Raw genomic sequence first — 57,671 nt, forward strand, 5'->3', positions numbered from 1 at the left:
GACTTCTCATTTTCCAGTCTTGTATCACTACAAGGGTTTGATTTAGAGAAATGAGACCTCCCCAGTTAAGGTGCAAACTCTTCCCTTCCATCTATCTGCCACATTTACACCAATTGATTGTTACAGGTAGTTATTGGACTTTAGCTCCTTTTGCAGCCTTATCCTCAATTGTTGCCTTCTATGTGATTTCTGTTCGTCAGACCGGAAGTTTGCCTCTTGCTTCCTTCAGATTCCATGTCACCATGGACACCCTTGCATTTGGCTAGGTGCTTTCCACTACTAGGACGCACTCGGGACTTGAACCCGTTAGAGTTTGCCCATGCTGGGCAAACAAAAAAGCCCTCTAAATCAGTAATTAGAGGGCTCAAAAACGAATGCATTCTTATTGCGTTTCAATATTCATTAACTTGTTCTTATGCGATCAATTCGCGTGACAACCTAAGTCACACGATAAAAGATGCGACAAAAGGTAGCATTGAAGATTTAGATTTGAGAAGTATATTTCAATCCACGCACCCATAAAGGATGCGACGACATCAATTCGAGTTACCCTTTTGTAATGTATCACATTTCAATCCACGCACCCATAAAGGATGCGACCAAAACAGACGAATCAACCGGCGAACTCGTGAATATTTCAATCCACGCACCCATAAAGGATGCGACACCACGTAAAAAGGCTCCCTAACCAACGAATCAGATTTCAATCCACGCACCCATAAAGGATGCGACGTAAAAAAACAAATATACAGCCAACTAAAATAAGATTTCAATCCACGCACCCATAAAGGATGCGACGTGATACTTTACTAAAACTATCAAAGTCATTTTATTTCAATCCACGCACCCATAAAGGATGCGACTCGATTAGATAATTTTAATAGCTCGTCCTCACTATTTCAATCCACGCACCCATAAAGGATGCGACGCGTTGGAATTGTAGCCTTAGATTTATCTTAAAACTATTTCAATCCACGCACCCATAAAGGATGCGACTCGATTGCATAGCCCCCCATACATCAACGTTTTTCATTTCAATCCACGCACCCATAAAGGATGCGACTCGTTTGTTGGCCTTCACAGGAATCCGGAAAGGTATTTCAATCCACGCACCCATAAAGGATGCGACCAGTGTCAGACTTATTCATTCTTGGAACCTCAGAATTTCAATCCACGCACCCATAAAGGATGCGACTACACCATTTTGACTAAGACTTTGACCAGTCAACGATTTCAATCCACGCACCCATAAAGGATGCGACATTAATAAAGGGAGCATTTCGAAATATCTCAAAAGATTTCAATCCACGCACCCATAAAGGATGCGACTACACCATACGGTGCTATGAAAAATTGGTAGAAAGATTTCAATCCACGCACCCATAAAGGATGCGACAGGACATGACCCAATTAAAAAACCTCGATACTCAAATTTCAATCCACGCACCCATAAAGGATGCGACCTAAAAAAGCATTGAGTTCTGTTATCACATTTTATTTCAATCCACGCACCCATAAAGGATGCGACTTCTTCTTTCAACGGTTTCACGATTTCGTTTCCGATTTCAATCCACGCACCCATAAAGGATGCGACTCCTAACCTGATAACCTCGATTTTTGCATTTGTATTTCAATCCACGCACCCATAAAGGATGCGACAATCTCTTGCGACATCTCATAAGTGCCTTTTAAACATTTCAATCCACGCACCCATAAAGGATGCGACTGTGAAAGATTCATGTTGATTGGGATAATGTCAAGATTTCAATCCACGCACCCATAAAGGATGCGACATTCGCTCGTTGATTCAAAATCGAAAGTAAAAGTGTGATTTCAATCCACGCACCCATAAAGGATGCGACGATTACATAGAATACTTTGACGATACTTTAGAACATTTCAATCCACGCACCCATAAAGGATGCGACAAAGACCACAAACCCATCCGCCGAGAGATTACAAATTTCAATCCACGCACCCATAAAGGATGCGACAACCACTTATTGCAATATCTGTTGTATTTTCTTTATTTCAATCCACGCACCCATAAAGGATGCGACGTTTGGGCTAGGTAAAGTTGAGGACATCGACTGATTTCAATCCACGCACCCATAAAGGATGCGACGTGTAGCTTCGATTGTTGCTTCCACAACGCCTTCGGATTTCAATCCACGCACCCATAAAGGATGCGACGTTGTCAACTGCTGTCGAGTAAACTTTACCCTCTGATTTCAATCCACGCACCCATAAAGGATGCGACTTCTAAAAACCGACCGTTAAAATTCATCGCCTCAATTTCAATCCACGCACCCATAAAGGATGCGACTGTATCCCGAGAGGATGCATCGGAAACAAGTTAGGATTTCAATCCACGCACCCATAAAGGATGCGACGACAATGGTCCTTCTTTTGCTGGACTAAATGGCAAATTTCAATCCACGCACCCATAAAGGATGCGACTTTTAATTCCCTCCATTTTTTTATAAGAGAGGGGCATTTCAATCCACGCACCCATAAAGGATGCGACCACCAAGTTACCATACTAAGCAGATACCATAACTATTTCAATCCACGCACCCATAAAGGATGCGACCTTTTTTCCCCATGTTTCTTTCTTCCCCTCCTGTTATTTCAATCCACGCACCCATAAAGGATGCGACTAGTGTTGTAAACGTGCCTAATGCAGCATTGCGTAAAATTTCAATCCACGCACCCATAAAGGATGCGACAAGACACCCCTATCAGAGATTTCCCATCCATACATTTCAATCCACGCACCCATAAAGGATGCGACTGTGTGATAGCATCGTCTTTTTTTGTTGTCGTGGCGATTTCAATCCACGCACCCATAAAGGATGCGACGCTAAAGCCCCTCGCAAAGTGGTTCCAGCTTGAATTTCAATCCACGCACCCATAAAGGATGCGACAATTAAAGTTGATGGCATCCAATCGACCGTTTCAAATTTCAATCCACGCACCCATAAAGGATGCGACTTGGAGGTGGTGTTTGGTCCTCTTGCTGAAACAAATTTCAATCCACGCACCCATAAAGGATGCGACAAGTAAAGTCCTTCGAAATCTCTGACCACATAACATTTCAATCCACGCACCCATAAAGGATGCGACTTTCAACACTCCCTTCATTTTTTTATATTTATTAATTTCAATCCACGCACCCATAAAGGATGCGACAATTTTCTAATCAATTTTAAAAAAGGAGAGAGTGATTTCAATCCACGCACCCATAAAGGATGCGACTTAACCATAAAAAAGTCTTCGTTGTTTTCTTTTATTTCAATCCACGCACCCATAAAGGATGCGACGAATTATGGGGTTTTTAGAACAAGCGACATTAAAATTTCAATCCACGCACCCATAAAGGATGCGACAATAACAAGATTACAACTCTCACAAATAAAGTAGACATTTCAATCCACGCACCCATAAAGGATGCGACGTTCCAAAATCTTTTTCTAAGTCTACGCTCGATTATTTCAATCCACGCACCCATAAAGGATGCGACAATCAAGTTCGTTGTCAAGGTCATAAAGAAAATCATTTCAATCCACGCACCCATAAAGGATGCGACGCTCGTTGGTCTTGATAGTAGGCGTGTTCATCCACATTTCAATCCACGCACCCATAAAGGATGCGACACGAAAAAGATTAGAGAATAAATTATCGGAAACGAATTTCAATCCACGCACCCATAAAGGATGCGACTAGAAGCGTTCGAAGAAATCATATTTGATCCAGGAATTTCAATCCACGCACCCATAAAGGATGCGACTTGAAAGCCAACGAAAAACAAGCGAGCAGAAAAAAATTTCAATCCACGCACCCATAAAGGATGCGACTCTCGGTCTAAAAATCGTAATAAAAACATTTTTTTATTTCAATCCACGCACCCATAAAGGATGCGACACTACCATGTGACTAAACGTATCGGTGATATTTCGATTTCAATCCACGCACCCATAAAGGATGCGACAGTTTCCAAAATTCAAGATTTAAATCATCGGTGGATTTCAATCCACGCACCCATAAAGGATGCGACTATGTTTACAGGCGTTATCACGCAAATGTGGATTGATTTCAATCCACGCACCCATAAAGGATGCGACTTAATAACGGTGCAACATTTACACGAGATAAAAACATTTCAATCCACGCACCCATAAAGGATGCGACACTCACTAGTTGTCAATAACTAGCGAGTACGATTGCATTTCAATCCACGCACCCATAAAGGATGCGACGTTACTCACGACTTAGCGACAATGACACCTGCTATTTCAATCCACGCACCCATAAAGGATGCGACAGTGTGTCAGAATCGTCTCGTTACTCAAACACAGGACATTTCAATCCACGCACCCATAAAGGATGCGACTGCTTTTGGCTTAGGTGCACAAGAGATTCCTAAAATTTCAATCCACGCACCCATAAAGGATGCGACTTGGAGCCGAAAATCTATCGGCATCATCAAAAGCATTTCAATCCACGCACCCATAAAGGATGCGACTAAATCCTCACTTTAGAGCGGTATGGACCACAAAATTTCAATCCACGCACCCATAAAGGATGCGACCAAAACAAATGTTGGACGAAATCAACCGCATTAAAATTTCAATCCACGCACCCATAAAGGATGCGACGAGCGTATTGCTCCGCTCCTCGTGCCGCATCAGCAATTTCAATCCACGCACCCATAAAGGATGCGACACGGTTCTCACTCGCATCGTATGTTCCGGGCTGGCGATTTCAATCCACGCACCCATAAAGGATGCGACGATAGCAAGAAGGTTAAAGAAACATCCAGCGACATATTTCAATCCACGCACCCATAAAGGATGCGACTAATATTGTGGTCGATTCAGGTACATCAGACGCAATTTCAATCCACGCACCCATAAAGGATGCGACAATTGTTGACTTTGTGTTAGATCGTTCTCGCCGAATTTCAATCCACGCACCCATAAAGGATGCGACTTATCCAAATCAGACTGTGGAAGCCGTCAAAGGGCATTTCAATCCACGCACCCATAAAGGATGCGACTTGACAATAGGTCATTATGCCATCGATTAAAAAATATTTCAATCCACGCACCCATAAAGGATGCGACAAACGTATCTCCTACATTTTTTGTCACATTGTTTATTTCAATCCACGCACCCATAAAGGATGCGACTCTTGAGTGTGGGACTCTTTTGCAAATAGAGAGAATTTCAATCCACGCACCCATAAAGGATGCGACTTGATAAATAATCTTTACGTATTTTACCACTAGTATTTCAATCCACGCACCCATAAAGGATGCGACAAGTTTGAACTTACATTTGCATTCGATACATTATAAATTTCAATCCACGCACCCATAAAGGATGCGACGAGCAAACAATCTCGAACAGTTCGAAGAATTAGAAAATTTCAATCCACGCACCCATAAAGGATGCGACCAAGGCTTTTTAGTGAGCCATCGTCATCGGGTTATTTCAATCCACGCACCCATAAAGGATGCGACCACCGACCACATATAACCGACACCAGGGATATCAACATTTCAATCCACGCACCCATAAAGGATGCGACTTTAGTGATTTATGGGGAAGTGTTGTAACGACCACATTTCAATCCACGCACCCATAAAGGATGCGACAATTCCAACTAAGTAATATGAAATTAAACATTATGATTTCAATCCACGCACCCATAAAGGATGCGACGCATTTTTTTGCTTCCTTTACCCACCAATAAATGATTTCAATCCACGCACCCATAAAGGATGCGACTTAAAACGTTAAGTGAGCAGGCAAAGGAAGAGAAATTTCAATCCACGCACCCATAAAGGATGCGACGGGTCTAGTAACACCCCCCCACAGTCTACAACTAATTTCAATCCACGCACCCATAAAGGATGCGACATAAGTATTTGTAATAAAACAGCAAACCATAAAATTTCAATCCACGCACCCATAAAGGATGCGACAACTAATCATTGATAGGCTTTATTATTTTCTTCGAATTTCAATCCACGCACCCATAAAGGATGCGACTTTATAGATAAAATTAAATATCTTTAAAACAAATTATTTCAATCCACGCACCCATAAAGGATGCGACCTATAAAAAAATTCCATTTATTGGTGGGTAAAGATTTCAATCCACGCACCCATAAAGGATGCGACATGATTATTTAAAAAATTTAAAACCGAATCAAATCATTTCAATCCACGCACCCATAAAGGATGCGACGCCATTTGCTACGCCAATCCATAATTGGAATGATTTATTTCAATCCACGCACCCATAAAGGATGCGACGCAAGATAGCAATGCCATCGATTTTGACAAAAATATTTCAATCCACGCACCCATAAAGGATGCGACTAAAGTTAACCCTTGAGACAGACGATCAGTTCGCGATTTCAATCCACGCACCCATAAAGGATGCGACTGGCCCATTACTTCGCATTAACGAATAATGGTTTATTTCAATCCACGCACCCATAAAGGATGCGACCTTTTCATTTCATCTTCTTCATGGACTTGTAACAATTTCAATCCACGCACCCATAAAGGATGCGACTTTATAAAGGGATGGTTGAAATGATTAACAAGAATTTCAATCCACGCACCCATAAAGGATGCGACTAATAGTTCTTTTATCTCTAGCAGTTTCAAAAGATTTCAATCCACGCACCCATAAAGGATGCGACGGCGATTTATGCACAAAAATTAAAATTTTTGACACATTTTCAATGAAAATCGCCCAAAAAGATTATTTTTTTATCAAAACAATCTTTTTACATTTGTTTTTATCATCATATTCTCATTTTCGAGTTTTTTATTGGTGCGAATACTCCAGGGTTTTTATGTTCACTAGACATTCGCACTAAAAAATTAAGGTTCCTTCTAAATCAATCGAAGGCTTGGCTCCTATATGTTTAACCTTTTTTTCATAGTTTTTACCCAAGTGATAAAACCTTAAACTATCCGCTTCATGGTCAATTACTTTCACAAGTTCATTCTTAAGAATTTCAAGTTGTGTAGAATCAACAATACATTCAAAAACTGAATTTTGGACACGCTGTCCATAATTTTGACAGATTTTTGCAACTTTTCGAAGACGCCTTGTTCCACCTTGTGTTGAAGTTGCTACGTCGTAAGTAACCAGGATTAACATTCATTTTCACCTACTTCCAAAGCAGCGGTGGATACTCATCAATATCTGATCGAATATATCTTGCTAACAGCATGGCTTGACTATGGGGAACTAATCCCCAGACAATTTTTTCCTTTAAAAATGGGTGAGTAATTTTTTCTTGCTTTCGTTGTTGCCAGTAGGTTAGAAACTTCTTTCGACCTTCATCAGTGAGTAACACTGCTTGGTTTTCTTTTACTTCAAAGTCTTCAGCTGACATTATTTTTTTATTAATTAATGTTAATACAAATCGATCGGCGTACAATCCTCTAAGCTCTTCCATCACATCCAAAGCTAAGGAGATTCTACCTGGACGATCCCGATGTAAAAAACCAACATAGGCATCTAGACCGACTGTTTCAAGTGCAGCTCCAACATCATGTGCCAACAACGTATACGCGAGAGATAATAACGCATTCACTTTGTCACGAGGTGGTCGACGATTTCTCCCATAAAAATAAAAATCTTCTTTTTGTTGTAAAATGAAATCATCAAAAATACTATAATACATAAAGGCGGCTTGGCCTTCTAAACCACGTAAAGAATCCAGACTTTGACAACTTCTAATTTCAACCAATGAGTCTTTTAAACTACTTGAAACCTTTTTAAAGTGTTCCACATCGACCCGCATTGGATAATCTCTCGTAGCTCGCTCAATAATCCAACGATTATTATAAACCTTTCCTAAGATAAAATTTTTAGCGACTTCTAAAGAACGCTCCTCATCATCAGAAATTCGATATTGCTCTTTTCTCAAAGTCACATTTCCTCGACTCGTTCCAGTTATCCTTGCACGAAATCGACCACTAGATGTCAAATAAGTCAAACCAATATTTCGTTCAGAACAATAACCCATCAGGGCAGGACTTGCTCCTTGATGACCAAAAGTAACAATCGATTCTAAGTTATGGGAAGGAACTCTTCCCATAACTTTATCACCGTCACGAACCAAAATATTGTCGCCGTCCAAGGCAATATAGAAGCTAGGATTTGTTATGAATAAGGTATTTAACAGTTTTCTCACTCAGATAACCTTCTTTCAATGTAACTTTTTGCCGACTCGACATTCATTAATTTCGGTAAACAAATATCCGCAAGTGAGCAATTTTTACACCAATTCCCTGTTTTGACTTTTGGAGTATGCCTTCTTTTATATAACTCCTGCATTCTTGTCACTTTTGATTTTAACAATTTTCGTAATTCAGGTGTAATCTCTACCTTTATCCGACGCTTTACTTCGTTATAGTACAAGTAGGCTTCAGGAATGTCACAAACAAGCATTTCTTCTAGACACATTACTTGGGCGACAAGTTGAAGGATATCCGCGTCATGTTTTTTAGGAGAACCACGTTTATATTCCACTGGCTGTACTCGATATTTCCCAGAGTATTGACTCAGCGAAATCCCCTCCTCATCATGAATAAATTCCACAACATCACAAATCCCTGTAATCTTCAATTCATGGGAATGAACGGGCATCGCTCTAGAAATTATTAACTCCTTGCGCTTTTCTTTTAAAAATGGCTGATCTGCTTTCTTGTGAACTTCATTCCCTTGAATCGTTTTAACGTTTTCTGCCCACTCTTGTTCAATATGAATTAAAGCCCATTGTCTCGGACAAAACTCAAAATGCTGAATGCCAGAAATCATGAGGTATTCGTCCATTTGATAATCCAAGGCAGTCATGGCTATATTCCTTCGATAATTTCGACTGTTACGCCTTTATCCTTATACAGAGACAATTTCTCTTCATTCAAACGAATTTGATAATCTTCATAAAGATTCGTTTCAAATCCAGAATCATCATATTCAAATAAAGATTGAATCTTAGCACTGGATACATTTCCTAACTTATTTGAATGAGTAAACCAAAATAGTTCTCTCACGACCATCGACCCTTCTGGACGAGCTGATGAAAAATCATTTTCAAATAAGGTTAACAAAGCTTCTTTCACAACTTCTAAATCCGCCTCATCAAACCCAGTTCGGTCAGCAAAATAGGCATTAGCAGACCCGTAAACAAGATACACACCATGTTCGACAAAATGCTTCGTTCCCATGGTATCTGACGAACGACTTGACCCTTTTTTAGGTTCCATTCCATTTGTGCTTCGTGTAATTTGCATAGTTGAAATATTAATCGGTTGCAAACTCTTCGCCATACTAATCGAAACAGGACCTCGAATCCCAATCGATTTCTTTTGATAAGTCATGACCTGACCAAAAGTACGAACATCTAACCATAATTCATTTGACTTCTTCTCGACATCAGCATCGGAATCTGTCGATTTAAATACTGCTTCATATCGTGCTTGTAATGAATTCTTGTTATCGTCGGTTCGATCCCGAGACTGAACAAAAATCGGATGTCCTAGTTCTTGCATGCGATTACGAATTTTTCGTTTAATAGAGACATCGCTCATCAAACCAAGTCCTGATGAATCCGTTCTCGGCATATTTCCACCTAAGGGATCTCCATTTGGATTGGCATTCTTTACCTCAATCGTCAACATAAAATCTACTTTATTCGTTAGCATCTGTCATTTCCTCGCTTTCATTTTTTGTAAATAAAAATTGGGTTTCTGCATAGTAACCAAAAATAAAATGGTAATCTAAAGGTTTGTTTAATTCTTTGGAACTTAAATAGTGTTCATTCAATTGCCCAATAATTTCTTGTTGTTCTTTTTCCAATTTTCGAAACAATCCATAATTCGCTTGTTTCATTTTTTTCACATAGGGTTGGTTGCGATCGATTAGCACTTGCATCGTAGTTGCAGGTTTATTTGTATAAGTTGTCCAAAATTTTTGGGCGTTCGTTACACGATCATTTTCTTCTCCTCTGCTGTAAGTTCCCTGCTCCATTCGTTCAAAAATTGCCAATAATCGACCGAAGAGATACGAGCGGTTTTGATTATTTTTATCTAACATCGGGGATAACTCCTCTCTTGGTTTTAAATCACTCAGCACAGCTAATGCTACGAACTGAATTTGATTCCATGTTTTTGAATAGTTTAAGCGTTTTCGGATATTTTGATTTAAAGCAGTTGATAAATTCACCGGTAACGGCTGTCCATCAATCAGACTCACAACCAATTTTTGATATTGATCTTTTTTAAAATTATCATTATCTAACTGCAACTTGCCCTCTCGCTCAACCCCATAGGCCGCTAACAATAATTGACTGAATGAAGGTATCATAATTTCTTTTTTTTCAGTTTTTGAATTGTAACGCTCCCATGAATATCTTTTTTGCCATTTTTTTAAATTTTTCCTCAATTGTGAGACTTCTAACTCGCGGAAAAATTTTAATGAGAGACGACCATTACTGGCCTTATCAATAATGGCAACATAATAGCCATCATGGTCTTCTAGCTTCTTACTCCCTGTAACAAAGGAATCACCAATTTCTTTATTTTCAGTCGTTACAGCTTTCTTATTTGTTTCCTCCGGTTCTTCAACTAGAAACGTCTGAAAAGCAAAAATATCTTTTTCTTGCTCGTTAGCAATATCACTACTAAACCAATTAACCAAGTATTGTTGCCCCGATAGCCACTTTCGACTGTTCGCATTTTCCAATAAGTATTTCAACATCAAATGAATTTTTTCAGAAGATTGATAACCAATTTGAATAATATCTGAACCTTCTTTAAATCGCCCCTTGTAGGTCTCACTGTGATTGCTGACAGAGATTAGTTTAGCATTTCCTAATAGCCCGCGATGTTTTGTTGTTAGTTGTTCCATCTTTCCGCTGATATTGCATTGAATTTTTTCAGTTGAATTTTCTTCAACATAATCGATATAATTTTGATGAAGGTCAATATAATTCGTGACACTGACACTTTTATAGCCATCAAAATTAGCAACAGAAAACGTCATAAATGTCTTTGACAGGTCTAATTTTTTGATTGTCCCTTTAGCGTCCGCTGGATACTCTACGATAAACCCTTTCCTTCGATAATCCTTTCCTTGGTAAATTTTATCTAGTACGTCATCGATAAAGTCACTATTCGACAAAAACTGTTTGATTACTTTTAAATATTCTTTTACTTGACTCTCTTCTTGCCAATGGTACCAAGGATGGAACGTATCCAAGAACAATTGGTGTAGCGCGGGTTCTTCATTCATCAAGTAACTTAGTTTATCAACAAGTGGGTGACTGGGAGGATTTTTACCTGACCTTGCAACCGAATCACTTGTCACAGGAAAAAGAACAACCTCGTCCTTTGGCACAAAACCAACTTGAGTAATTTCCCCTTCTTTAGTCAACTCCACTTGAAAAATATCTTCCCCACTACTTTTTAAACTCGTATGGTACAGAGGTAACAAAATCGTATTATTGCCATCATGTCGATCTACCAGTCCTTCTTTTAAACTAACGTCATAAGCATCTTTTAACGCTGAAAAAAAACTCATTTTTCTGTCCCCCCTTCCATCATGTGATACTCTTCGTATTCTAAATCAACAGGCTTCAATTTCTCGCTTCGTTTAAAGCCATAAGAAGACAGTTCATTGACAATGTCACAATTTTCTTTTGAAAGATAAGTGATTACTCCGTGCTTTAAAACTGTTTGTGTAAAATAACTTTTTAGTGGCTCTGATTCATTTGTCGGATAACCAAACTCTTGAAACATAATACCCATGGTTAATACCTGGTTGTTGTACTTCCCATCAGCTGTTTCGTATTCCTCTTTCGTCAAATACTCCGCTGTTGCTGTACATTCTCGAGTACCCAAGAATACATCTCGGCGCCCTCCTCGACGAATCGATCGCTCCATAATTGCCTCATGTTTTTTAGCATTTCGGTCATAGGTTAAATCCACTCGTGATTCATCCCATATAAAATGAAACTTAATTAAATATTCCACATCGACTAAATAGGAAACATAATTCAAATCCGCTTCCATTTTTTGCGACTTACCAATCATTGCTCTGGTACCGATGACTTCTGTTTTAATTTCATTGAGCACTTTTACTTCAGTTACAATATTTTTGAAAGTCGGTTTAAAATATAATGCATCCACCACCCCCATCATCGCTTGACGTGTCGGGATCGAGTAGGAAAATTTTTCACCACCACCCTTTGTCGATGGGTCTGTAAACAGCGCATATCTTCCTTTTACTCTCACAAAAAAATCACGTGATTTAAACAATTCCATCTTCCTTTCTTATAAAGCGTTTTCATTTTATAAAATAAAGACTGTTTCTTCAATTGCTCCAACATCATAATCATAGTGCTCTTTTTGTAACACCTGAATATAACCATTTTGAAACGTCATTACTCCTTTTTGCAAAACCGATGTGTCATGGATATTAATCGTATATGTTTGCAGTTCTTTGACAAGTTTTTTCACTTTTTCAAGGTCTTCTATTTTATAGTATACTTCAAAACGTCTAATGGTTTCAATCAATTCTTCGATTTTCTGATCGTTATCTCCATAATATACAATAACACCTTTTGTTTCATTTTGAATTAAATCCATCTCTAAGCCTGCAGTTTTAAAAGATTGTCGGAGGCATACCTTGGGACTTAAGTCTTGCTCTTGATTTGTAGAAAGAAAATCAAAAACAGTCGGCTGGTCTTTCTTTAGAATATAATCAAAATATTTCTCCTCAGTATTGGCATAATAGCGTTCAAAGAACTCATCGTTCAGTAGCTCAATTGAAATGGGTGAATCGAGCTTAGCAATAATTTTTTCTGTCACTTCTTTTTTATCACGAATGGATTTCAAAGCTTTACTTTTCAAGTTTTCTTGCTCAGGATCGACTTTCACCAATTGAACAATTCCTTTGTCTAGTTTTCCTTCTCGATTGCAGCGACCACTCGCTTGAACGATCGAATCAATTCCAGTGTATGAACGAATGACACGATTAAAATCTAAATCAACACCCGCCTCGATTAATTGTGTGCTAATGCAAATTAACGGTTCTTCCTGGATTTTCTCTCTTATTTCCTTAATCCTATCTAAACGATGTTTTGCACACATATTCGTCGATAAGTGATAACAAGGGCGATTGGTTTGTACACTTAACAATTCATAAAGTTCTTTTACGGCTGCTTTTGTATTCAAAATAATCAAAACAGATTCCTTAGAATAACTTTCAACCGCTGTCGCAACTTCTTGTAACGTACTGTAGGTATCATCTTCTTTGAACTTATGGATTTCTGTACGTTTAAAGATTTTTTGTTCCTCACTTGTTAGTTTTACTAAATCAATGAGTTCTTGGTGCTGATTCCCATATTGAATTTTATGCTTGATATACTTTGAATGATACACTGGTTGTGTTGCCGTACACAAAATTACACTAGCGTTCATCGCTTGATTTAAAAAGTTTACCGTTAGATTAAAAAGCGTTGTCACATCGATAGGCAACGATTGAACTTCATCTAATATAAGGACACTATTAATTAAATGTGAAAAACGGCGAATGTTACTTGACTTGTTCTTATAAAAAGTTTGAAATAGTTGCACCATAGAACTTAAAATAATTGGATAGTCCCACGTATCGACAAGATAATTACGCATCACCTGTGCTTTTTCATCTGATGTATCCTGTTCCGCGTCAATCACATTGGAATGATGTTCAAGAACACCCGCCGTGTCTTCTCCAACAACCTTACGAATTTCTGCTGCATTTTGCTCTAAAACAGATAAATAGGGAGTAATGTAAATAAAACGTTTTTTCTTTTGCTCCTTCAACTGATGAAAACCATAACGCATACTTAATTTCGTTTTCCCAGCACCTGTAGGTAAATCTAAACGATAAATACCTGGTTGATCTGAAATACCTCTCGTTCGTATTTCTTCAGCAAGATTCGTACGAACTCGATTCAATTCATTTGTTGGTTGTTTGTAGCCATCGTATAATTTTTCTATTGACGAAAGGTATTGTTGACTTAACTTCTCATAATCCTCTTCTCCCATTGGCGCAACCAATGTTTCGTAAGAATTAACGGTATCTAAAATGTCCGCATTTTTTAATAAGGATAAATATAAACGTATGGCTAGGGTTTCGTAAAAGGCTCGTTCCTTTTTATTCTCCCATTTCAGTTTTTGGAACATCTCTATATATTCTTCAAAGGCTCGTGTAATTAAGGTCTTCAAATTCATTTTTAATTCAACTTCAATTATTTTTTTTAGTCCCTCTGCAAAAGGCAAAACATCAAGATTATAATGATACTTTGACTTCTCCGAATAATTTTCATACAACAGACGACGAAACAATCGACTATTCCCAAGAGTCGGTTCCTTTTCTTTTAGCGGGATATCGTAAACCCCATGATGAGCAGATATGACATAGCAAATACTTTCAGAAAAGGAAGACGCATATCGATTTCTTTTTTCTATATCTGGATAGTCAACTAATGCTTGACGCATCTCGTCAAATAAATATTTCGCTCCAGCAGAAGAATGATCAACCTTATCTCTCGTTTGTCCAATCATCATTTTTTGAAAGGCACGATCGCTTTTCCCCAGATCGTGGTATAGTCCGAGCAAGAACAACACGTGTCCTTGCTCGATTACTTCTCCATGTGCTTTAGCATCTAAAGCAACATTCAATAAATGATCTACTAGAAGCTGTTCTCTCCCTGTCTTTCTATCATAGTGTGCAAGCATTTTTCTCCTCCTTGTATTTATTTTTACTTTTATTTAGTGAATTACTTTGAGAAGTTTTAGATTTCCTTCTCAAAGTAATAGCCGAAAATAAAAGGAAAGTCTAATTGTTTATTGAAATTGTCATCTGAAAAATGATGTTTTTCTAATAAATTTAAGATTTCTTTCTTTTTTGATTCTAGTCGAAGATAAGAAGCTGCATCTTTCTCCACTAATTCTAACGCAGACGGATAATTCATATTGATTAACATTTACATAATAGAAGCAGGCTTTCTCTGATACTCCACCCAAAATTTTTGTTCATTAGAGAGGAAAAACACATCTCCTGCTTCGTCATAAGCTTGAAGTAATTGAATTGTTTTTTCTAGTATAGCCAACAAGCGACCAAAGAGATAACTTCGATTATATTTTAGACCTAGCATTTTCACTCACACCCTTTTTTTAAAGCGTTTTCATAAATAGTTTAACACGACTTCTCATAAAAATCAATTCTATGTTAAGCTATACAAAAAAACACCCTCTCCAATAATTAAATTAAAGAGGGTGAGTTTATTTCTTCTGATAGCTTAACATAATTTCAATCCACATGAAGCCTCACAACTTCATGACCTATTGCTTTGTTTTACTAAAATGAAAAAGCCGATGAAACCACGATGGTATCAACGGCTCTTCCCAAAAAGACGGTTTTATTTTACTGCGTCTTTCAGCGCTTTTCCTGGTTTGAACGCAGGTACTTTGCTTGCTGGGATTTGGATCTCTTCACCAGTTTGAGGGTTACGACCTTTACGCGCTGCACGAGAGCGTACTTCGAAGTTACCAAAACCGATTAATTGAACTTTTTCGCCGGTAGCTAAAGCTTCTTGGATCGTTGAGAATACAGCATCAACTGCTGCAGTCGCATCTTTTTTCGTTAAGTTCGTTGTAGCTGCAACTTTTTCGATTAATTCTGCTTTGTTTGCCATGGGTGGTTTCACCTCCTGAAAATTGTTTTGATGCTTTACAAATTCACAAAATTGAGTGGTCCAATTTTATGATAAATATTGAATTTAAGAATCAATATTCTGATACAACGTTATCATATGAACCCTATAATATCAAGGATTTTTGCCAATTTAAGCCTTTTTTTTATGATTAAAAAATTTCCTTTGTCAAAGACTTCAATCTATGGTAAAATCTTTATTTTCTTCGTCGAGCAATGATGCGAATCGGCGTTCCCTCAAAGGTAAAGGCATTTCGGATTTGGTTCTCTAAAAATCGAGCATAAGAAAAATGCATTAACTCTTCTTCATTGACAAATATCACAAATGCCGGTGGTTTTACAGCCACTTGCGTCGAATAAAAAATCTTCAAACGACGGCCCTTATCAGTTGGCGTCGGATTAATCGCGACCGCATCCATAATAATATCATTTAAAACAGCTGACGGAATACGTAAATTCTGACTCGCACTCACTTCTTCAATCAACTCTGGCAATTTGTTTAACCGCTGTTTCGTCATCGCCGAAACAAAAATAATTGGGGCATAATCTAGATATTGGAATTCGTCTCGAATTTCTTGTTCAAAATCACGCATCGAGTTCGTGTCTTTTTTGACTAAATCCCATTTATTCACCACAATAATCAAACCACGGCCCGCTTCATGCGCGTAACCAGCAATTCGCTTATCTTGTTCACGAATGCCCTCATCCGCGTTCAAGACGAATAAGACAATGTCTGAACGTTCAATTGCTCGCATGGCCCGCATCACACTGTATTTCTCCGTGTTTTCATAGACTTTCCCACGCTTACGCATCCCAGCAGTATCAATCATAATAAATTTCTGACCGTTATCCGCTACAAACTCAGTATCGACTGCATCTCTCGTCGTTCCTTCAATATCCGAGACAATCACACGTTCTTCGCCTAAAATACCATTAATTAAAGAAGATTTCCCAACGTTCGGACGACCAATTAAACTGAACTTAATCACGCCTTCTTCTTCTGGCTCAATTTCTGTTTGGAAATGTTTAACGGCTTCATCAAGTACATCACCTAAACCCAAACCATGACTGCCTGATACCGGATACGGATCCCCTAGGCCTAATGAATAAAATTCATAAATTTCATTACGCATTTCCGGATTATCGACTTTATTGACTGCTAAAATCACTGGTTTCTTGCTTCTAAATAAAATTCTTGCAACTAATTCATCTGCATCAGTAACCCCTTCTTGTCCACTTCCGACAAAAATAATAACGTCTGCTTCTTCGATTGCGATTTCTGCTTGATGGCGAATTTGATCCATGAATGGTTCATCCCCTAAATCAATTCCCCCTGTATCAATAATACTAAATTCTTTTCCTAGCCACTCGCCCGTTGCATAAATCCGGTCTCTTGTAACCCCTGGTGTATCTTCAACGATAGAGATACGCTCCCCAGCAATTCGGTTAAAAAGAGTTGATTTACCAACATTTGGACGACCGACAATTGCAATTGTTGGATTTGCCATGTTCTTCCTCCATTAATCATTTATTTTCACTAAAAGTTGTGCGAGACACTCGACAGCTTCACCTGACTTTCAACTAACCTAGTTTACCTAATGACAAGGAAAGTTGCAAGTAATCCATAAAAAAAGAGCTGTGATTACTCACAGACTCTCGAAAGCATTAATCTTCTTTTAAAACATCGCCTAAAATATCACCCATCGTGAAGCCCGTTGATTCTTCAGGCATTACATAAGCTTCTTCAACTTCTTTCACAACTTCATTTTCAGGTTTTTCTTCTAACGCTTTAATACTTAAAGCAATGCGATGTTCTGTTGGGTTCACTTCAAGAACTTTCACTTGAACCGTATCGCCTTCTGTTAACACCTCATGTGGGGTTGCAATGTGTTTATGCGAAATTTGAGAAATATGCACGAGGCCTTCAACGCCAGGGAATACTTCAACAAAGGCACCAAAACTTGTTAGACGTTTAACGACGCCTTCCAAGGTTGTTCCAACAGCAGCTTTCGTTTCAATATCTGTCCAAGGTCCAGGTAACGTATCTTTAATTGATAAAGAAACGCGCTCTTTCGTTGGATCAACTGATAAAACAGCCACTTGGACTTTGTCGCCTACGGTTAATGCATCACTTGGTTTGGCAATATGCGTGTGTGCAATTTCTGAAACATGGACTAAACCGTCCACGCCACCTAAATCAACAAAGGCACCGAAATCAGTTAAACGGGCAACTGTTCCTTCAATTTGATCGCCTTCTTTAATCGTTGCAAGTAGTTCTTCACGCTTGCTCGCTTTTTCAAGTTCAACAACCGCCTTATGGGATAAAATTAAGCGATTTTCAGAAGGTTCAATCTCAATAATTTTAAAGGTCATTGTTTGTCCTTTATACCCCTCAAAATCATCGACAAAGTGGTCTTCAACCATCGATGCTGGCACAAAGCCACGTACACCTACATCAACAACTAAACCGCCTTTTACGACATTCGTTACTGGTGCTTCAATAATTTTTCCTTCTTTGAAATCTATTTCAATTTCTTCCCAAACTTTTTTCGCATCTAAGCGACGTTTCGAAAGTAAATAGCTTCCATTTTCTTTATCTTTACCGATTGTTGAGATAACGACTAGATCTAAGATATCGCCAACTTTTACGATCTCATTAATTTCTTCAACTGGCAAGGTTGAAAGTTCTTTGGCTGGAACAACCCCTTCGACGCCTGCTCCTTCAATACCAACGATTGCTTGGCGGTCCTCAATCGCTAATACTTCACCTTTAACGACATCTCCAACATTTACTTCTTGGAAATTACTCAATGCAGCTTCCATTGTTTCATTTCCCGCTTCTACCTGATTGTTTTCAAATTCTGTCATGACAAGTGTCCTCCTAACAACGATTCATTCTAATGGTACAAGTTATATGTTAAGTGTATGCTATTCTAAGAGAAAAATAAAGCGATTTCTCATCTTTTTATTAAAAAAACCTCTTTTCCCTTGATTTTCAGGGAAAAGAGGCGATTCAGACCTTCTTATTTCATTTTTTCTTGTTTTTCATTCATAATTTGTTCAATTGTTGCAACGACTTCAGAAATGCTCAAGCCAGTCGTATCGACTTTAATTGCATCAGCTGCCTGTTTTAAAGGGGACGCTTCTCGAGTCGAATCAAGATAATCTCTTTGTTCAATTTCTTTTTTTAAGGTTTCAAACTCAGCTTGAATGCCTTTTTCTTGATTCTCCTTAAACCGTCTTTCCGCTCGTTCAAGAACGCTAGCCACTAAAAATATCTTCACTTCGGCATCAGGTAAGACTGCGGTTCCAATATCCCGTCCATCCATTACGACGCCTCCGTGTTTTGCGATTTCTTTTTGTGCATCGACTAATTTTTCTCGTACTTTCGACCAGGCAGACACTTCCGACACACCATTCGTTACATCATTTTGACGAATGGCTTGCGTTACCTCTTCCTCTGCAACAAAAACCTTTTGTCCTTCAGGCGTTTGTTCAAACGTAATCGGGAATTTTTCGAGCAGCGCTACTAAGCCTTCTTCATCAGAAAATGGTACTTGATGTTGAATCGCTAAATACGTTAAACTGCGATACATCGCGCCCGTATCGGTATAAATAAAACCATATTTTTTTGCCAATAATTTCGCAACGGTACTTTTACCAGAAGATGCTGGTCCATCAATGGCAACGTTCATTTTTTTCATCTCATAAACCCCTTGTATATGTTTTCCATAAAAAAAACCGCCGAAACGGTTTTTAACGAATTTTTAATTGTTGACCTGGACTCAAATGGAAGTTATCCGCTGACATGCCATTTAAGCGGTACAATTCATCCACTGAAATTCCTGCTCGTGCGGCAACGGCATTTGGACCTTCACCAGCTAAGACCTCAATATACTCTGCACCTTCTGTTTGATTTTGATTTTCATCTGGTTGTTTTGGTGTTTCTTCCGGTGCTTGGACTGGTGGTGTCACCGCTTCGCTAGACGAATCGACCACGGCTTGCGTACTTGAAGTTGTTGTGGAAGAAGCTTCTGTACTTGATTCTGTGGTCGATTCAACCGTTGAACTCGACTCAATGGTTGACTGAATGGTTGTTTCCGGTGTTGGTTGCGGTTTGCTTGGTTTATTTTTTTGATATAATCCCCAAGCCCCCACGGAAATCGGAATCGCCACAATCAAGAAGATTAAGATGAGTACAGTGGTTAAGAAAGCCGTATTACTTTTTTTCGTGTGACGCTTTTGCGAACGACTAAGCGTTTCTTCCCCCTCTGTATCATAGATGGGTTGCTCCCAAGGTTCATTTGCTTCATTGTTTTGCATGTCTTTTTGTTTCTTTTTTCTACTCAATGTCTTTGCCCTCCTATGTCTCTTCGCCGTATTATACCATAGGAAAATGCTTCATGTCTTAATATTTTTATAAGGTTTTTTCATTCTTTAAACATTCTTTCTAAAACCATTTCCCAATCACTCGTAAAAGGTGCTTGCCAGCCCTCATTTGCCTGTTCTTCTTTTTGAGGTAGTTGAGCCCCGTGCCAGTCACAACATACGTCAGGAAAGTCGGAAACGTCTTCGCCTAAGGCTTGCAGCATTTGTTGTCGACGACATCCTTTCGCTGTAATATAAACGAGCATTTGTTGCAGTTTCAATTGTTTTTCCTGCTCATTTGCTTTCAAAGACGACAGAAATTGCGGCATCCCTTCAATCGCTCCTTGTTGTCGCCACTTCTCCTGTAATTCATCGAGTGGGAGTTCAAGGTTTTTTTCCACTTGATAAGTCAACTCTTCTCGTTTCATGCGCGTTGTCTTTTGAAAAAAATGATGAATCGCCTCATCCCCTGCTTGATACAGTAGTACCGCATAACTTTGCTCCTGATCACGTCCTGCACGACCGATTTCTTGTATATAATTTTCCATGCTGTCTGGCAAATCATAGTGGATAACGTAGCGAATGTCTCCTTTATTAATCCCCATTCCAAAAGCATTCGTCGCAATTAGAAATTGTAGCTGCTGATCATGAAACTGTTTTTGTAAAAGTGTACGCTGCTGATAATCGAGGCCCCCATGATAGTAGCCCAAACGATACTTCCCTTTTAATTCTTGATACAGGGCTTCGACCGTTTTTCTCGTCGCACAATAGATGATTCCAGCACCTTCAACTTGGGCGAGCAGTGTTTCTAAAGCCACTTTTTTATTAGAGGTCACGTCAACAAACAGACCAATATTTTCTCGGTTTGCAGAGTCACGATAAATATTCGGATGGTTTGATAGCAAGTGCTTTTCCATCTCTTCTTGTACTTTTAAATTTGCTGTAGCCGTCAAGGCCAAGGTCACTGGATTCCCCAAGGCTTTTTTGGCTAACCCTAAATTTCGATATTCTGGTCGAAAATCAATTCCCCACTGAGATACACAGTGGGCTTCATCAATCACAAACAAAGCAATTTTTTGTTGTTTTAATGCCTGCAAGACATTGGGTTGCAAAAGCATCTCTGGACTCAAAAATAAAAATTTCGTTTGCGGTAATTGTTCGATGGCAAATGCTTTTTCATACCCTTGTAAGGTTGAATTTAATGCAACGACCCTTTTTTCCCCGTAAGACAATAAGGCGTGGACTTGATCTTCCATTAACGAAATTAAAGGCGAAACGACAATGACTAATCCTTCACTTAAGTATCCCGTTAATTGATAACAGAGACTTTTACCTGTTCCTGTTGGTAAAATTCCTAAAGTATCATGTCCTGCGAGCAACGATTCGATAATTTCTTTTTGATTTTTACGAAAGGTTTGGTAACCAAAGTAGTGTGCTAAGGCTTGTTCAATCATTTTTCTCCTCTTTTCTCACGAATTTGATAGAGACGTAGTTCAAAAAAAGGGATTTCTTCGGACAACTGTAGTTGCCGATAAGTAAATTCCCAGGATTTTTGTGGCAACTGCTGAAATTTCTTTTCTTTTTCTTTCGTTAAAAAAGCAGAAAAAGGGAAATTCACATCCAACATTGCCCATTCGAGTAGATGATCATGTAAGGTTCCTTGCTTCAAGCCACGTTTGACACCGATTGCTTCGAGCGATAAGCCTGATTGAAACAGCTGCTTTGAAAATAAGGCACTTTGGTTTTGATTGGCACGTAAGGTAGGCCAGAGAAATTCATACAATAAAAAATCCGGATAATGAAGCAATACCGCAAAAAAAGCATGTAAATGATTCGAGAGATAGATTTGACTCCACGGAGTTTCTTGATATTGCTCAGGTAACAATTGAAAAAAAGCAGCGCCGTTTTGTTGAAACCCAGTCAAGGTTTGACTCAAAAAATTGGACGTTTCGCGCGGCAATGCTTGAAAAAGATGCGAAAGTTCTGCATAAATGGTTTCTCTTAACTGCGGCTTATGCAAGTGAACAAATTGCCGCGTTTTCATTAAATCGTAGGTCGAACTTGCTAAAGGCAAGTAGGAGCGACTCTTACCTAAATAAGAGGCTACTTGTGTTAAAAATTGAACGAGATGCCAGGCTTCTTGTTCCTTTCTTCCAAACCGAAAGGAATTCAAAAAGGGAAAGTCTGCGAAAAGCGTTGGATTTTGCTTCTCGCTTGTTAGCTGGAACTGTTTCGAATCGTCGTTCACTCGAACGATTTCTCCTGCTTTTTCTAATGTGGCCAACTGATGAGCAAATATCTCTTCCTTTAGTTCAGGAAAAATTCCAAAAAAAGGCAGCAAGTCATTAAAATACGCATAACTTAAAACCGAAGTCGTCCGCCTGCCAATCAAAACTTGATAGAGCGTAGTGGACTTTAACTTGTGCTTCTCTTGAAATAGAGCTAAAATAAACTTATTCATTTTGATCCTCCAGAAAGTGGTGATTTTATGCCTCAACGATGTAAAATTGAGCCTGAGCGCTGTATTGCTTGTGGCCTTTGCGCCATTTATGCGCCTAAAATTTTTGACTATGATGATGACGGCATCGTTCTTTTTGCGCAAGATCCGTCTGCTCATCAACAGTTTATTCAAAATGAGGACAAAGAACAAGTCCTTTTCGCTTATCGGAAGTGCCCAACACGCGCAATTTTGTTGGAAGATTCTACACCTTCCTAATGAAATACGTAAAAAAGTAACCAAGACGCCTAGGATAATGGGCATCTTGGTTACTTTTTGCTTGCTTAATTAAACTAAAAGGAATGGTGACGGCTAAAATGTTGTTTTTTTGCTAACCATGGCAATAACTTCGCATGTAAGACTAGGAAGACGACACTCACCATCATTCCTTTAATCAGGTTAAATGGGAAAATGCCTACGACAACATAGCTTGCTAAAGACATGCCTAAAAATTGGTCGGCTGTTACACCAAAAAAGAATAAATAAAGTGGCGTAATAATAAAGTAATTGGCAATACTTAAAACAAGACTCATACTCAGTATACCTGTCACCATGCCCAAAATTTTATTCAAGGATCCTGTCCCACGGCGGAAGATATAATAAATTGGCAATGTAAAAATACTCGTCGCAATAAAACTCGCAATATCTCCCACAAGGTTTTGCGGAGATAAACCTGTCAGCAACGTATGTAAAGTCGAGCGAATAAACGCCGTTAATACACCTGCTAAGGGCCCATATAAAAACATGCTCAGTAGAACCGGTATATCACTAAAATCGACCTTTAAAAACGGAAAAACGGGTAATATCGGGAAGGAGACAAACTGCATCACTAACCCCATTGCGGCAAACATTGAAACGGAAACCATCTTTTGAACCTTGTTACTCATTGTAAAATCCTCCTAATTTTTAGGAATCATCTTCAAAACGTCCTTAATTCATCTTTTTTTTGTCCTTATCATAAAAAAATACCCTATTTTTCTCCAAAGAAAAATAGGGTATTTGATTGACAAAAATTAAGACAACCTAAATACGCCCTATCTTCTTTCATCCAGACTTTACTGTCGGTATTGGAATTTCACCAATTCAGCCACTTTTTCCATCTAATAGAAAAAGCAGGTCGTGGACTTTCACCACCGGTCGGGAATTACACCCTGCCCTGAAGACGAACCTTATTATTTTTTATTACAAGACCATTATAGCTCATCTTGTGAAAAAAGCAACGAATTTGCTTCATTTATTTTTTACGGCTTGTTGCGGATAGATCCAGTAATTGACTCACTTCTTTTTTCGTCAATTCACGTGATTGGCCCGAACTTAATTTATCTAGGGTCAAATGACCATAGCGTTCGCGTTTTAGTTTTTGAACAGGCAGCCCAACTGCTTTCAACATCTTTTTCACCTGATGGTTTTTCCCTTCGTGAATGGTTAATTCTACGATACTGGTTCCTGTTTTCACGTCGTTTGAAAGGATATTGAATTTTGCAGGTGCCATTTTTTCACCCTCAATTCGTATCCCTCTGGTCAACGGCAGTAGTTGTTTGTTGTCTGCTTTTCCTTTAACTTTTGCAACATAGACCTTATCGACTTGATATTTAGGATGGGTCAATTTTTGCGAAAATGCCCCATCATTCGTCAAGAGTAATAAACCAGACGTATCATAATCTAAACGACCAACCGGATAAATACGTTCTTTGACATTTGGGAAAAATTCGGTGACTACTTTTCTGCCTTTGTCATCAGATACAGCAGAAATAACACCTCTTGGCTTATAAAGTAAGTAATAAACCGGCTCCTCTTGATAAATCGGAACATTGTCTACTTCAACAATATCTTTATTCCCAACTTTTGTCCCTAGTTCTTTGGTCACTTGGCCATTCACCTTGACACGACCAGCCAATATGTATTCTTCCGCTTTTCTTCTTGAAGCAATTCCTGCATGTGCAATCACTTTTTGTAATCTTTCCATTCACACATCTCCTCGTTAATCTTCTTTTACTAAATGCTCTTGAAACGAATTAAAAAATAAATCTTTGGGCATTTCTTCTGCTAAATCAGCTTCCATTTGTTCAATATCCGGTAATTCACTCATCGTTTTCAAGCCAAAATAATCCATAAAATAGGCGGTGGTGCCATATAAAATCGCTCGACCTGGTCCATCGACACGGCCTTGTTCTTCAATCAATTGTAAATTGGTTAAACGTTGAATGGAGCCCGAAGATTTGACCCCACGGATATCATCAACCTCCATCCGTGTAATTGGTTGCTTGTACGCAATAATCGCTAATGTCTCAATTGCGGCTTGCGATAGTCGGTTAGACATGGGCGATTGCGCGTATCGTTTTAATAGTGGTGCAAAATCTTTTTTTGTCGTTAAGATTAGTTGGTTCCCCACTTCTAATATGTGCAAACTCCGATTTTCATCTGCCAAATACGTCGCATTTAGCTCTTGAACTAAGGGATACACTTGGCTCGGCGTCTGATCAAGCAAAAAACTTAACTCTTCCAGAGCGATTCCCTCATCGCCAACAACAAATAAAATGGCTTCGATTTCACTTAATTTATTCATCTCATTCTCCTACTGCATATAACATCATTGGTTCTTCATTGCTTTTTTGAACGACCATCACTTTTTGCTTTTTCATTAATTCCAACAAAGCTAAAAAAGTTGTGACAATTTCACTTTTACTATAATGGCGTAAAAAGGCAGATAAAGGGCGACCTTCTTTAGGGCTTAGACCTTGAATTTCTCCTTCTAACCATTGCATTTTTTCTGCCATTGTGACTTCTTCTGCAGCAATCGTCGTTTCTAAAGGACTCTGTTGGCGTTTTTTTTCTAACATTTTATGAAAAGCAAAAAACAAATCAATGGTCGTAATTTGATTTTCTTTTAAAACCGGTTGTTCTTTCGTTTGAAAAGTTTCGACACTCATCGGCTCTTTCGTAAAATACTGGCTTCGTTCACTCGCTTTTTCAGCCAATTGATCGGCGGCATATTTAAACTTTCGATACTCTAACAGTTGATTGACTAACGCATCACGAGGGTCCTCTTCATAAAAATCTTCTTCTAATTCAAAGTCTAATTCCATCGTCGGTAGCAACGTTTGACTTTTAATCGCCATTAATGTTGCGGCCATCACCAAGTACTCCCCAGCCAGACCAAGTTCAAATTCTTTCATCGCATGAATGTATTGCATGTATTGATCAGTGACTGCCGCGATTGGAATATCATAAATGTCTATTTCTAGCTTTTGAATTAGATGCAACAGCAAATCAAGTGGGCCTTCAAACACATCTAATTTAATTTGAATTTCTTGCATTATTTCATTCCTTCAATTTCTAGGCTCTTGGGAAATACTGTTTATATACTTCCGTCATCCGTTTTTTCGTAATATGCGTATAGATTTGGGTCGTTGAAATATCCGCATGCCCTAACAACTCTTGCACCGTTCGTAAATCTGCGCCATTTTCTAATAAATGAGTCGCAAAACTATGACGCAGCGTATGGGGGGTCACATTCTTATGAATACCCGCCTTTTGAACAAGTTGTTTCATATTTTTCCAAATGCCTTGGCGGCTAAGTCCAGTCCCTTGTCGATTGACAAAAAGATGTGTTTCATCCGGCTGTTTGACGGTCAGTAGTGGACGTGCTTCTTCTAAGTAACGCTCTACCCACTGAATCGCTAAATCTCCTAAGGGGACGATGCGTTCTTTATCGCCTTTTCCAATCGTTTTTAAAAGCCCGATGCTTAAATGCAAATCTTGCAGACGTAAACTCACCAATTCACTGACCCTTAATCCTGTTGCATAGAGTACCTCTAGCATCGCTCGATCACGAATCCCCAAGGGTTCTTTTGTGTTTGGCGTTTCAATCAAACGTTCCACTTCGGATAAACTTAAAATATCAGGCAATCTTTGGGATTTTTTCGGCAATTCAATATGCTGCATTGGATTATGGTCGGTCAATCGCTCTTGGCGTAAAAATTGGTGGAATTGCCTTAGACTTGTAATCATCCGTGCAATCGTAGCGGTTGATTTTTTCTCTTCTTTTAATTGTTGCAAAAAATCAATCACTAAAAAACGATCCACTGCTTGCCAACTCGACACTTGTCTGAGAGTTAAAAAAGCCAAATATTTCTCAAGGTCGCGACGATAGTTCGTTTTGGTATTCTCAGCAAGTCCTCTTTCAATGGTCAAAAAATGTAAATAATCAATAATTTGCTCGTTCATTCCTCCACCTACTCTCAACACCCTATCATACCAAATTTTTAAGCATTCGAATAGCATCCCTTAAAGAATCCTATTTTTTTCTTTTCTCACACTCGTCAACCTTTTTAAGTACAAACAGGGAAGATTCGAAAAAAGCTGAACTTCCTTCGAGAGAAGTTCAGCTTTTTGTAAGGACTTGACATTTTTGACAAACACCATGAAAGGTCAAACGATGATCTTTTACGAGAAATTGAAAATCTTTTTCAACAATTTTTTCAACTTCACCTAGAAGATCGTCTTCAATTTCTTCAATATTTCCACATTCCAAACAAAGCAAGTGGTGGTGAAAATGATCGGCGCCTTCTTTTCTTAAGTCGTACCGAGCAACCCCATCATCAAAACTAATTTTATCGACAATTTTAATATCTGTTAAAATTTCTAACGTTCGATAAACCGTTGCTAACCCAATATCAGCATTTTTCTTTTTTACAAAAAAATAAATTTCTTCTGCAGATAGATGGTCTTTTTCGTTTTCTAATAAAACGAGCAAAGTAGCTTCTCTTTGAGGGGTTAGCTTAAAACCGGATTCATGCAATTGATTTTTGGTCTTTTTCAAAGAATCTGTAATATTCATTTTATCCCCTATCTTTTATAATCATTCTAAAGAACTTCTTTTTACATATAAGAATCATTATAAAGTAGCAACATGAAATAAACAAGGGAAACTAATCAGACTTCTTTACTAAGCGTGTCACGCCATCTTTTTGTTCAATCAATCGTTGTTTCATTAAGTTTCCTAACGCTCGTTTAAACTGGCCTTTACTAATTCCAAACATGCTCAAAATCTCTGCTGGACTTGACTTGTCTGTGTAAGCCATTTGGTTTTCCGGCGCGCGATTTAAAAAGGCTAAGATCATAGCCGCATCGTCCCCAATCGCTTCATGCGCCCGTGGTTTTAAGGATAAGTTTAAAGAACCATCCGGACGAATACCAATCACTCGTGCTTGCACTTTTTCACCTAAACGAGGTTCTTGATAACGCTCAGATGGATGAATAAAACCTAAATGCATGGCGTCGGTAATGACAAACGTACCGACCATTTTTAAGCGGTAAACCGTCGCAGTCACATCTTGATTTAAGGCTTCTTCTCCAGCTGGTTGACCGAGCGCTTGAAACATTTTCTCATCTGCAAGGTTCCCCCAAAGACGGCCTTTTTCATCCACGCTTAAGGCAATCATCAATTGATCTCCTTTTTTCGGCCATAGTTCACGCATTAAAGGCAATTCATCCGAAGAAACCGCAACATCCTTATCTGGCAAGCCAATTGAAACAAACACGCCTAAATCACGTCTAGATTCAACGACCTCACCATAGGCATAATGATCTTTTCGAATTTGTGGAATGTTTGTTGTGAAACACCACTCTTCTTTTTGGTTTTGGTAGCCAAAACCTTCAACTGCATCCCCTAAGGCATACGTTCCTTCTCCCTTGTCTAAACGAAAGGTAATCCCATTTTTTTGAACAAAATAAGCTTGTTCATTCTCATCAATAATCAATCCGCTAAATACGGATGCGATTAATTCATTCATTTTGTCTCCTCATTCCTTCTCATTCTGAGTTTTATCCGATTAAACGAATAAGTGCTATTGTAATAATACCTGTAATCACAATTTTCATCAAATCTTTTGTGTAATAACCAATGATAAAAGTTGGAATACAAGCCATTGTTTCTTGAATTTTTAATTTTGGTAAATGATTATCTTCCACAACAAGTAAACTTTGCAGTAAAAGAGCGGCTAAAATACATAATGGTAAGTAGTCTAAAAACTGCCGGAAACGTGGAGAAAAAGTGACTTTTCGCGAAAAAACAAAGGGTAAAACTCTTGGAATCCATGTCACCAAGCCACTGCCTAAAATGAGTAGCCAATAATTTTTATCAGTCATTCATGAACCCTCCAATCAAAGAGCCAATCAATGTTGCCAAAATGACGGACAATTCCGGACTGGTCCACCACATCAAGAAGTACAAACTGATAAACACGCTGGCTAACACAAGAATTGTTTTTTTTGTGTGACGTTTAAGTTCGGCTTCGGCTTGAAATAAAAACAACCCCAAAAACATCGCGACTAAAGCAAAATCCAACCCTAAACGTTCAGGTTGGCTGATAAAACGGCCTAAAACGCCTCCTAGAACAGTCGAAACGATCCAAACGCCATAAGCCAAAAGATTCAACCCATTCATCCAAGGCACGCTAACCACGCGATTCTGACGTAAATAGGTCGTGAGTACCCCATAAGATTCATCTGTCAATAAGGAACCGATGCCAATATTTTCCCACAGACTCGCTTTTTGAAAATAGGGTGCGACAGATAGACTCATTAAAAAATGGCGTAAATTAACAAAAAAGACCGTAACAATAATCGAGGTCATTGGCGCTTGAATCGCCAATAAGCCACAAATAATAAACTGGGCACTTCCAGCATAGACAATCACGGACATTAAAAAGATTTGTAAAATACTTAAACCAATCCCTTTGCCCACAACCCCCATGGCAAAACCAATCCCCAAATAACCTAAAATCGTTGGTACACAAGCACGAATGCCATCTGCGAAAGTTGGCTTGTACTCAACAGTTTCCATAAAAAAACCCCCTTCTTTTCGATAAGTATACTGAACTATCATATCGAAAAGAAGAGAGAGTCTCAAGTTTTATTAATTGGAGCCATTCCCCTTGAAATAACCAGTCTTGGCATTCACGGTGACAAGGTAAAATGGCAAGCTTGATTGTGGGGTGCCGGTTAATAATTTTGATTGGTTACTTGTCGCATATAAATGGTAGTAACCTTCGCCATTTTCAATCCGAACCGGTTCCAAATAGAAACCATCGGCCACGACATAACCACGATCGATTACGGTTTTAATAAAGGCATCATACACTCCGGGTGCCCACGCCCATCCTGCATGATTCACGTCATTAATATCACTTTGACGGGAGGCAATGATTGGCTGATTGTTCCGATTCGTCGGAGTATTCGCACTTAGAATTTCTTGTCCTGCATTTTCGCGTTTTCCTTGATTGGCAAGCGCTTGCTGCTGCTCTTCATAGGCAATTTTAGCTGCTTCTTCTTCGGCTGCTTTTTTCTCTGCTGCGAGCTTCGCTTCTTTTTCTGCTTTTTCACGTGCAACAAGGGCTTTTTCAACGGGTTCTAATTCAGCCAATAAGGTCTCTTTGTCAGCAATCTCAAATAAATCGCTGACTTGTTTTTTCACGCCATCAAATGTCTTTCTTGAAAGATCAGCTGATAGTTTCCCCTCTTGATAAAAAGAGGTCACCTCCGCTACTGCTTCTTGAGCACTTTGGACTTGTTGCAACTCAATTTTACCTAACTGTAAAGCTTCATTAGCTAAAATCGCAAAAAGTGTTTTCTCAGTTAACAACTCTGTAGAAATCGGTTCTGTACTCTTGATGTGAACTTCTTTGTCCAATTGATCGCCCACAATAATTGGCTTAGTAAATGACGCGTTAATCGTATCGATTAATCCCATTTTTTTTCGTAAATCTTGACTAAGCGTCTGAACTTCTGAATACTTTTCTTGTTGTTTAAATGCTGGGAGCTGGTCGATTAATTTGTTTAGTTCATCAATTGTTTTTTCAGGTTTGACAAATTGTTGTGCTTCGTCTAAGTAAAAACCTTCAATCTGCTGCGTCAACGTTGAAAAATCTTTTTCTTGTTGGATTTGTTCCTGACGTGCAGCTTCGGCCTTTTGTTGTGCATCCACATAGAGCCAACCCCCTCCTGCTGCAAATAACACACCTGCTGCTGTGAGGTAAAGCCATTTTTTATTCTTTTGTTTTTTCGGTTGACGCTCGTTCGTTTTTGGCGTCTCCTTGGTTGGTTCTTGCTCTGCTCCCGCAAGAGGTGGTAGCGGATCGAGCGTTTGCTGCTCTTTTTCTTCGAACTGGCGAATTCTTTCTAAAGCCATTTCGGTTTGTGAACGTTCTTTTGCTTGCGCTTCTTCCTCGACAATTGATACACCTGGTATGGGTTGCTTCGCTTTTATTTCCTCTTTTGTTGCTTCAGCTTGCTTGTCATCAGCCGTCGGTAAGGGTGCTTCCAAGTTTCCTTGCAGCGATGATAGAGCTTCTTCTACTGGTGCTTCAGTCACTGTTGCGGATGCTTCCAACGTCGTAGTTTCTTCTAAAGGGGCATCTTTCATTTCCGTCAATGCTTGCTCTGTTTTCGTTTCCTCTTGAAACGTTGGGGCTGCCTCTTTTTCTTCGACGTCTTCCTCACCTTTCGTCACAATGACAGAAGGTTCTGCCAAACTTTCCTCTTTTTCCTCTTTTTGTTTTTCAATGGCTGCAACCAAGTCTTGATCTGCTGCTTGATCGCCATTACGATGGCGTCGAATATACGCTTCCAAGATCGGATTGTCCGCAAACTCATTGGTTGAATCTGCTGCTTCTTCATCAATTGCATCATTAAAGTGTTCCATGACTGATCCGAGTGAAACTTCTTGGTAATTCGACCAGTTAATATTATCATTTGACTCTTTTTCTGATTCTTCAAGTGGCGTAGTCAATGTTTGATCTTCTTTAATTTGTTTTGAAATATTTTCGTTTAATTCTGAACCACAGCTTGGACAAATCAATTGATCCTGAATGGGTTCAAACTCACAATGAGGACATTTTTTTATCACTTTGTTGACTCCTTTTTCTTTCATCAAAGTTAAATTTAACATAGTTTACAAGCTTAGCCAAGACTTATTCCATTACGTTTTTATTAAATTCCAACTCCCTTCTCCTATCGGTTTAAAAAGTCTTTCATTGAACCATAACTTTCAAACACACAAAAAAAGGGTGACAAACAACTGTCACTCCTTTTTTCTTTTTTATTCTAAAAAGTCTTTTAACTGTTTGGAACGAGAGGGATGGCGTAATTTACGTAAAGCTTTTGCTTCAATTTGGCGAATGCGTTCACGAGTCACACCGAAAACTTTCCCCACTTCTTCAAGTGTTCTTGTGCGTCCATCGTCAATTCCAAAGCGGAGACGTAAGACGTTTTCTTCACGATCGGTTAACGTATCTAACACATCTTCTAATTGTTCTTTTAGCAGTTCGTAAGCCGCATGTTCTGCTGGACTTGTTGCATCTTTATCTTCAATAAAATCACCTAAATGCGAGTCGTCTTCTTCACCAATTGGTGTTTCCAAAGAAACAGGTTCTTGAGCGATTTTAAGGATTTCCCGAACTTTCTCTGTCGGCAGGTCCATCTCAGCTCCGATTTCTTCCGGCGTTGGTTCGCGTCCCAAATCTTGCAAGAGTTGTCTTTGGATACGAATTAATTTATTAATCGTTTCAACCATATGAACAGGAATGCGAATGGTTCGTGCTTGGTCGGCAATCGCACGAGTAATTGCTTGACGAATCCACCAAGTCGCATACGTTGAAAATTTAAATCCTTTACGATGATCGAACTTTTCAACAGCCTTCATTAACCCCATGTTTCCTTCTTGAATGAGGTCTAAAAACTGCATGCCACGACCTACATAACGTTTCGCAATACTTACGACTAAACGTAAATTGGCTTCTGCTAAATCTTGTTTTGCTTGCTGATCGCCTTCTTCAATTTTCAAAGCTAAGGCAACTTCTTCATCTGCAGTTAACAAGGACACTCGGCCAATCTCTTTTAAATACATCCGAACGGGGTCATTGATTTTCACACCTGTTGGAGCAGAGAGGTCTTCGTGTGTGGTTTTCTTTTCTTTTTCTTCTGCTTTTTCTTCGGATTTCAAACTATGAACGGAAGGATCGCCATTTTCATCAACGACACTAATTCCGGCATCTTCTACTTTTTGAATTAAAGCATCCATCGCGTCTGCATCCAACTCAAAGGGTGTCGCTAATTGATTCGACAGTTCATCGTAAACAACTTGCCCTTTACTTTTGTTCTCTTTGATAAAGTCTTTGACCGCTTTATCGTATCCTACTTTTATTTCTTCTGCCATGAGAGAAATCCCCCTTTAATGTGCTATTGCGTTTGCTTTAATTGTTTGGTTAATCGAATAATCTCGACTGCTAGTTCTAATTCTAATTGTTGATTTCCTTGTTGACTCGCTAGTTGCTGAGCTAATTTCTTTTTTTGAATTTCTTCAACCAAAGTAGCCGTCTGCAAAATACGAATCAGGTCTTGAACTTCTTGTTCACTACTTTCGCGGGGTACATTCAGACTCGCAATTTGAATCACGAGTTGTCGTAATTTTTCTTCTTTTAAAAAATCCAAAAATCGCGAAACTTCAAAGGTCATTTCCGTCGTGAAATACGTGTCATATAACAAGTACAACTCTTGATAAATTTCATCAGGAAAATGGATTGGAAAATTTTTAAAGCGCTGATTAAATCCTTCTTCATTAAACAGACGATAGAGCAACAACTCTTGTGCCTTCTCGATTTGCGTTTTCTTTCTTGGTGCAGTTGTTTGAGGCGCCATTGGTAATTCCTCTTGATAAACGGGCACTTCTACCTGTCTCATTCGTTGCTGGCGCTTCATCTGTTTGATTTGATTGAGTTGTTGTTGGAGCGCTTCACGACTCACTTGAAATTCTGTCGAAAGTTGCGTTAAATAACGATCTTGTTCAATTAATGAATCGACTTCAATCAATTCTTCTAACAACACGTCTAAATAATCAAGTTGATCTTTTTCATTCGCTAAATTTCGCTGCAACCGATGATAAGTCATTTTAAAAGAAAAAATCGTTTCTCTTCCATGAATCGCTAACTGACGAAAGGCCTCTGCTCCATACTTGCGCAGGTAGTCGTCTGGATCAAGCCGTTCTGGGAAATGCAAAATCGATAGTTTCAATCGCGTCTCTTTTTTTAATAATTCAATCCCGCGATTGGTCGCTTCAACACCTGCCTGATCGCCATCGTATGCAAAAATCACATTTTCTGCTAATCGCTCAATCGCAACCAGTTGCTGTTGAGTCAAACTCGTCCCCATTGAAGCAATCCCATTTTCAATACCTGCTTGCCAAGCAGCTAAGACATCCATAAACCCTTCGAATAAAAAAACTTCTCCTGTTTTTCGGATGGTTCCGCGCGCTTTATCTAAGTTAAACAATACTTCCCGTTTATTAAAAATAGCTGTTTCAGGTGAATTCAAATACTTAGGTTGGTTGGGATCAGAAAAGGCTTCCGTATCAAACCAACGACCTGAAAAACCAATCGTTTTCCCTTGCGGATTGCGAATTGGAAAGATTACACGCTGGTAGAAACGGTCTAATAATTGACCATCGTCTCGCTCAACAAATAACCCTGATTCTGCAAAGTATGCTTCTGCTAAATTTTCATTACGAAAAATCTTCTCCAAAAACTCTCGTTGCATGGGCGCAAACCCAATCTGATACTCGGTAATTAGTTCTTCGGTTAGTCCTCTTTTCAACAAATAATCGAGCGCTGCTTGCCCTGCAGTTGTTTGCATCAATAAATGATGATAGATTTCTGCCGCTTTTTCGTGTAATTCGATTAAATGTTTACTCTTTGACGCTTCCCCTGTTTCAAACGTACGTGTTTGATATTGCGTATCTAAGGGAATTTGTTCCAGTTCCGCCACACGGTAAACCGATTCGGCAAAGCTTAATCCCTCAATTTCCTCCATAAAACGAAAAACATTGCCTCCGCGACCGCAACCAAAACAATAATAAAATTGTTTGTCTTCCGCGACAGAAAATGAAGGGGTTTTTTCATTATGAAAAGGACAGAGCCCTGTGTAATTATGACCACCGGACTTTTTGAGTTGGACGTATTGTCCGATAATTTCAACAATATTCGTCCGACTCCGAATATCATCGATGACAGATTGTGGAATCTTCATCACAGCGGACTCACCTCCTACAAATAGTCTTCAGGAGCTTGTCTTTATCGGTAAAAAATCGCACTAATCGGAATCAGCGCGATTTTAAAACAGACAGTTTTCTACGTATTCCATTCTACCACAATTGACAAATCTTTCAAGTCCTTTGCCTGAGGACTCCCTATGTTTTTACCACAAATCCCATAAAAAATGAAAAAAACGCATTTTCTGTTCATTCCATTTGACTGACTGGGCATAAAAAATATTTCCCCCATCATAATACAAATAGCCGCCATTGTATAAAAGGGACGATAGGCGCCAATAACGATAGCGCGCCTGGGTCGTATTTCCTAGTTCTGGAGCTAAATACGCTCTTGAATACTCTTCAGCTAAATCCAAAGTATTGATCCCACCACGTTCACGCACAAAAGGAATGTAATCGAGTCCGAAATTATAGGCTTGAACGGCGGTCCATAAATCAACCCCTTCGCTTTTGGCAAGGGCCAAGTTGTTGGCTAAGTATGCGACTCCTTGGTCGATGCTTTCTTCGGGGAGTCCCATTTTTCCAACTTCGCCATAGGCACTCTCAGAACTTTGCATTGGATCGGGACCCACCCCTTTTGATTCTGTCAAAATCATACTTAAAATCAACTCACTGTATTCTGACACACCGTATAACTCTGCTTTTTGGATGACTTCACTTTCTAGCGCCATCACTTGTTGATAATATTTTACATTTTTCATAAATAAAAAAGAGAACCCACTAATCACGAGGACAAAGAAGAAGAACATCCCTTTTCTTGACCGTTTTTTCTTTTTTCGTCTCATCTTTATCCCACCTTTTTTTGGTCAGACTTCAGACTACTATTTGTTTCTTTTTTTGTCTATAAAATCAAGCGTTATTTACTGAAACGACCGATTTTTTAAGTTTTCTTTTATAAACGATTGATAATATCTTCGACCTTTTTAATCGTTACCGAAAGCGTGCCATCCGGATGATTGATAAATTCAATCAAGTCTGGATTCCGATACACATCAAGTGGCACAATTAATTCAATCCCGTTTGACAGCCTCAACTTTTGTTTGCCAAATTTTTTTTCAGAAATTTCTTGCACGTCTTTAACAAGGGGGGCTTGCTCAATAAACCCTTTTTCTTTGATTTCCTCTTGAAAGGCCAAACGGGCAGAAATATTTTCCTTAAAAACTTTTTCTGCAATTTCAGAAGTATCAATGGCCCCTACCGTTTCAATCGTGTCAAAAACGGCCTCTTGTACATTGGCTAAGACATCATAAGTTGGTGTTTCAAACTTTTCGCTCATCTTTTTGGCTGCTTTTTTGATCACACTCAAGTTTTCATCTAACGAAGGCATCGGTACCGATTCAATGACATTCGTAGAGAAATAAAAACGTTTTTCACCAGAGAACATAAATTTTTTCTCAATTAATTCATAAGCGAGTGTTTCTAAGTGAATCGTTAACCCCTCATCTGGTTTTTGACTTTTGCTAGCTAAGATGGCACGATTTAAAATCAGCTGGTTTGCAATCCCAGCTTCACTTAAATCCGTAAAATGCGTGTAAGCTTCTTTATAATGAACCTTTATAAAAGCTAGGTATGTCTGTGCATCTTCCTCATATAAAACAATAAAAACATCGCTGTTTGGTGCATCCTCACTCGCACGATAAAATTGATACCAATGATTCACAAAACTTTCACTAAAAGCCACAAAATTTTCAGTGGCTTGAGTCAACATTTCGCCGACTTTTGATTCGGCCAGCAAGGTCCCCGTCTTCGTCTGAGCGGTCGATAGTTTTTGAATTTTTTTGATTAAATAATCTCGAATAAATGCTGCTGTTAAATCAAGTGGCACTTGCGAGTACACTGGATCACCTGCCTCGCGATCGACTAAGTGTAAAATTGCTTGTTTTAAATAGATATCCATTTTTCTTATCTCCTTTACCTGACTTAGTATACTCAATTTTCATGAAAGGGGGAATATGATTCTGAAAGTCTTTGTTTTTTCTTCGTTTTTCCCACCTAGTTTTTCCCACCTAAAAGAAATATGGTATACTGATAGCAAAGACTTGATTACAAAAGGAGAACATATGGATATTTTTGAACGTCTCAACGCATTAGACACAGCGATCACACAGACCTTTCAACCCGCCTTTATTTTCTTAGTGCATCCAGATAAAGTACAACACTTCCCTGCTCGAGAATGGACCAATGCACAGGTTCGTGATGCCTTGCAGCAACACTTGGGAATGGATTATACTTTGGATTTATGGAAGGGCCAACTCATCGCAATTGCAAAAAATCAACAATGCATTGCCATTTTGCCAAAATATGCAAGCATTGCGAGCCTAAGCGAGGATTGACTCTTAGTTAGCTTTCATTTTACTCACCGTTTTTTAATGCAAAACCGATTTTTCATGAAAATACCTTTCTATTTTTCGGTTTTTTGCCTATAATTTAACAGTATCGAAAGGGGATCATCATGAAAAAGAAACAATTAGCAAAATTAAAACAACAATTTCGTCCGTCTTTTAATCAAGCCCGCGCACAACTCTTCCGCGAAATGGAAAAGCAGGCAATGACTCACTACCAACTACCGGTTGAAGTCGGAATTCATTTTGAAACACCTGAGGAAATGTCTATTACATTTTTAGGTGAAACAACACGCGATCAAGTCATCGCCGTACCACTAGATGAAAATTTCAACCTCGTCATCAAACGGATTCAACAGTCAGAAGCTGGTTTATTAGCTCGTTTCAGTCGGAAGCTTGTCGACGAATTTGCTAGTTACTGGGGAGCAACAACGCAAGGAACAAAGAAAGAAGAAATCAAAGAAGCGGCTCCTGTCACTCTTGAAGCTGCGACGACACAGACGCCGACAGAAAAAACACTCGTTGAAAACGAAACAGAAGGCGCTGTAGAAAAAGAAGCAACTACCAAGTCGGCTTTCGATGAGTTTAAAACCGCCATCACAGCCTTCCCAAAATTTGCTGTCGTGGAAGAGACCGATTCCTTACACGTTGTTGAAAAAACTGCAAAAGAAGACCGTTTGCTTGCAACAATTTCTACGAAGGAAAAAAATCAGTTTACTATCGAACCCGCTTTGGAGCGCAAATATAAGTTAAAATTAGAAGTGATTCCTGTTATTGAAGCTTTCTCAGCAACCGTGGAATCCACAAAATAATCGCCAAAGGGGCTGTGACAGATGTCACAGCCCCTTCCTATTTTACAAACGTTTAAGGGATAAATAGGAAACAAAAGCCTACTCTTTTTAAAACTCCACGAAATTCGAGCACTTGAAAAAGTCAATTGCTCAAAACTCCCTGCCATTCCTCAAAGCAAAACGACTTTATGTCACCTTTTTCTTTGTACGTTTCCATTTTATTAAAGTTCAAAAATTTCTTTCTTAGGAAGCCTACGACAGGCAGTTACGATTTGGATCGTAAACGCGCCAAAATCGCTCTTCCTTGTTGTTCGTTCATCGGTCCTGCTTTTAATTCATTGGCAACTCGCACAACTTCGTCTCCTCTTGCACCAATACTCAGTGCCAAAGAGCGAGCTTGTAATGACATATGTCCTTTTTGTATGCCCTCAGAAACCAAAGCTCTTAAGGCAGCTAAGTTTTGAGCGAGTCCTACAGCAGCAATCACTTGAGCAAGTTCTTTAGCAGAAGACACATCGAGTAACCCTAAAGCGGCCTGCGCTTTAGGAAGTACTTTGGTGGCACCACCAACTGTACCTATCGCCAACGGTAAGGTTAACTTTCCTTCTAAGCCCTCTGATGTGACTTGCCATTGACTCAATCCGCGATATTGTCCCTCTTTAACCGCATAGGCATGGACAGCTGCTGAAACCGCTCGTGTATCATTCCCCGTCGCAAGAATCACCGCTTCTACTCCATTCATAATCCCCTTATTATGAGTCGCTGCCCGGTAAGGATCCAATTGTGCAAAATGTGAAGCTGCTGCGATTTTTTGTGCAACTTCCAGCCCTCGACCATTTTTTGCTAAGGCTTCAAACGGAACCAAACAGGTCGTTGTCACTAATGACTCTGTCGCATAATTACTTAAAATACTAAAAAGGATTTCTTCCCCAAACCATTCACGAAAACATTCAGCCACGCCTTCCAAAATTGTATTGAGCATGTTTGCTCCCATTGCATCTTGTGAATCTACCAGAAAATCAACCGATAGAAACGAAGCATCCTCGGTGAAACGTCGAACCTCAACCGTTCGTAAGCCTCCACCTCGTTGAACAATGGATGGATAAATTTGATTGGCTCTTTCAAAAATCATTGGTTTTTTTGCTTGAATTTGTTGTACCAGCTCGTCTGCTTGAGTAACATTCATTAAGACGATTTGCCCACGCAATTCTTTTTTAGGCATTCGACTCGTAAAACCACCTGTTGCAGCGACCATTTTCGCACCATGACTACAAGCAGCAACTACCGAAGGCTCCTCTGTCGCCAAAGGAACGAGATATTCCTTTTGATTCACCTTCACATTTAACGCGACACCTAACGGAATGGAGACTTCGCTAATTTGGTTTTCAATCAAATGATTCGCTACCTCTTCAGAAAGGATTGTTTTTTGAAATTCTTTCTTTTCCGTTTCCGTGATTCGACCTTGTTCTATAAGAGCGGCTAAACGTTCTTCTGGTAACAATTGATAGAATTTTTTTGTCATGTCTCCTTACTCCTTCGTACGTTCTAGCAATATGGCTAAACCTAAACCACCACCAATACACAATGAACCCACTGCATAACGTCCATCGATTCGTTGCAATTGATGCAAGGCTGTCGTTACAATCCTAGCACCTGTCGCACCAATCGGATGTCCTAAAGAGACGCCACCGCCGCAAATGTTGACTCTCTCAGTTGGCAAGCCTAATTCCGATTCAACCACTAAGGAGGTCGCGGCAAACGCTTCATTGATTTCATACAAATCGATGGCTTCCACTGTTAAATGATTTCTGGCTAATAATTTTCGAATCGCTGAAATCGGAGAGATCCCCATTACGCTTGGATCAACACCTACTTCGACAATATCACGAATGACACCTAAATATCCCAAACCTTGTTGGTCTGCGTATTCTTTTGAGGCTAAAAGCATTGCCGAAGCCCCATCATTAATCGTTGAGGCGTTACCTGCTGTCACACTGCCTGCTTCTTTAAAAACAGTCCGTAACTTCGCCATTTGTTCGAGGGTCGTCCCTCGACGAATCCCTTCGTCTTGATCATAAGTTTGTCCATCGATGACGATTTTGTGAATTTCTTCTTTAAAATAACCAGCATCTTGAGCTGCTGCCGCTTTTTGATGAGATTCCAGTGCAAAAATATCTTGGGCTTCGCGCGAAATGCCATATGTTTCTGCGACTTTTTCAGCAGTTAAGCCCATGTGCTTCTCACTAAAAGCATCCGTCAATCCGTCATGAAGCATCACAGATTGTGCCTTGGAATATTGATCCAAACTTTTATCATAATGTTGATAAACAGGCGCTTGACTCATACTTTCAATCCCACCTGCTAATACAACTTGCGCTTCACCAAGTTGAATCGTTTGTCGCGCCAAGGCGATGGCTTTTAGACCGGACCCACAAACCTCATTAATGGTCGTTGCAGGTACTTCGACAGATAAGCCACTTTTTAAAGCAATTTGTCGTGCAGGGTTTTGTCCCGCGCCGGCCTGTAAGACGTGACCGAAAATGACTTGTTTTATTTCATTTTTAAGCTCTGTATTTCGAGCAAGTAATTCCTTTGATATTTCCACACCTAAAGTGACTGCACTTAGGCCCTTTAATTGACCTTGATACTTGCCAATTGGCGTTCTCAAAGCGTCAAGAATAACAACTTCCCTCATTTCAAACACCTCCAAATTGAACTATAGCACGATGGTAGAAAAAAACAAATCTTCTTTTCAAAATTTTCACAAATTTTCGTTCTTTTTTAATAATCAGTAAATTCCCTCCTTTTTTTTTCAAAATTACAGAAAGTTATGGTAAATTAAATGAGATAGAAATCTAAAGGAGAATCACTATGAATATTGGCATTGATAAAATCAATTTTTACGTTCCACCCTATTATGTTGACATGGCCGAGCTCGCAATCGCTCGTGATGTGGATCCAAATAAATTTTTAATTGGTATCGGTCAAGAACAAATGGCTGTTAATCCAAAAACCCAAGATATCATTACTTTTGCTGCCAACGCTGCAAAACCCCTCTTAACCCAAGAAGATTTGGCGGCGATTGACATGGTGATTGTTGGAACTGAATCCAGTATCGACGAGTCCAAAGCCTCAGCAGTCGTCTTGCATCGCCTACTGGGTGTTCAACCTTTTGCACGCTCATTTGAAATTAAAGAAGCTTGCTACGGGGCAACGGCCGGTTTACAACTCGCAAAAAATCACGTACTCGCTCACCCGAAAAGTAAGGTGTTGGTGATTGCCTCTGATATTGCCCGATATGGCTTAAATTCTGGTGGAGAACCGACACAAGGTGCAGGTGCCGTTGCGATGCTTATCAGCCAAAATCCAAAAATCTTAGCTTTAGAAGAAGAACAAGTCATGCTCACCCAAGATATTTATGATTTTTGGCGCCCGGTGGGACACCGTTATCCACTTGTTGATGGACCGCTTTCAAACGAAACATACATCCAGTCCTTTCAAAAGGTATGGACGCGTTATCAAGCCCTTTATCAACGAAACTTAGCTGATTTTGCAGCCTTGGCGTTTCATATTCCCTATACGAAAATGGGGAAGAAAGCCCTCCTTGCGATTTTAGAAAACGAAACAGAAACGGAACAAGCACGCATGCTCGCTCAATACGAAGCAAGCATCCTTTACAGCCGTCGCGCAGGAAACCTGTATACAGGTTCCTTATATTTGGGTTTGATTTCCTTATTGGAAAACGCTACGAATTTACAAGCTGGTCAGCGAATTGGACTTTTTAGTTATGGATCAGGAGCCGTTTCAGAATTTTTCAGCGGCCTACTTGTTGAAGGTTTTGAAAAACAATTAGCCGGCGCTGCGCATCAACATTTACTCGATCAACGAACAAAACTAAGCATTGCTGCCTACGAAGCGATGCTCACAGATGAAATCGATACTTCAATCAATGCAACTTTTGATGATTCGACACCATTTAGCATTACAAAAATCGAGCAGACCGTTCGGAGCTATCGCTTCTAAGAAATATCGCACCCGCAATAAAGCAGCCTAACAGAAAAAGTAAGGATTAAGTGAATAGAAAAACGCTCGAACCATATTCCTGCCATCTATCATAGGAAATACTAGAATCCTTTCATAAAAACAAAGAGCTCCGACGACTTGTCGAGGCTCTTTGTTTTGACATGTCACGAAATTGATTCTTTTCGTTCGCGTAGCTGTATTTGTGGTTTACGCCCGATTACAAGCGGAACCGTTTCATGACGAATCTCGCTATATTCTAACCCGAACCACTTTTCTGGAGAAGTCGTCCATTTTTTGATAGCAAGTTTTAATAGCAACGCTTGACGTTCCCAACGATTCAAAGCACTATTATTTGATAAAGATTCATGAATCAATACAAATTGAAAATCCCCTACTTCACGTCCTGGTAGAATTGAATATTTCTGTGGTTGCTTGTCTAGACGTCCATTTTCCATTAAATGATGAATGATTTGTCGTAAATAAAGATTGACTTCTTGATTGACTCGAAAACCTAAAAAGAGCTGAACTTTTACAATAAAATCAGTATCTAAAGTGTCCACCGTAAACTCTTGAGTATAAGGTTCATCTGTCACCACCACATTTAAAAACCAGTAGACTTTGGCTTTCTTTGGTTTTTTATCAAGAATCGAATACAAAAATGCTTTTCCGACTAAGTTACCATCCATTCGCGGAACTAAAAAAACAGCATTGGTTTGAAACAAGGGGATGGTCGGGTCCTGCCTAAGCTCGGCTAACTGAGGAAGAAAACACCTTAAGTCCACGTCTTCTGCTTCACGCTCTTCAATTACATTCCCCCATTGCCAAATAATCATTAGCAGCAAAAGTAGCACTGCTATGATTACTGCGACAAATCCCCCATGGAAAAATTTCGCAGCACTCGATAGAAAGAAAATCGTTTCAATTATTCCAAAAAAGAACGTAACCATAATTGAAAAAAATTTTGAGTGTTTCGCTTGAATTAAATAAAAATAAAGTAAAATCGTCGTCATTAACATGGTCACCGTTATTGATAATCCATAGGCTGCTTCCATCTTTGAAGAAGTTCGAAAAGTCAATACAACCAGCGAACAAGCAAGCCACAGGAGAAAATTTACTGCCGGAATATAGACTTGTCCAATCGTTGATCCTGGATAAACAAGCGTCAAGCGCGGCAGTAAATGTAACTTAATGGCTTCCGAGACAAGCGTAAATGAACCCGACAATAAAGCTTGAGAAGCAATCACTGCGGCAAGTGTCGCAAAAAACACCCCGAAAACTAACCATCCTTTTGGTAAAATCATAAAAAAAGGATTGAGATTCGCCACTTCCAAATATTCACCTGCTTCAATGACTCGACTTAACCAAGCAGCTTGTCCTAAATAATTTAAAACCAAACAAATTTTAATATAAGGCCAACTTAAATAAATGTTGTGCTTTCCAACATGCCCCATATCGGAATAGAGTGCCTCTGCCCCTGTAGTGGCTAAAAAAATGTTCCCCAAAATTAAAATACCTAAACGATTTTCAGGGTTCACAAGTAAACGAAAGGCATACATCGGATTCAACGCTCGAACCACGGATAAATCTTGTCCAAAATGGAATAAACCCACTAGACCTAAAAAAGTAAACCATAAAAACATGACAGGACCAAACGTTTTTCCAACCACATCCGTTCCAAATCGTTGCAATCCGAATAAAACCAATAAAATCCCTAAAGTAATCGTGATAATTACCCCTTGATCCATTCCGAATAAATCATAAAAAAACGGTACTCCACGCAATCCTTCGATAGCCGTTGTAACGGTAACGGCGGGTGTTAAAACGCCATCGGCTAAAAGAGCCGCTCCTCCAATCATGGCTGGGACAATCAGGATTTTTCCTTGTTTTCTCACCAACGTGTATAAAGAGAAAATCCCTCCCTCTCCATGATTGTCAGCTTTTAAAGCAATCAAAACGTATTTAACCGTTGTTAATAACGTTAACGTCCAAAAAATTAAAGAAACCGTACCAAAAACAAAGGAACGATCCAAAGTGGCCAGTCCCCCATTGCCTTCCACGACGGCTTTCATAACATATAACGGACTTGTCCCAATGTCCCCATAAACTACTCCCATTGCAATCAATAATCCTGCAACCGATCGCTTTTTCTTCTTACTCATTTTCCGCCAATCTCCCTCACTAACATCGATTCCTCATTCGTATTTTGAATTTGTTAAACAAAGCCCATTTTCTTCGACGAATGTCATGTATTATGCGCTTTTTCATTCATTCGGTCAACATGAAAAAGCCAATCAAAAAGGCGGTTTTCATAAAATTTTGTAATTGTTCCAGTCAAAGAAACCAATCAAACGGTCGCTTTTTACGCGAAGTCTGCCATTTTTTTCGATCCAGCCCTTCCGTATATCATGACTTCTTTCTAAAGAACCTCTTTTCATTTTCGAAAAAGCCATTTAAAACCGCATAGCTAGAACATTTCACTAGAAGGAAAGGACAGAACCTTTAAAATTCTGCCCCTTCCATTGCCACTCCCAGTTCACGAGTCCAATCTTTCTAAAAAAAAACAAAAAAACGTCAATCAAGAAGAAATTCTTAATTGACGTTTTTATAATTAAACTGGGGTAGCTGGATTCGAACCAACGCATGAGGGAGTCAAAGTCCCTTGCCTTACCGCTTGGCTATACCCCAATATAAAGGCGAACGAGGGGAATCGAACCCCCGAGTGTCGGAGCCACAATCCGATGCGTTAACCACTTCGCCACGATCGCCATCATTGGATGAAAGAATCACTTTCCATCCATTGCGATTATCTCAACCACAACAATTAATTATTATACACGGTTAGAAAAAAAATACAAGCCTTTTTTCACTTTAAAATAACAAAAAAAGGAAGAACCTAAAGACGAGGCCTCTTCCTTATCGTAACATTTGTTCTCTTTTATTTTTTTGATATTTTTCTTCCTTGATCTCTAATAAATTATTCGTTAAGATCACCCAATCTACCGTTCTTGGTGGATCTAACCAAACCGTTGTTGAAATATTTTTATTAGAATACAAGCCATTGACGTTCGTAATGACGACGTCTGGTTGTAGCTCCCAATCAGAATCAACAAATAAAATATTCAAGTTCACATAAAATGTAAGATTCTTTTTGATAAACTGGTTATATTCTGTTCCGTAAGAAAAATCAATCAAAATTTTAATAGGGTCATTGATGACATGTAAAGGCACATGATTAATTAATAACATCAAGTAGTGAAAGAATAGAAAAACTTTGCCTTTTTCTAACTTTGCATAACTTTTTGTAATCTGATTCACTTCATTTAATAGGAAATAATAAAACTCTGTGTAATTTTGTTTAAAAAATAAAATATTAATTTCATAATCTTCAAACAAGCTCATCGGATGATAACTAATATTAAAATGAATTTTGGCTAAACGAAAGTATAAGTCCTCTCTCACTTCTTCTGATACTTGGATAAACTGATTGGACAGCTCATCGATAAAGTGCTGATTCAAATGCATAATCGTTTCACTCGACTCTAGACAAACAAACGACTCATCTAATTTTTCATGGATATACAACCAATAAATAATATTTGAGACGAAGGTTTGAGACTGGTCTGAAAATAACTGTTGGAAACGTAGCAAACATTCTGGCGTGAAAATAGCTCCAGACTCGTCATAACTTGCAACATCTAGATACGTATCCCTTTTTCCAAAAACGGCAAGATAATGGAAGAGTTGACTTTTTTCGTAACCTGATAAGGAAAAGTTTTTTTCAAGCACCGCCAAAATAGCATTTGTGACATTCATCACTTCTTTTGAATAAGATTCCTCATGTGGTAAGTGTACAAAAGAAAAGAGGCTCGATAAGAACAAGGCAACATTTCTTTGATTCCCGATGAAATCTCCTTTATCAAAAAAGATTTGATAGGTATTTAGTTCTTTCTTCAACCCTTGCAAGGTACTATAGGCAACGGAATAGCTGACATGATTGTCATAGGAAAAATCTTCCATTGAATGGAACTCTTCTTTAAAAAACGAAAGAAGCATTTTCAAGCTTAGTGATTCACTTAAGTAAGCAGCTAATAAAACCTTGCTCGAATAATCACCAGTAATTTCTAGATTCATTTCATTGTTGTCTTCACTCAATTGAAAGCTATCCGTTAAATCAAACCGTTCCAAATCCAACATTAACTGATTCAAGGTTTTCTTTAATACGAAGCTAGACATACCTAGTTCTTCTTGCGCTCTCCATGGGGTATCTGTCAAATCAATGCATTCTTCTAAATGTTTCAGTAACAAGTAGCTTCGACGATCTTCTCTGTTTAACAAAAATTCATAATTCATAGTTATACATTCTTTCTCCCATAAATAATAGTTCCTGTAAAATCAGTAATTAGTTGAAGGTACAAAGAGGTCTCATCTCCTCCACTTCCGCTACCCCCAGAGCCTTCCTCATCATTGTTGCCATCATTTAAAATTAATTCTTCACGAAGCATCAATTTTTTATGTCGCTCTGTTTCTCTTCTGGATATCTCTATTTTCTTTTCTTTTTTTCTTATCGGTTTGTCAGAGGGCTGCGTTTTTCGTTCAACACTTGATTCTTGTACGGTTTCCGTGGTTGCTTCCTGGTCTGACACCCGCTCGGAATCAACGGTCGATGCACGCTGTTGCTCTGTTTCCACAGTACTCGCACCCACTTCTTCCGATTGCAAAACAGCCACACTGTTTTCTTCCGAATAAGTGGGTGTTTCAATAATCATCGGGTGAGAACTTGGTACTGTTTCTATTTTTTCTTGACTTTCTGGTTTCGGCTCAACTTTTGGTACCTCAACTTCTTCCTTAGAAGAAATGACCGGTCGACTGCTTTCGGTTCTTTCTTCTGAAGATTCCGTTTCATCATCGTCAAACCCGTCTGGAATAATAGGTTTCACAACATTGTTGGGATTGATGGGGTCAAAAATTTGAATATCATCATCTGACACACTTTCAGCCATAATTCTAACACTAGATAATTGAATAAAAGAAAGAAAAAGTGAACTCCATCGGATGAGATTACGATACTTTTTCATTAGGATTACCTCTATAAATAACGTAAAATACAATAAATACACACACTTAATAAGATTAAAACTCCTATTAGAGGTAACATATTATATTTTAACATATCTTTCCGATTTTTTTTATCTTTTTGATCTTTTTCTTCTTCAAAATTGAAATTCTTAAGATTTTTTTGTTCATTTACCAATTGAGACTCCGTTACATTTTGAGCAATCACAACCATTCGATAGGCCGTCAAGTCAGGAACGTCACAAGTAATCAAAGTTAGATGAGGCGTATCTGTGTTTTCTAACACTTCTACCTGATTTTCATGAATGATTCCTTTTTCAATAATTTCGTATTCATGGATTTTATCCAATGTTCGAACAAGCACTTTGTCTCCTAGCGTCACCTTATCCAGATTTCCTAAAAGCAAACCGGTATTACTTAAATGATGTCCTAACATAACCACATTATCTTCTTCAAATGTTCGAGTTGGATCCTCGATTCCTACCCCAAAAAGCAATTGTTCTCTTTGCAAACCAGAAAAAATCGGTGCCCAAATCCCCACGGAAGGGATTGAGAGTTCACCGACTGCATCGTCAATTTTTTCTGGAGAAGCGAAAAGATAATCTTCTAACTTCGGTGGCACAATAAGTTCATTTTCCATAAGTGAATGGTTTGTACTACCTGTATCCAATCGTTCGAATTGATCGATTGAAAAGGACGCATTCGAACGTATCACTTTCATTGAAACAATTGTATTTTTGATTAGCGGAAAAGAAAGAAAACCAACACCGAATACTAGAAAAGCAACAATGATTAATTTAAGACTATTTTCCGTCTTGTTCGTCTTTTTCTTCTTCATTTTTACGTCTTCTCCAAACTAAGAAAATGATTAGTAGTAATACAACAATTAAGAATAACAAGCCAATTACTACATATAATAAGAAATTGTCTTCTTCCTCAATTGATACATCTGTTTCGTTTAACTTTTTGGCAACTTCACCCTCGATGGTAAAATCTTCTTCAAATTCCCAAAGATTGTTGAAGGTCATTTCGGTTTTTTCTCCTTCAACTTCACTCACTCTTGTGTATTCACCGTTATCATTACGATTTCCATACACAGTCATTGATAAGTGATAGTCGCCGGCTTCCAAACGTTTGCCTTCTAAGGAAGTTGGAAACTCAAAAGTGGAGTTCGGTGCAATTTGCAACTTCTCTTTTTTCGATTCATAGAGAACTTCCTCACTGCCTTTTTTAGTAATCTGTGTTTCAACAACCACTTGATTAATATACGTCATTTGATCGTTTTGTACTTCAGAAATGATTGCATTCCGTGCATTAATTTGATCTGGAAAAACTTTTTTCAGCGTAAGATTTGGAGCGACTTCATCAAGTGTTTGGCGCATTAGTACAGCTACCACATAAGAATACTCATTTTTAATGGTCATTCCTGACTCTTTATCTTCGGTTTTCTCTTCATTGATTTCTTTAAATGTTAATCCACCTGCAATCACACCATCAAAAGAATCACTTGGCATTTTTGCTTTGAAAGCAATATGTTCTTGACTTTTCGGTTTTAAAACAACTTTTTCCGGTCCTTCAAGGTAGTCTGCCAAATCGTAGGCTAAACTTTCATCTTTAGGAATCTCATTTGGCCCATATTCGACAATGACGTTTTTATTGGTTGTTGCCCGACTAATCGATATGCCAACTTGAACTTCTTTATCCGTATCATTTCTTAATAGAACACTTAGCGATTCTTCTTGATTTGGTTTTAACTGCACATCAAAGTACGTTTTTTCCTTATCAATTTGACTCGCTGGTGTTTCTGTAATCACTGAAAAGTTGAATTCACTCGCAAAAGCAGTTGGTGTATAACTTGAAATTAACCCAATGACAAAAATCGTCAGTACCAAAATTTTCTTCTTCATGTCCTCGTCTACTCCTTTAAATCTTAAGGGGAAGAGAGAACCTTCCCCTTAGCTTTGTTTTCCTGCGTATTTCATTCCTCTTATGCACCAGGTGTATTTGACATTACCCAATTGATTGTTGTTTTATAGGTATCTTTATACTTCGTTGTTTTACCTGGGACTTCTAATTCAATACTTGTTTCTGCTTCTGTTGCATCTTGCCCCCAATACAATGAGTAGGTTCCAGCACCCGCTCCTGCTTTAGCAGACATGATCGGTTTTTCACCGGTAGTCAAAGCGAAGACGCCATCCTCTAAGTGTGCCGTAGGTCTGCCTGATTCAGACACAGTTCCAATATTTTGATTTTTAAAGATGATTTTTGCACCAGTCAATTCTTTTCCACTCTCTGTTTTAAATTGTTCTGGTTGGCTCACGGATAAGGTCCAACCTGACTCATCTCCACGATTATCGGTTACTTGGACAAAGTTTGGTCCATGTTGAGTAGCATTGGTAGGGTCATCAGAGTATGTAAATTCTTGAAGATTAGCGTAGTAAGTTTTTGTGCTCGTACTAATTTCTTGTTCACCAAAATGTAAATGAGAAGCAAAGTCAATTGATAAGGGTCCACCTGTACCAGGTTCAATTGGGTCCGTTGGATCCGTTGGGTCGATTGGTTTTTCTGGGTCCGTTGGATCAACTGGGTCCGTTGGCTCCGTGCTTGGAACAAAGCTCACATCTGCATTCGATGTTTTTTTCGAACCATTTTCATCATGAGAAATTTCCGCAAAGACATCACTTCCAAATGCTAAACTACCTAATAATACTGCTGACATTAATACAACTGTTGATTTTTTCAAAATAAACACTCCATTCATTTTTTTTATTTATTTTTTTATAACTTATTAACCGCTAGAAATTAATTTTCAACTACATCAATGAGGTTCCAAACAAGTTTTGTTTGATAGGTAACTGGATCTTTGGGACTCTCTCCAGGGACATGTAGTTGTACAGCTTTTGTGACGTCACATACTTGTTTTTTTCCGTGCTCGTCTTTTTCATCCACTGCTTCGACCTCTCCCCAATAAGCGACCCAAGTACCTGCGCCAGATTCTGAATCTGCGACTACTACTTTCGTTTCGATTCCCGGAACTAATGAAAGTTCGTTGCTTGCTACTGGAGATGCAGTGCCTTGTGCATTACTTTTAACTGTCGGTTGTAACATTCTAATCATCGCACCTTCTAATACTTGGTGCTCTGTTTGCTTTGTGGCTTGAAACTGACTTTCTTGCTTGACAGTTAAAGTCCAACCAGAATATACCCCTCGACGATCAGAGACTTGAACAAAATTTGGTGTTTTATTTAAGTCCTCCTCGTAAGCTTGCGCCCTTGCATAGTATACTTCGTCTCGATTTGAAATCGGGTTCAAGCCAAAATCAAACTCTGAAATATAATCAATCGAAAGAGGACCGGTTGTGCCTAAATCTGGCCCTCCTGGATTAACTGGCGCTATCGGCTTCACTGGAAAATCAGGATCTGGATCTTCTGGATTCACTGGATCAACCTTATCGTTTCCTGGTTGATACTTGATTCTTCCATTCACTGATTTATCCAGTCGATTCGCTGCATTCACCTGTGTAACTGGCAACATTAGGACCAAAGAAATCCAAACGAACGACTTCATTAAGCGCTCTTTTTTCATGTTTGTCTTTCTCCTTATTCGTTCTATTCACTTTTAATTATGGGGCTGGCACATCTTCAAGCGCCCAATTCATTGTTGCTGTATAGGCTTGTTTTAAACGGACCGTACCACTTGGAATCGTTAAATTCACTGAATCACCATTTTCAGCAAAATCATAATTCCACTCCCCAGCTCCTTGGCCATCTTGCGCGCCTAGCAAGAGTGTTTTTTGTCCATAATTGAGTTTAAACCCTTCTTTTACAACGGAAGGAGTATTCTCATTTTCTGTTGCTCCTGTTAGTGTACCCGCTGAACCAAATTCAATTTGGGCCCCCACTAAAGACTTAGTATCCGCTCCAGTAAATTCACTTCCTGTTACAGACAGCGTCCAACCCGTCGCTGCTCCACGAACATCAATTACTTGAATGTTTGCGTCTGCTACTAATGGATATGCTACCGCTCCAGTTTGAATCTTTTGTTCACCAAAGTTAAAGTCAGAAACATTTTCTAACCTTAAGGGACTTTGTGACGTGTCTTGGACAAAACTAACCTTCCCTGTTGTTTCTTCTGATCCTACTTCATCAGCTGAAATAACATCGCCACCTACGACAAGCCCTAATAAAATTGCTACGGACGAAAAGAATACTGTTTTTTTCATATCTGTAATTCTCCCTTATTTCTTTTTGTATAAACAATGAATAAAAATGTGCTACTTAATAAAATAACTCCTGCATTTTGATATCGGGAACTGTTATGGTCTCCTGTTTGAGGTAATCTTCCCGATGGTTTTTTATTTGTACCTCCACCAGTTGGAGGCAACTTATTTGGCTGTTCATACTTTCCATAAAAACCCGTTTGTCCACCTACAGTTCCACTTGCATTTGCTACATCGGTTGGAAAGGCAATATTTGCTAGAATGAATGCTAGAAATAAGCTGAAGAATATAAAAATTCGTTTCATCTGTCTCCTCCATTTCTTCTATGTGCTTATGATTGTATCGGCCATCAATCTATAACCTATTATATATAAGAGTTTTCAATTTGTTTGTTTTTATTTTTTTGTCTTCAGGTAAATAAAAAAACAAAACGCATGCTCTCAATCCTAGTTCAATACTTTTTTCATAAAAAAATGTTTTTTTTATCACAAACTCATTTGTAAAAAACGAATTTTATAACAAAACTAGCAAAAAGCATGCCCTATTCAAGATTCAGGCAAGCTTCCAACTATCCGTTTCTTGAACCTTAAATCACATGAGTAAGAAAAAATCCATTAAAATAGGACGGTTTTCCAGCAAATCACCTCTACACCAGTAGCTCAATTGACAGCCAGAGTCATTATTTAGGCATTGAAAAAAAATCGTTGAATGGACAAAACTGACAAAAAGAACTCTCAAATTAGAATCTGCGCTAATTTGAGAGTCTACTTTTCATTGATGAATCCCTTAATCCATCGGTTTTTTCTTTTGGACCAAATTTCTTTGATTCAATAATATTACTTGTTCGGTTATCCTCAATGATGATTGCGGTCATGAAATTTCTAACTTAGAATGGAGTGTTCTAGGTTCATCTTTCTTTGTCCGTTATTCATTGTGAATTTGTCCATCGCTTGGGCAAGCTGTTTTTTCGCTTATGGATTACTTGGTGAGCTTTGTAGCGTCCAACTTAGTTCTCCGCTATAATCACCTAATAACTGTTTTGTAACAGGAACTGTTAAGGCTAGCCCGTACGTTTCATTCCATTTACTTGACACATCGACTTTCTCGTTTGAACTCGCTTCATTGGATTCAATGACATTACTTCCACTATTAATTTCTATTTGCCGACCATCGGATGTACGGTAAACCAATACATCGTTTAATACTTTCTTCCCAAACGTTAATGGTTTTTTTTCAGCTAATAAGAGATCCCAATTACTTTTTTCCTCTCTTGTATCTGAAACAATGAGACCTTTCGTTGGTTTTTCAGGAGTAATCGTTTGTGTTTCTGACATAATCATTTGTTTACCAAAATCAAGGGTGTCAGGAACGGAAGTAAACTTTAATTCTCCTAAAATTGCAATGGTTGTTGCAGCCCGGAAGAGGGTATCGCGAAATGGTTCATCCACGTTTGGATTAATATTTCCTTGTCCATTGTTCGTTCCGAGTGCGTCCAAATCTGGAAGCTTACCAGCTAGCGATCCGGCATTATCTTGAAGGAAAACTTGCAACTGATCCCCTTTAGATAATGTTTCCTTTGATAAATCAATTTTCCATTTCCCATCATTACCTACAATCGTTTTAGGAATTGTTACAGCTGTTCCATTTTTTTCTAATGTCACGGTACTACCAACTTCACCTGTTCCTGATATGGTTTTAATACTTGCTACTTGTTTCGTGCCACCATCAATTTGTGCAGGTTCAGGTGGTGTGACATCAAGGACAGTCGTGTCCACTTGATCAGAGGTTTTATTTGCGAATCTAGCAACGGCATTGAATGTTTCTCCAGCTTGCTTAAATGTTTCTTTTGCAAAAGAGTATTCTGCATACCCATCATTATTGGTCTTAACATCCTTAGCTAATAAACGACCTGTTTCATCATAAAAATTAACAAAGGCTGGATAACTTTCAGTGGGGTACAACTCTTCAGGTGGCTCATTTTGATTTTCACTGAAAGAATAGCCAATAATCACCCTTGCTTTCATTTTTTTATCTGCATCCGTTATTGCATCCCATTTCACTTCTGGTTTTTGAAGATTCCAACCAGCAATCCGAGTATAACTTTCATTAAACTCTGCTGGTTTTTCTACTCCTGGTAGCTTTATTTGGACTTTATCCAATCCACCAATCGCTCCCGGGGTTGCTTTGAAGGACTCGATATAACTAAACGCGCGATCTGGAGAACCACTAACTCCCTGTTTCCAAAGGCTAATGCTTGAATTAATAATATTCATTCGAAATTCTCCAATTTCTCCCTTAATTGCAGGAGCGCCTTGGTTGACTCTTTTATTTTGAATATTATAGTGCTTTGGATTTTCAATCGTTAATTTATTGTTATTATTATTGGTTAGTTCGGGCATTGGTGAAATCATTCCCCAATTTAATGGTTTTCTTTCTGTATTCCCAACGAAATCAATCGTAGATCCTTCCTTTGCATGAATCAAACTATTGCTTCCTCGGTATAAAATGAGAGGGTTAAACGAAGTAGCCTGATAAACATTAAAGGTTCCACCATTTTCAACAACAATCTTTTTTTCTCTAGGACCTTCAAAAAGTAATGTTGGAGGGTAGGATACATTTCCATCTGTTTCACTGTCTAGTGTTACAACTGCATCTTTTTGAATGAGAAGAGAGAAAACATTATCAGCGGCATCTCCCACATACCCCATTCGAATGGCAGGGATGACAGACTTAATTGATAAACGAGCGCCTTCTTCTACAAGAATATTCTCAAAGTCTTCATCAATAATCGATTTAAAAGACTCCGTAGTTTTTACTTGGTTGCTTAAGTGAATTACGCTATTCTTTCCTATTTCAAAATTTCGATCAAGTTGTTTTCTTACCTTTTCATTTGACGGGTAAGAAAACAACGGTTTACCTGCCCCTAGCGAAACCCCCGTGTATTTGGTTTCATCCGCAAAAATTGCACTTCCAATCACAAAGTTTTCCGCATTAGTTGTTACTTCTAATTCACCAAACAACAACACTTTCGATGCCTTGGCAACTAATACGCTTGTTGTTTTCCCCTTAGGTACAACAAAGTCCCCAAATTCAAAGCGCCATTTATCCGAAATAGAACCTTCCGAGGTTACAATATTTGAATCGGAAGTAACGACACCAAAATGATGTAATTTTAGGACACTCGCGGTAGACGACGGGCTATCTACAACAATTGGATTGTCTTTCAAATGCAAGTCAAATCCTCCACCATCAATTTCGAGACTGGCGGTCCGTTTCGTTAAATTTAAAGCCCCTTTTGTGATATTTTGAGCTAAGGTGATTTTAGTCGTCTGCGGATTATTAAATGCCGTAGCAAAATGTTCCCAATCATTTACGACAACTTCAACTGCCCGCACCTTCTTCAATTGATTCTTTTCCTTTTTTTCTTCTGACTCTTGCTTCGATGTTTCCTCTGCACTAGCGTTTGGTATTGATTCGCTTTCTTCTTCTTTGGGAATTGATACCGTATGCTCACTCTCTTGTTCTGAACGTTCATCTGCCGAGGATTTTTCAGAATGAACTTCAGCTACACCTGGGTAAGCAATTCCTGAATTTGCTGGTACATCCATTGTCTCCTTGCTTTCAGACTCAGAACTTTCTGAAGCAAAAGAAACAGGTACAAGCGTCGTCATAACTAACCCACTAGCTACTAATGATATGACACTTTTGCGAAACATCACTCTCCCCCTTTTCTTATCATAATTTTGACTCTTTTTCTTTTTTCGATTGATATGGCCTATCCTCGAAAATCATTCGCACAACTTTATTATAGATTTCACTTGTCAAATTTATTATTTTATTATTTCGGCGCATTTTAAAAAAAAGAAACAAAGTTTGATTCCTCAAGGGCCGCAACCGTTAAATCATTCGTTTTTAACCTCTACAACTCTGAAAGTCCGCACGAAAAAGAGTCGATACACCATAGAATAAATAACTATAAACTTAAACGAAGCTTGTATTGTTCGTATTTAACCTATAAGCTATAGAAAAAATGAACATTAAAAAACCAGAAAGTGACTACTTTTAGTCATTTTCTGGTTAGATTTATCATTAAATGATTTGGATTTTATTGTTGCTATACTTATGGATTACCTGGTACGTCCTGTAACTCCCAACTTAATACTCCCTCATACGCACCAAGTAATTGTTTTTGTACAGGAACCTTCATTATTAATCCATGTTGTTTATTCCAATTGCTCGACAACTCAAAGTCCCCATCTTGTTCTATGTCACCTGTCTCAATCACTTCGAGTGCATCATTAATTTTAATCAAAGTACCATCCGATAGTTGATATTCAAACACATCAGTTAAACTACGTTCTCCCACAGTCAACGGTGTTTTCTCTGACAATAATAGTTTCCAAGTGGCGTTAGACCCACGGGTATCAGAAATAATCAACTGGCCAGTGACTGCCTCAGGAGTAAACGTTTGTTCTTCGGATTTGACAACTTGCTGACCAAAATCAATGACTGTTGGCACTTCTTTAAATATTAATTCACCAACAATATTCACAATTGTCCCTATTTCAAATTTTGCATCTTTATAGGTTACCTTTTCTTTCTTGGGATTTCTATTCCCTTGCTCATTATTGGTTTCAGGTACTTCTGACACTTTTCCAACCAAAGAACCGGCATTGTCTTGTAGAAAAACTTGTAACTGATCCGATCTTTCTAAGGGAACATTTGATAAATCAATTTTCCATTTGCCGTCGTTATCAACAATCGTTTCGGGAATTGCTACGGGTTCACCATTACGTTCTAAAGTGACTACGCTACCGATTTCTCCAGTTCCTGATAATTCTTTTGTACTCGTCACTTTTTGATTACCGCCATCAATAACGGCTGGATCAGGAGGTGTAGCATCAATAACGACGGTTTCCATTTGTTCAGTGACTAGCTCACCTATTCTAGCTGTCGCCTTTAACTTCGAATTTGCTTTGTGAAATTTTTTAAAATCATGGGAGGCAATCCCTTCATCATTTAATAATATGTCACTAGCAAGTAGATGATTCTGTTGATCATAAAAATCTACTTTGACAGGCATATCCTTAGAGGCATAAATTTTTTCCTGTTGATCAGTCGGTGAATCCCCAGGCTTATAGCCTACAACTACTCGAACACTCCCTGTTTTCTCCGCATCCGTGATTGCATTCCACTCAGGAAATGGCATAAAATCTCCTACGCCTGAAATCCGGTTATATAAGCCTAAAAAGCGCTCTGTTTTTCCAAGCTGATCTTCAATAGTGATTCGATCATAGGTCAATACCTCTTCTAGAGTCTCATTTGGGTCTCCACCATTTAGCATCGCATGTTCTAATTTAAAAGAACTAAGTAATGGGTAGTCTTTTTCACTTGGAGTATCCTTAATTCCCCATAAACTTACTCCTGCATCTAAAATAGTAAAAGTAAAGTCGGATAGCCATGGTTTAATAGCAGAAGAGCCTTTATTTTTATTTTGTAAGTTAAAATAAGCTGGCTTATTAAAGACCATCTTATTTTTTTCCGATCCCGCAATTACACTAATCATCGACAAGAGTAATTCTGAGTATCCTTCAGAGGAATTTCCTACAAGATTGATGATCGATCCAGGATCTGCTTGTAAATTTGTATTATTTCCTCTAAATAAAATTAAAGGACGATCATTTCTACTTTGATAGACATCGAAACTCCCACCACTTTCAACGATTACTTCTTTCGTTGAATTGGGACCCTCAAACAGCAAGGTTGGGGCATAGATACCAGCCGTTGAGTCTGAATTTAAATTTACCTTTGCACCATCTTTGATAATCATTGAATACTTATCGTTTTCCAAACCTGAAGTACCAAACCTAATCGCCGCCCCTCTCGTGAAAATATCCAAAACCGTTTCTTCTTCGACCAAGATCGAACGAAAATAGTCTTTAATCGCTGATGTGCTTGCATCAGGGGTTTCTGTCTCATTCTTAAGCGAGATCACACTATTTTTCCCAGTCCGAAATTCGCGTTTTGCACCTGTGGCTGAAGAATCAACTTTAACTGTCTGATAATCGAATAGAGGGGCTCCTGGGTTAGTAGAAACCCCCGTATAAATTGTCTCATCAGCAAAAACTGCACTACCAATAGTAAAGTTTGCGAACAATGTGTGTACGGTATTTGATCCAAATATCATCACTTCTGATAAAGGAGCATGTAAAATACTATGGACACTGCCTGACTGAACGTTTAAATTTCCAATTTCAAAACGCCATTTAGCTGAATATCCATCAAGCGTCTTAAAATTAATAGTAGGGTATAGATCATTATTTTTAATAGATATATTATGCAATTTAAAGACATTTTCATTAGATGAAGCAGCCCCCAAAGCTAAATAATCCGATTTATTAAAATCAAGTTCAAAACCACCACCATCGATCTCAATACTGTTTGTTCGAAGTTGAAAAT

General features: G+C 38.7%; 43 protein-coding genes, 2 tRNA genes, 1 pseudogene, 1 CRISPR repeat array and 1 riboswitch (1 of these 48 running past the window's edge). Of the genes and pseudogenes, 4 read left to right on the top strand and 42 right to left on the bottom strand.

Annotated elements, in window-relative coordinates:
* Nucleotides 1-500 precede the first annotated feature (500 nt).
* Nucleotides 501-6,719: direct repeats of the CRISPR family, unit length 32 nt; unit sequence ATTTCAATCCACGCACCCATAAAGGATGCGAC.
* A gap of 176 nt (nt 6,720-6,895) precedes the next feature.
* The 14 genes from cas2 to ACYSNO_RS10980 all read right to left on the bottom strand — a co-directional run bounded on the left by cas2 (nt 6,896) and on the right by ACYSNO_RS10980 (nt 22,625).
* The gene (gene cas2, locus ACYSNO_RS10915; protein WP_461731124.1) at nt 6,896-7,186 is read right to left on the bottom strand and encodes a CRISPR-associated endonuclease Cas2; all 291 of its coding nucleotides are present in this window, start codon (nt 7,184-7,186) and stop codon (nt 6,896-6,898) included.
* A gap of 10 nt (nt 7,187-7,196) precedes the next feature.
* Complete coding sequence (gene cas1c, locus ACYSNO_RS10920; protein WP_461731125.1) at nt 7,197-8,228, bottom strand: type I-C CRISPR-associated endonuclease Cas1c; 1,032 nt, start codon at nt 8,226-8,228, stop codon at nt 7,197-7,199.
* Entirely contained in the window at nt 8,225-8,881 is a 657-nt protein-coding gene (gene cas4 / locus ACYSNO_RS10925; protein ID WP_461731181.1) for a CRISPR-associated protein Cas4, read from the bottom strand. Before cas4 ends, cas1c begins: the two co-directional genes overlap by 4 nt.
* An 11-nt stretch (nt 8,882-8,892) precedes the next feature.
* Nucleotides 8,893-9,741: a type I-C CRISPR-associated protein Cas7/Csd2 gene (cas7c, locus tag ACYSNO_RS10930; RefSeq protein WP_461731126.1), complete on the bottom strand. Its 849-nt coding sequence runs from the start codon at nt 9,739-9,741 to the stop codon at nt 8,893-8,895.
* Nucleotides 9,728-11,617, bottom strand: coding sequence for a type I-C CRISPR-associated protein Cas8c/Csd1 (cas8c, locus tag ACYSNO_RS10935; protein ID WP_461731127.1), 1,890 nt, complete (start codon nt 11,615-11,617; stop codon nt 9,728-9,730). The genes cas7c and cas8c overlap by 14 nt, the downstream gene beginning before the upstream one ends.
* Nucleotides 11,614-12,354 carry a type I-C CRISPR-associated protein Cas5c gene (cas5c, locus tag ACYSNO_RS10940; protein WP_461731128.1) on the bottom strand — a complete coding sequence of 247 codons (741 nt, stop codon included), beginning with the start codon at nt 12,352-12,354 and terminating at the stop codon, nt 11,614-11,616. Before cas5c ends, cas8c begins: the two co-directional genes overlap by 4 nt.
* A gap of 33 nt (nt 12,355-12,387) precedes the next feature.
* Nucleotides 12,388-14,820: a CRISPR-associated helicase Cas3' gene (cas3, locus tag ACYSNO_RS10945; RefSeq protein ID WP_461731129.1), complete on the bottom strand. Its 2,433-nt coding sequence runs from the start codon at nt 14,818-14,820 to the stop codon at nt 12,388-12,390.
* Between the two features lie 683 nt (nt 14,821-15,503).
* The gene (locus tag ACYSNO_RS10950; protein ID WP_461731130.1) at nt 15,504-15,779 is read right to left on the bottom strand and encodes an HU family DNA-binding protein; all 276 of its coding nucleotides are present in this window, start codon (nt 15,777-15,779) and stop codon (nt 15,504-15,506) included.
* A 214-nt stretch (nt 15,780-15,993) separates the two neighbouring features.
* Complete coding sequence (gene der / locus ACYSNO_RS10955; protein ID WP_461731131.1) at nt 15,994-17,304, bottom strand: ribosome biogenesis GTPase Der; 1,311 nt, start codon at nt 17,302-17,304, stop codon at nt 15,994-15,996.
* 157 nt (nt 17,305-17,461) lie between these two features.
* Nucleotides 17,462-18,664, bottom strand: coding sequence for a 30S ribosomal protein S1 (gene rpsA, locus ACYSNO_RS10960; protein ID WP_461731132.1), 1,203 nt, complete (start codon nt 18,662-18,664; stop codon nt 17,462-17,464).
* A 155-nt stretch (nt 18,665-18,819) separates the two neighbouring features.
* Nucleotides 18,820-19,500, bottom strand: a complete 681-nt coding sequence (gene cmk / locus ACYSNO_RS10965) for a (d)CMP kinase (protein ID WP_461731133.1) — start codon at nt 19,498-19,500, stop codon at nt 18,820-18,822.
* A 52-nt stretch (nt 19,501-19,552) separates the two neighbouring features.
* Nucleotides 19,553-20,146 carry an SAG1386/EF1546 family surface-associated protein gene (locus tag ACYSNO_RS10970; RefSeq protein ID WP_461731134.1) on the bottom strand — a complete coding sequence of 198 codons (594 nt, stop codon included), beginning with the start codon at nt 20,144-20,146 and terminating at the stop codon, nt 19,553-19,555.
* Between the two features lie 80 nt (nt 20,147-20,226).
* The gene (locus tag ACYSNO_RS10975; protein ID WP_461731135.1) at nt 20,227-21,618 is read right to left on the bottom strand and encodes a RecQ family ATP-dependent DNA helicase; all 1,392 of its coding nucleotides are present in this window, start codon (nt 21,616-21,618) and stop codon (nt 20,227-20,229) included.
* Nucleotides 21,615-22,625, bottom strand: a complete 1,011-nt coding sequence (locus tag ACYSNO_RS10980; protein ID WP_461731136.1) for a helix-turn-helix domain-containing protein — start codon at nt 22,623-22,625, stop codon at nt 21,615-21,617. Before ACYSNO_RS10980 ends, ACYSNO_RS10975 begins: the two co-directional genes overlap by 4 nt.
* 27 nt (nt 22,626-22,652) lie before the next feature.
* On the opposite strand from ACYSNO_RS10980, the gene ACYSNO_RS10985 reads away from it, so the two are divergent.
* The gene (locus ACYSNO_RS10985) at nt 22,653-22,880 is read left to right on the top strand and encodes a ferredoxin (protein WP_461731137.1); all 228 of its coding nucleotides are present in this window, start codon (nt 22,653-22,655) and stop codon (nt 22,878-22,880) included.
* A 74-nt stretch (nt 22,881-22,954) separates the two neighbouring features.
* On the opposite strand, the gene ACYSNO_RS10990 is transcribed toward ACYSNO_RS10985, so the two are convergent.
* The 14 genes from ACYSNO_RS10990 to ACYSNO_RS11055 all read right to left on the bottom strand — a co-directional run bounded on the left by ACYSNO_RS10990 (nt 22,955) and on the right by ACYSNO_RS11055 (nt 36,661).
* Complete coding sequence (locus ACYSNO_RS10990; RefSeq protein ID WP_461731138.1) at nt 22,955-23,548, bottom strand: ECF transporter S component; 594 nt, start codon at nt 23,546-23,548, stop codon at nt 22,955-22,957.
* A 145-nt stretch (nt 23,549-23,693) separates the two neighbouring features.
* A riboswitch (FMN riboswitch) is annotated at nt 23,694-23,829 on the bottom strand.
* 66 nt (nt 23,830-23,895) lie between these two features.
* Nucleotides 23,896-24,627, bottom strand: a complete 732-nt coding sequence (locus ACYSNO_RS10995; protein ID WP_461731139.1) for a pseudouridine synthase — start codon at nt 24,625-24,627, stop codon at nt 23,896-23,898.
* 15 nt (nt 24,628-24,642) lie between these two features.
* The gene (gene scpB, locus ACYSNO_RS11000) at nt 24,643-25,227 is read right to left on the bottom strand and encodes an SMC-Scp complex subunit ScpB (RefSeq protein WP_461731140.1); all 585 of its coding nucleotides are present in this window, start codon (nt 25,225-25,227) and stop codon (nt 24,643-24,645) included.
* 1 nt (nt 25,228) lies between these two features.
* Entirely contained in the window at nt 25,229-25,978 is a 750-nt protein-coding gene (locus ACYSNO_RS11005) for a segregation/condensation protein A (protein ID WP_461731141.1), read from the bottom strand.
* A 19-nt stretch (nt 25,979-25,997) separates the two neighbouring features.
* Complete coding sequence (xerD, locus tag ACYSNO_RS11010) at nt 25,998-26,888, bottom strand: site-specific tyrosine recombinase XerD (protein ID WP_461731142.1); 891 nt, start codon at nt 26,886-26,888, stop codon at nt 25,998-26,000.
* A gap of 157 nt (nt 26,889-27,045) precedes the next feature.
* Entirely contained in the window at nt 27,046-27,501 is a 456-nt protein-coding gene (gene fur / locus ACYSNO_RS11015; protein ID WP_461731143.1) for a ferric iron uptake transcriptional regulator, read from the bottom strand.
* Nucleotides 27,502-27,592: 91 nt separating this feature from the next.
* Nucleotides 27,593-28,456: a CvfB family protein gene (locus ACYSNO_RS11020; RefSeq protein WP_461731144.1), complete on the bottom strand. Its 864-nt coding sequence runs from the start codon at nt 28,454-28,456 to the stop codon at nt 27,593-27,595.
* Nucleotides 28,457-28,487: 31 nt separating this feature from the next.
* Nucleotides 28,488-28,811: an AzlD domain-containing protein gene (locus ACYSNO_RS11025; protein ID WP_461731145.1), complete on the bottom strand. Its 324-nt coding sequence runs from the start codon at nt 28,809-28,811 to the stop codon at nt 28,488-28,490.
* On the bottom strand, nt 28,804-29,508 hold the full coding sequence (locus ACYSNO_RS11030; protein ID WP_461731146.1) for an AzlC family ABC transporter permease: 705 nt from the start codon (nt 29,506-29,508) through the stop codon (nt 28,804-28,806). Before ACYSNO_RS11030 ends, ACYSNO_RS11025 begins: the two co-directional genes overlap by 8 nt.
* 72 nt (nt 29,509-29,580) lie before the next feature.
* A complete protein-coding gene (locus ACYSNO_RS11035; RefSeq protein ID WP_461731147.1) occupies nt 29,581-31,569 on the bottom strand; it encodes a cell division site-positioning protein MapZ family protein in 1,989 nt (662 codons plus the stop codon).
* Between the two features lie 192 nt (nt 31,570-31,761).
* Entirely contained in the window at nt 31,762-32,877 is a 1,116-nt protein-coding gene (gene rpoD / locus ACYSNO_RS11040; RefSeq protein ID WP_461731148.1) for an RNA polymerase sigma factor RpoD, read from the bottom strand.
* Nucleotides 32,878-32,900: 23 nt separating this feature from the next.
* Nucleotides 32,901-34,745, bottom strand: coding sequence for a DNA primase (dnaG, locus tag ACYSNO_RS11045; protein WP_461731149.1), 1,845 nt, complete (start codon nt 34,743-34,745; stop codon nt 32,901-32,903).
* Between the two features lie 165 nt (nt 34,746-34,910).
* Entirely contained in the window at nt 34,911-35,549 is a 639-nt protein-coding gene (locus ACYSNO_RS11050; RefSeq protein ID WP_461731150.1) for a lysozyme family protein, read from the bottom strand.
* A gap of 107 nt (nt 35,550-35,656) precedes the next feature.
* Nucleotides 35,657-36,661 (bottom strand): nucleoid-associated protein, encoded by a 1,005-nt coding sequence (locus tag ACYSNO_RS11055; protein ID WP_461731151.1) that lies wholly within the window; start codon nt 36,659-36,661, stop codon nt 35,657-35,659.
* Nucleotides 36,662-36,824: 163 nt separating this feature from the next.
* Between ACYSNO_RS11055 and ACYSNO_RS11060 the strand changes: the two genes are divergently transcribed.
* Together ACYSNO_RS11060 and ACYSNO_RS11065 are read left to right on the top strand one after the other, a co-directional pair.
* On the top strand, nt 36,825-37,097 hold the full coding sequence (locus ACYSNO_RS11060; RefSeq protein WP_461731152.1) for a hypothetical protein: 273 nt from the start codon (nt 36,825-36,827) through the stop codon (nt 37,095-37,097).
* Between the two features lie 119 nt (nt 37,098-37,216).
* A complete protein-coding gene (locus ACYSNO_RS11065; RefSeq protein ID WP_461731153.1) occupies nt 37,217-37,918 on the top strand; it encodes a hypothetical protein in 702 nt (233 codons plus the stop codon).
* A 244-nt stretch (nt 37,919-38,162) separates the two neighbouring features.
* On the opposite strand, the pseudogene ACYSNO_RS11070 reads toward ACYSNO_RS11065, so the two are convergent.
* Nucleotides 38,163-40,592, bottom strand: a pseudogene (locus ACYSNO_RS11070) (hydroxymethylglutaryl-CoA reductase, degradative).
* Nucleotides 40,593-40,768: 176 nt separating this feature from the next.
* Here ACYSNO_RS11070 and ACYSNO_RS11075 point away from each other — a divergent pair.
* Nucleotides 40,769-41,920, top strand: a complete 1,152-nt coding sequence (locus ACYSNO_RS11075) for a hydroxymethylglutaryl-CoA synthase (protein WP_461731154.1) — start codon at nt 40,769-40,771, stop codon at nt 41,918-41,920.
* Between the two features lie 164 nt (nt 41,921-42,084).
* Here ACYSNO_RS11075 and ACYSNO_RS11080 read toward each other — a convergent pair whose 3' ends face one another.
* From ACYSNO_RS11080 to ACYSNO_RS11140, 13 genes are all read right to left on the bottom strand, one after another.
* Nucleotides 42,085-44,079, bottom strand: a complete 1,995-nt coding sequence (locus tag ACYSNO_RS11080; RefSeq protein ID WP_461731155.1) for a KUP/HAK/KT family potassium transporter — start codon at nt 44,077-44,079, stop codon at nt 42,085-42,087.
* A 454-nt stretch (nt 44,080-44,533) separates the two neighbouring features.
* Nucleotides 44,534-44,605 (bottom strand) — tRNA-Gln (locus ACYSNO_RS11085).
* A gap of 7 nt (nt 44,606-44,612) precedes the next feature.
* A tRNA-His gene (locus ACYSNO_RS11090) sits at nt 44,613-44,685 on the bottom strand.
* Nucleotides 44,686-44,833: 148 nt separating this feature from the next.
* On the bottom strand, nt 44,834-46,270 hold the full coding sequence (locus ACYSNO_RS11095) for a helix-turn-helix domain-containing protein (protein WP_461731156.1): 1,437 nt from the start codon (nt 46,268-46,270) through the stop codon (nt 44,834-44,836).
* 2 nt (nt 46,271-46,272) lie between these two features.
* A complete protein-coding gene (locus ACYSNO_RS11100; protein ID WP_461731157.1) occupies nt 46,273-46,995 on the bottom strand; it encodes a hypothetical protein in 723 nt (240 codons plus the stop codon).
* An 11-nt stretch (nt 46,996-47,006) separates the two neighbouring features.
* Nucleotides 47,007-47,831, bottom strand: coding sequence for a class A sortase (locus ACYSNO_RS11105; protein ID WP_461731158.1), 825 nt, complete (start codon nt 47,829-47,831; stop codon nt 47,007-47,009).
* Nucleotides 47,797-48,900, bottom strand: a complete 1,104-nt coding sequence (locus ACYSNO_RS11110) for a DUF916 and DUF3324 domain-containing protein (RefSeq protein ID WP_461731159.1) — start codon at nt 48,898-48,900, stop codon at nt 47,797-47,799. Before ACYSNO_RS11110 ends, ACYSNO_RS11105 begins: the two co-directional genes overlap by 35 nt.
* 80 nt (nt 48,901-48,980) lie before the next feature.
* Entirely contained in the window at nt 48,981-49,736 is a 756-nt protein-coding gene (locus tag ACYSNO_RS11115) for a WxL domain-containing protein (protein ID WP_461731160.1), read from the bottom strand.
* Between the two features lie 59 nt (nt 49,737-49,795).
* Nucleotides 49,796-50,578: a WxL domain-containing protein gene (locus ACYSNO_RS11120; RefSeq protein WP_461731161.1), complete on the bottom strand. Its 783-nt coding sequence runs from the start codon at nt 50,576-50,578 to the stop codon at nt 49,796-49,798.
* Between the two features lie 37 nt (nt 50,579-50,615).
* Complete coding sequence (locus ACYSNO_RS11125; RefSeq protein ID WP_461731162.1) at nt 50,616-51,215, bottom strand: WxL domain-containing protein; 600 nt, start codon at nt 51,213-51,215, stop codon at nt 50,616-50,618.
* Nucleotides 51,212-51,517: a hypothetical protein gene (locus ACYSNO_RS11130; RefSeq protein ID WP_461731163.1), complete on the bottom strand. Its 306-nt coding sequence runs from the start codon at nt 51,515-51,517 to the stop codon at nt 51,212-51,214. The genes ACYSNO_RS11125 and ACYSNO_RS11130 overlap by 4 nt, the downstream gene beginning before the upstream one ends.
* 666 nt (nt 51,518-52,183) lie before the next feature.
* Entirely contained in the window at nt 52,184-54,928 is a 2,745-nt protein-coding gene (locus tag ACYSNO_RS11135; protein ID WP_461731164.1) for an Ig-like domain-containing protein, read from the bottom strand.
* A 404-nt stretch (nt 54,929-55,332) separates the two neighbouring features.
* Nucleotides 55,333-57,671, bottom strand: the 3' portion of a protein-coding gene (locus ACYSNO_RS11140; RefSeq protein WP_461731165.1) for a pectate lyase-like adhesive domain-containing protein. It continues 469 nt past the right edge of the window; only the last 2,339 of its 2,808 coding nucleotides appear in the window; its start codon lies beyond the right edge, outside the window; its stop codon occupies nt 55,333-55,335.

Source organism: Enterococcus sp. LJL98 (genome assembly GCF_054871745.1).

Excerpts from the sequence above, each read along its gene's own strand:
- cas2 (WP_461731124.1), bottom strand. The coding sequence starts at position 7,186 with ATGTTAATCCTGGTTACTTACGACGTAGCAACTTCAACACAAGGTGGA.
- cas7c (WP_461731126.1), bottom strand. The coding sequence starts at position 9,741 with ATGCTAACGAATAAAGTAGATTTTATGTTGACGATTGAGGTAAAGAAT.
- cas8c (WP_461731127.1), bottom strand. The coding sequence starts at position 11,617 with ATGAGTTTTTTTTCAGCGTTAAAAGATGCTTATGACGTTAGTTTAAAA.
- cas3 (WP_461731129.1), bottom strand. The coding sequence starts at position 14,820 with ATGCTTGCACACTATGATAGAAAGACAGGGAGAGAACAGCTTCTAGTA.
- ACYSNO_RS10950 (WP_461731130.1), bottom strand. The coding sequence starts at position 15,779 with ATGGCAAACAAAGCAGAATTAATCGAAAAAGTTGCAGCTACAACGAAC.
- der (WP_461731131.1), bottom strand. The coding sequence starts at position 17,304 with ATGGCAAATCCAACAATTGCAATTGTCGGTCGTCCAAATGTTGGTAAA.
- rpsA (WP_461731132.1), bottom strand. The coding sequence starts at position 18,664 with ATGACAGAATTTGAAAACAATCAGGTAGAAGCGGGAAATGAAACAATG.
- cmk (WP_461731133.1), bottom strand. The coding sequence starts at position 19,500 with ATGAAAAAAATGAACGTTGCCATTGATGGACCAGCATCTTCTGGTAAA.
- ACYSNO_RS10975 (WP_461731135.1), bottom strand. The coding sequence starts at position 21,618 with ATGATTGAACAAGCCTTAGCACACTACTTTGGTTACCAAACCTTTCGT.
- ACYSNO_RS10980 (WP_461731136.1), bottom strand. The coding sequence starts at position 22,625 with ATGAATAAGTTTATTTTAGCTCTATTTCAAGAGAAGCACAAGTTAAAG.
- ACYSNO_RS10985 (WP_461731137.1), top strand. The coding sequence starts at position 22,653 with ATGCCTCAACGATGTAAAATTGAGCCTGAGCGCTGTATTGCTTGTGGC.
- ACYSNO_RS10990 (WP_461731138.1), bottom strand. The coding sequence starts at position 23,548 with ATGAGTAACAAGGTTCAAAAGATGGTTTCCGTTTCAATGTTTGCCGCA.
- ACYSNO_RS10995 (WP_461731139.1), bottom strand. The coding sequence starts at position 24,627 with ATGGAAAGATTACAAAAAGTGATTGCACATGCAGGAATTGCTTCAAGA.
- scpB (WP_461731140.1), bottom strand. The coding sequence starts at position 25,227 with ATGAATAAATTAAGTGAAATCGAAGCCATTTTATTTGTTGTTGGCGAT.
- ACYSNO_RS11005 (WP_461731141.1), bottom strand. The coding sequence starts at position 25,978 with ATGCAAGAAATTCAAATTAAATTAGATGTGTTTGAAGGCCCACTTGAT.
- xerD (WP_461731142.1), bottom strand. The coding sequence starts at position 26,888 with ATGAACGAGCAAATTATTGATTATTTACATTTTTTGACCATTGAAAGA.
- fur (WP_461731143.1), bottom strand. The coding sequence starts at position 27,501 with ATGAATATTACAGATTCTTTGAAAAAGACCAAAAATCAATTGCATGAA.
- ACYSNO_RS11020 (WP_461731144.1), bottom strand. The coding sequence starts at position 28,456 with ATGAATGAATTAATCGCATCCGTATTTAGCGGATTGATTATTGATGAG.
- ACYSNO_RS11025 (WP_461731145.1), bottom strand. The coding sequence starts at position 28,811 with ATGACTGATAAAAATTATTGGCTACTCATTTTAGGCAGTGGCTTGGTG.
- ACYSNO_RS11030 (WP_461731146.1), bottom strand. The coding sequence starts at position 29,508 with ATGGAAACTGTTGAGTACAAGCCAACTTTCGCAGATGGCATTCGTGCT.
- rpoD (WP_461731148.1), bottom strand. The coding sequence starts at position 32,877 with ATGGCAGAAGAAATAAAAGTAGGATACGATAAAGCGGTCAAAGACTTT.
- ACYSNO_RS11050 (WP_461731150.1), bottom strand. The coding sequence starts at position 35,549 with ATGAGACGAAAAAAGAAAAAACGGTCAAGAAAAGGGATGTTCTTCTTC.
- ACYSNO_RS11055 (WP_461731151.1), bottom strand. The coding sequence starts at position 36,661 with ATGGATATCTATTTAAAACAAGCAATTTTACACTTAGTCGATCGCGAG.
- ACYSNO_RS11060 (WP_461731152.1), top strand. The coding sequence starts at position 36,825 with ATGGATATTTTTGAACGTCTCAACGCATTAGACACAGCGATCACACAG.
- ACYSNO_RS11065 (WP_461731153.1), top strand. The coding sequence starts at position 37,217 with ATGAAAAAGAAACAATTAGCAAAATTAAAACAACAATTTCGTCCGTCT.
- ACYSNO_RS11075 (WP_461731154.1), top strand. The coding sequence starts at position 40,769 with ATGAATATTGGCATTGATAAAATCAATTTTTACGTTCCACCCTATTAT.
- ACYSNO_RS11080 (WP_461731155.1), bottom strand. The coding sequence starts at position 44,079 with ATGAGTAAGAAGAAAAAGCGATCGGTTGCAGGATTATTGATTGCAATG.
- ACYSNO_RS11095 (WP_461731156.1), bottom strand. The coding sequence starts at position 46,270 with ATGAATTATGAATTTTTGTTAAACAGAGAAGATCGTCGAAGCTACTTG.
- ACYSNO_RS11100 (WP_461731157.1), bottom strand. The coding sequence starts at position 46,995 with ATGAAAAAGTATCGTAATCTCATCCGATGGAGTTCACTTTTTCTTTCT.
- ACYSNO_RS11105 (WP_461731158.1), bottom strand. The coding sequence starts at position 47,831 with ATGAAGAAGAAAAAGACGAACAAGACGGAAAATAGTCTTAAATTAATC.
- ACYSNO_RS11110 (WP_461731159.1), bottom strand. The coding sequence starts at position 48,900 with ATGAAGAAGAAAATTTTGGTACTGACGATTTTTGTCATTGGGTTAATT.
- ACYSNO_RS11120 (WP_461731161.1), bottom strand. The coding sequence starts at position 50,578 with ATGAAAAAAGAGCGCTTAATGAAGTCGTTCGTTTGGATTTCTTTGGTC.
- ACYSNO_RS11125 (WP_461731162.1), bottom strand. The coding sequence starts at position 51,215 with ATGAAAAAAACAGTATTCTTTTCGTCCGTAGCAATTTTATTAGGGCTT.
- ACYSNO_RS11130 (WP_461731163.1), bottom strand. The coding sequence starts at position 51,517 with ATGAAACGAATTTTTATATTCTTCAGCTTATTTCTAGCATTCATTCTA.
- ACYSNO_RS11135 (WP_461731164.1), bottom strand. The coding sequence starts at position 54,928 with ATGTTTCGCAAAAGTGTCATATCATTAGTAGCTAGTGGGTTAGTTATG.